Annotated in this window: 47 protein-coding genes, 3 tRNA genes and 4 pseudogenes (2 of these 54 cut by a window edge); 25 read left to right on the top strand and 29 right to left on the bottom strand. The window is 61.5% G+C overall.

The genetic code is table 11. From position 1 onward, the window contains the following. On the bottom strand, positions 1-397 hold the 5' portion of the coding sequence (locus HAH_RS08375; RefSeq protein ID WP_023843291.1) for a response regulator transcription factor. 188 nt of this gene lie to the left of the window's left edge; 397 of the gene's 585 nt are visible here — the first part of the coding sequence; its start codon is at positions 395-397; its stop codon lies off the left edge, out of view. Between the two features lie 122 nt (positions 398-519). On the opposite strand from HAH_RS08375, the gene HAH_RS08370 reads away from it, so the two are divergent. Next, the gene (locus tag HAH_RS08370; protein WP_014040530.1) at positions 520-1095 is read left to right on the top strand and encodes an MBL fold metallo-hydrolase; all 576 of its coding nucleotides are present in this window, start codon (positions 520-522) and stop codon (positions 1093-1095) included. Between the two features lie 21 nt (positions 1096-1116). Here HAH_RS08370 and HAH_RS08365 read toward each other — a convergent pair whose 3' ends face one another. Further along, on the bottom strand, positions 1117-1941 hold the full coding sequence (locus HAH_RS08365; protein ID WP_014040529.1) for an ATPase: 825 nt from the start codon (positions 1939-1941) through the stop codon (positions 1117-1119). Further along, positions 1938-2261, bottom strand: coding sequence for a DUF5827 family protein (locus HAH_RS08360; protein ID WP_023843290.1), 324 nt, complete (start codon positions 2259-2261; stop codon positions 1938-1940). Before HAH_RS08360 ends, HAH_RS08365 begins: the two co-directional genes overlap by 4 nt. 27 nt (positions 2262-2288) lie before the next feature. On the opposite strand from HAH_RS08360, the gene HAH_RS08355 reads away from it, so the two are divergent. From HAH_RS08355 to HAH_RS08345, 3 genes are all read left to right on the top strand, one after another. Beyond that, complete coding sequence (locus HAH_RS08355) at positions 2289-4046, top strand: sensor histidine kinase (RefSeq protein WP_014040527.1); 1758 nt, start codon at positions 2289-2291, stop codon at positions 4044-4046. A 41-nt stretch (positions 4047-4087) separates the two neighbouring features. Beyond that, complete coding sequence (locus HAH_RS08350) at positions 4088-6250, top strand: beta-glucosidase family protein (RefSeq protein WP_014040526.1); 2163 nt, start codon at positions 4088-4090, stop codon at positions 6248-6250. A gap of 108 nt (positions 6251-6358) precedes the next feature. Continuing rightward, the gene (locus tag HAH_RS08345; protein WP_014040525.1) at positions 6359-6748 is read left to right on the top strand and encodes a thioredoxin family protein; all 390 of its coding nucleotides are present in this window, start codon (positions 6359-6361) and stop codon (positions 6746-6748) included. Between the two features lie 2 nt (positions 6749-6750). On the opposite strand, the gene HAH_RS08340 is transcribed toward HAH_RS08345, so the two are convergent. Continuing rightward, the gene (locus HAH_RS08340; protein WP_014040524.1) at positions 6751-8904 is read right to left on the bottom strand and encodes a thioredoxin domain-containing protein; all 2154 of its coding nucleotides are present in this window, start codon (positions 8902-8904) and stop codon (positions 6751-6753) included. Between the two features lie 107 nt (positions 8905-9011). Here HAH_RS08340 and HAH_RS08335 point away from each other — a divergent pair, with 107 nt between their 5' ends. The 3 genes from HAH_RS08335 to HAH_RS08325 all read left to right on the top strand — a co-directional run bounded on the left by HAH_RS08335 (position 9012) and on the right by HAH_RS08325 (position 11345). Next, positions 9012-9338, top strand: a complete 327-nt coding sequence (locus HAH_RS08335) for a hypothetical protein (RefSeq protein ID WP_014040523.1) — start codon at positions 9012-9014, stop codon at positions 9336-9338. An 80-nt stretch (positions 9339-9418) separates the two neighbouring features. Beyond that, the gene (purD, locus tag HAH_RS08330) at positions 9419-10771 is read left to right on the top strand and encodes a phosphoribosylamine--glycine ligase (RefSeq protein WP_014040522.1); all 1353 of its coding nucleotides are present in this window, start codon (positions 9419-9421) and stop codon (positions 10769-10771) included. A 25-nt stretch (positions 10772-10796) separates the two neighbouring features. Beyond that, complete coding sequence (locus tag HAH_RS08325) at positions 10797-11345, top strand: acyltransferase (RefSeq protein ID WP_014040521.1); 549 nt, start codon at positions 10797-10799, stop codon at positions 11343-11345. A gap of 6 nt (positions 11346-11351) precedes the next feature. Here the strand turns inward: HAH_RS08325 and HAH_RS08320 are convergent, their stop codons facing one another. The 4 genes from HAH_RS08320 to HAH_RS08305 all read right to left on the bottom strand — a co-directional run bounded on the left by HAH_RS08320 (position 11352) and on the right by HAH_RS08305 (position 15393). After that, positions 11352-12146, bottom strand: a complete 795-nt coding sequence (locus tag HAH_RS08320) for a mechanosensitive ion channel domain-containing protein (protein WP_004960988.1) — start codon at positions 12144-12146, stop codon at positions 11352-11354. Positions 12147-12148: 2 nt separating this feature from the next. Further along, the gene (dacZ, locus tag HAH_RS08315; protein ID WP_004960990.1) at positions 12149-12958 is read right to left on the bottom strand and encodes a diadenylate cyclase DacZ; all 810 of its coding nucleotides are present in this window, start codon (positions 12956-12958) and stop codon (positions 12149-12151) included. Positions 12959-13030: 72 nt separating this feature from the next. After that, entirely contained in the window at positions 13031-14350 is a 1320-nt protein-coding gene (locus tag HAH_RS08310) for a cobyrinic acid a,c-diamide synthase (protein ID WP_044951861.1), read from the bottom strand. 2 nt (positions 14351-14352) lie between these two features. Next, complete coding sequence (locus HAH_RS08305; protein WP_014040519.1) at positions 14353-15393, bottom strand: nicotinate-nucleotide--dimethylbenzimidazole phosphoribosyltransferase; 1041 nt, start codon at positions 15391-15393, stop codon at positions 14353-14355. Between the two features lie 86 nt (positions 15394-15479). On the opposite strand from HAH_RS08305, the gene HAH_RS08300 reads away from it, so the two are divergent. Further along, on the top strand, positions 15480-15704 hold the full coding sequence (locus HAH_RS08300) for a DUF7385 family protein (protein WP_014040518.1): 225 nt from the start codon (positions 15480-15482) through the stop codon (positions 15702-15704). A gap of 362 nt (positions 15705-16066) precedes the next feature. Here the strand turns inward: HAH_RS08300 and HAH_RS08295 are convergent. Continuing rightward, positions 16067-16168: transfer RNA gene (locus tag HAH_RS08295), tRNA-OTHER, on the bottom strand. Positions 16169-16371: 203 nt separating this feature from the next. Between HAH_RS08295 and HAH_RS08290 the strand changes: the two genes are divergently transcribed. Then, positions 16372-16692: a cupin domain-containing protein gene (locus tag HAH_RS08290; RefSeq protein WP_014040517.1), complete on the top strand. Its 321-nt coding sequence runs from the start codon at positions 16372-16374 to the stop codon at positions 16690-16692. Between the two features lie 39 nt (positions 16693-16731). Here the strand turns inward: HAH_RS08290 and HAH_RS08285 are convergent, their stop codons facing one another. Then, the gene (locus HAH_RS08285) at positions 16732-18558 is read right to left on the bottom strand and encodes an FAD-binding protein (RefSeq protein ID WP_014040516.1); all 1827 of its coding nucleotides are present in this window, start codon (positions 18556-18558) and stop codon (positions 16732-16734) included. A gap of 249 nt (positions 18559-18807) precedes the next feature. On the opposite strand from HAH_RS08285, the gene HAH_RS08280 reads away from it, so the two are divergent. After that, positions 18808-20157, top strand: coding sequence for a sensor histidine kinase (locus HAH_RS08280; protein ID WP_014040515.1), 1350 nt, complete (start codon positions 18808-18810; stop codon positions 20155-20157). A 154-nt stretch (positions 20158-20311) separates the two neighbouring features. Here HAH_RS08280 and HAH_RS08275 read toward each other — a convergent pair whose 3' ends face one another. The 4 genes from HAH_RS08275 to HAH_RS08260 all read right to left on the bottom strand — a co-directional run bounded on the left by HAH_RS08275 (position 20312) and on the right by HAH_RS08260 (position 23109). Further along, positions 20312-21199 carry a succinate dehydrogenase/fumarate reductase iron-sulfur subunit gene (locus HAH_RS08275; protein ID WP_014040514.1) on the bottom strand — a complete coding sequence of 296 codons (888 nt, stop codon included), beginning with the start codon at positions 21197-21199 and terminating at the stop codon, positions 20312-20314. A gap of 3 nt (positions 21200-21202) precedes the next feature. Beyond that, positions 21203-21568 (bottom strand): succinate dehydrogenase hydrophobic membrane anchor subunit, encoded by a 366-nt coding sequence (locus HAH_RS08270; RefSeq protein WP_008308927.1) that lies wholly within the window; start codon positions 21566-21568, stop codon positions 21203-21205. Further along, the gene (sdhC, locus tag HAH_RS08265; protein WP_008308928.1) at positions 21568-21987 is read right to left on the bottom strand and encodes a succinate dehydrogenase, cytochrome b556 subunit; all 420 of its coding nucleotides are present in this window, start codon (positions 21985-21987) and stop codon (positions 21568-21570) included. Before sdhC ends, HAH_RS08270 begins: the two co-directional genes overlap by 1 nt. 99 nt (positions 21988-22086) lie before the next feature. Then, positions 22087-23109 carry a succinylglutamate desuccinylase/aspartoacylase family protein gene (locus HAH_RS08260; protein WP_014040513.1) on the bottom strand — a complete coding sequence of 341 codons (1023 nt, stop codon included), beginning with the start codon at positions 23107-23109 and terminating at the stop codon, positions 22087-22089. 88 nt (positions 23110-23197) lie between these two features. Here HAH_RS08260 and HAH_RS08255 point away from each other — a divergent pair, with 88 nt between their 5' ends. After that, positions 23198-24550 carry a RimK family alpha-L-glutamate ligase gene (locus HAH_RS08255; protein ID WP_014040512.1) on the top strand — a complete coding sequence of 451 codons (1353 nt, stop codon included), beginning with the start codon at positions 23198-23200 and terminating at the stop codon, positions 24548-24550. A gap of 30 nt (positions 24551-24580) precedes the next feature. On the opposite strand, the pseudogene HAH_RS08250 reads toward HAH_RS08255, so the two are convergent. Continuing rightward, positions 24581-24814 (bottom strand): annotated as a pseudogene (locus tag HAH_RS08250) (DNA-3-methyladenine glycosylase family protein); the annotation flags it as partial. Positions 24815-27307: 2493 nt separating this feature from the next. On the opposite strand from HAH_RS08250, the gene HAH_RS08245 reads away from it, so the two are divergent. Both HAH_RS08245 and HAH_RS08235 read left to right on the top strand, forming a co-directional pair. Continuing rightward, positions 27308-27604 carry a hypothetical protein gene (locus tag HAH_RS08245; protein WP_014040510.1) on the top strand — a complete coding sequence of 99 codons (297 nt, stop codon included), beginning with the start codon at positions 27308-27310 and terminating at the stop codon, positions 27602-27604. 310 nt (positions 27605-27914) lie between these two features. Beyond that, positions 27915-28121 (top strand): hypothetical protein, encoded by a 207-nt coding sequence (locus HAH_RS08235; RefSeq protein WP_023843287.1) that lies wholly within the window; start codon positions 27915-27917, stop codon positions 28119-28121. Here the strand turns inward: HAH_RS08235 and HAH_RS08230 are convergent. The 4 genes and pseudogenes from HAH_RS08230 to cysE all read right to left on the bottom strand — a co-directional run bounded on the left by HAH_RS08230 (position 28118) and on the right by cysE (position 30532). Further along, positions 28118-29032 carry a tyrosine-type recombinase/integrase gene (locus HAH_RS08230; RefSeq protein WP_158307637.1) on the bottom strand — a complete coding sequence of 305 codons (915 nt, stop codon included), beginning with the start codon at positions 29030-29032 and terminating at the stop codon, positions 28118-28120. The two genes, HAH_RS08235 and HAH_RS08230, sit on opposite strands and share 4 nt — an antisense overlap. After that, positions 29032-29466, bottom strand: coding sequence for a hypothetical protein (locus HAH_RS08225; protein WP_023843286.1), 435 nt, complete (start codon positions 29464-29466; stop codon positions 29032-29034). The genes HAH_RS08230 and HAH_RS08225 overlap by 1 nt, the downstream gene beginning before the upstream one ends. 58 nt (positions 29467-29524) lie before the next feature. After that, positions 29525-29929, bottom strand: a pseudogene (locus tag HAH_RS08220) (DNA-3-methyladenine glycosylase family protein); the annotation flags it as partial. 45 nt (positions 29930-29974) lie between these two features. Continuing rightward, positions 29975-30532 (bottom strand): serine O-acetyltransferase, encoded by a 558-nt coding sequence (gene cysE, locus HAH_RS08215; RefSeq protein WP_007190163.1) that lies wholly within the window; start codon positions 30530-30532, stop codon positions 29975-29977. 410 nt (positions 30533-30942) lie between these two features. Between cysE and HAH_RS08210 the strand changes: the two are divergent. Beyond that, positions 30943-32219, top strand: a pseudogene (locus HAH_RS08210) (RNA-guided endonuclease InsQ/TnpB family protein). Positions 32220-32230: 11 nt separating this feature from the next. Here HAH_RS08210 and HAH_RS08205 read toward each other — a convergent pair. Further along, positions 32231-33388: an acyl-CoA dehydrogenase family protein gene (locus tag HAH_RS08205; RefSeq protein WP_014040504.1), complete on the bottom strand. Its 1158-nt coding sequence runs from the start codon at positions 33386-33388 to the stop codon at positions 32231-32233. A 113-nt stretch (positions 33389-33501) separates the two neighbouring features. On the opposite strand from HAH_RS08205, the gene HAH_RS08200 reads away from it, so the two are divergent. After that, complete coding sequence (locus HAH_RS08200) at positions 33502-35466, top strand: 3-hydroxyacyl-CoA dehydrogenase/enoyl-CoA hydratase family protein (protein WP_014040503.1); 1965 nt, start codon at positions 33502-33504, stop codon at positions 35464-35466. 215 nt (positions 35467-35681) lie between these two features. Continuing rightward, positions 35682-35756, top strand: a tRNA-Glu gene (locus HAH_RS08195). A 55-nt stretch (positions 35757-35811) separates the two neighbouring features. Here the strand turns inward: HAH_RS08195 and HAH_RS08190 are convergent. Further along, positions 35812-37194: an ATP-binding protein gene (locus HAH_RS08190; protein ID WP_014040502.1), complete on the bottom strand. Its 1383-nt coding sequence runs from the start codon at positions 37192-37194 to the stop codon at positions 35812-35814. Between the two features lie 295 nt (positions 37195-37489). On the opposite strand from HAH_RS08190, the gene HAH_RS19505 reads away from it, so the two are divergent. The 4 genes from HAH_RS19505 to HAH_RS08175 all read left to right on the top strand — a co-directional run bounded on the left by HAH_RS19505 (position 37490) and on the right by HAH_RS08175 (position 40684). Further along, positions 37490-37545 (top strand) — tRNA-OTHER (locus tag HAH_RS19505). A gap of 274 nt (positions 37546-37819) precedes the next feature. Next, positions 37820-39073 carry a DUF4352 domain-containing protein gene (locus HAH_RS08185; protein WP_014040501.1) on the top strand — a complete coding sequence of 418 codons (1254 nt, stop codon included), beginning with the start codon at positions 37820-37822 and terminating at the stop codon, positions 39071-39073. 110 nt (positions 39074-39183) lie between these two features. Continuing rightward, positions 39184-40365 carry a bifunctional sugar-1-phosphate nucleotidylyltransferase/acetyltransferase gene (gene glmU, locus HAH_RS08180; RefSeq protein ID WP_014040500.1) on the top strand — a complete coding sequence of 394 codons (1182 nt, stop codon included), beginning with the start codon at positions 39184-39186 and terminating at the stop codon, positions 40363-40365. A gap of 139 nt (positions 40366-40504) precedes the next feature. Beyond that, a complete protein-coding gene (locus HAH_RS08175) occupies positions 40505-40684 on the top strand; it encodes a DUF7576 family protein (RefSeq protein WP_008308944.1) in 180 nt (59 codons plus the stop codon). Between the two features lie 108 nt (positions 40685-40792). On the opposite strand, the gene HAH_RS08170 is transcribed toward HAH_RS08175, so the two are convergent. After that, a complete protein-coding gene (locus HAH_RS08170; protein WP_008308946.1) occupies positions 40793-41002 on the bottom strand; it encodes a hypothetical protein in 210 nt (69 codons plus the stop codon). A 159-nt stretch (positions 41003-41161) separates the two neighbouring features. On the opposite strand from HAH_RS08170, the gene HAH_RS08165 reads away from it, so the two are divergent. Further along, entirely contained in the window at positions 41162-43144 is a 1983-nt protein-coding gene (locus tag HAH_RS08165; protein WP_014040499.1) for an AMP-dependent synthetase/ligase, read from the top strand. 30 nt (positions 43145-43174) lie between these two features. On the opposite strand, the gene HAH_RS08160 is transcribed toward HAH_RS08165, so the two are convergent. The 5 genes from HAH_RS08160 to HAH_RS08140 all read right to left on the bottom strand — a co-directional run bounded on the left by HAH_RS08160 (position 43175) and on the right by HAH_RS08140 (position 52539). Beyond that, positions 43175-43567 carry a secondary thiamine-phosphate synthase enzyme YjbQ gene (locus tag HAH_RS08160; RefSeq protein WP_014040498.1) on the bottom strand — a complete coding sequence of 131 codons (393 nt, stop codon included), beginning with the start codon at positions 43565-43567 and terminating at the stop codon, positions 43175-43177. A gap of 89 nt (positions 43568-43656) precedes the next feature. Continuing rightward, positions 43657-46884: a SpoVR family protein gene (locus HAH_RS08155; protein WP_014040497.1), complete on the bottom strand. Its 3228-nt coding sequence runs from the start codon at positions 46882-46884 to the stop codon at positions 43657-43659. Continuing rightward, complete coding sequence (locus tag HAH_RS08150) at positions 46881-48194, bottom strand: YeaH/YhbH family protein (protein WP_014040496.1); 1314 nt, start codon at positions 48192-48194, stop codon at positions 46881-46883. Before HAH_RS08150 ends, HAH_RS08155 begins: the two co-directional genes overlap by 4 nt. Continuing rightward, positions 48185-50467 carry a PrkA family serine protein kinase gene (locus HAH_RS08145; protein WP_014040495.1) on the bottom strand — a complete coding sequence of 761 codons (2283 nt, stop codon included), beginning with the start codon at positions 50465-50467 and terminating at the stop codon, positions 48185-48187. The genes HAH_RS08150 and HAH_RS08145 overlap by 10 nt, the downstream gene beginning before the upstream one ends. Further along, positions 50467-52539 (bottom strand): PrkA family serine protein kinase, encoded by a 2073-nt coding sequence (locus HAH_RS08140; protein WP_014040494.1) that lies wholly within the window; start codon positions 52537-52539, stop codon positions 50467-50469. Before HAH_RS08140 ends, HAH_RS08145 begins: the two co-directional genes overlap by 1 nt. A gap of 612 nt (positions 52540-53151) precedes the next feature. On the opposite strand from HAH_RS08140, the gene HAH_RS08135 reads away from it, so the two are divergent. The 3 genes from HAH_RS08135 to HAH_RS19500 all read left to right on the top strand — a co-directional run bounded on the left by HAH_RS08135 (position 53152) and on the right by HAH_RS19500 (position 54708). Continuing rightward, complete coding sequence (locus tag HAH_RS08135) at positions 53152-53529, top strand: DUF5820 family protein (protein WP_014040493.1); 378 nt, start codon at positions 53152-53154, stop codon at positions 53527-53529. A 32-nt stretch (positions 53530-53561) separates the two neighbouring features. After that, positions 53562-54011, top strand: coding sequence for a UPF0179 family protein (locus HAH_RS08130; RefSeq protein ID WP_023843285.1), 450 nt, complete (start codon positions 53562-53564; stop codon positions 54009-54011). Positions 54012-54312: 301 nt separating this feature from the next. Further along, the gene (locus HAH_RS19500) at positions 54313-54708 is read left to right on the top strand and encodes a cyclin family protein (RefSeq protein ID WP_144443757.1); all 396 of its coding nucleotides are present in this window, start codon (positions 54313-54315) and stop codon (positions 54706-54708) included. A gap of 408 nt (positions 54709-55116) precedes the next feature. On the opposite strand, the gene HAH_RS08120 is transcribed toward HAH_RS19500, so the two are convergent. Together HAH_RS08120 and HAH_RS08115 are read right to left on the bottom strand one after the other, a co-directional pair. Then, a complete protein-coding gene (locus HAH_RS08120; protein WP_014040491.1) occupies positions 55117-55659 on the bottom strand; it encodes a glycosyltransferase in 543 nt (180 codons plus the stop codon). A gap of 369 nt (positions 55660-56028) precedes the next feature. Further along, the gene (locus tag HAH_RS08115) at positions 56029-56229 is read right to left on the bottom strand and encodes a hypothetical protein (protein ID WP_023843284.1); all 201 of its coding nucleotides are present in this window, start codon (positions 56227-56229) and stop codon (positions 56029-56031) included. Positions 56230-56590: 361 nt separating this feature from the next. Between HAH_RS08115 and HAH_RS08110 the strand changes: the two are divergent. Continuing rightward, positions 56591-57187: pseudogene (locus HAH_RS08110) on the top strand (hypothetical protein) (it continues 275 nt past the right edge of the window).

The following is a 57187-nucleotide window of genomic DNA, read 5'->3' as shown; positions in this document are numbered from 1 at the left end:
CGAGCGCGTAGTACTCCTGCAGCAGAGAGTCGTACTCGGAGCGGTCGAGCAGATTGTCGACCGTCTCGTGGAGCTGTTCGCTCCGGATCGGCTTTGAGAGGTATGCATCAAAGCCCATCTCCAGAATATCGAAGTCCGGTTCGACGGCAGTGACCATTGCCACCCGACAGCCCAGCTTCCGCTCGCGAATACGCTCCAGCACTTCGTCCCCGGAAAGTCCGGGCATCATCCGGTCGAGCAACACGACATCGACATCCGCGTCCAGTTGCTCCAGGCCCTCGTCGCCGTTCTGTGCCATGCGGACCTCGTACTCCTGTTGCAGCCACAGTTTGTACGTCTCGGCAACATCTGGTTCGTCTTCGACGATAAGCACCACAGGTAGGTCCGAATCTGACATAATGTTCTACTATCCCCCGTTTGCATATCCACGTACATAGCCCTGTGGGTGCGGGCGTGTAGCGCGTCTCGGCCGGTGACAGAACGATACCCACATCCGGGACGACGGCAAACAGGCCTGTAATGATCCGAAACCTCGCCCGTGGGCAGCAGGCCTTCACGAGCAACGTGTTCCTCGTCACTGGGGACCGAACCGTTCTGGTCGACGTCGGCAACGAGTTCGACGTGGTGTCGGCCGTCGAAGAGCACGTCGACGACATCGACGCTGTTGCGGTCACCCACACCCACTACGACCACGTCGAGAACCTCGACAGCGTCGTCGACGCCTTCGACGTGCCGGTGTACGGCTACGACACGGACCAGGACGGTGTCGAGCACGCTATCGCTGATGACGGAACGATACAGCTAGGTGACCACGACTACCGGGCGCTGCACACGCCCGGCCACAAGAACGACCATCTCTGCTTCTACTCGGACGAAGCCGGCGTCCTGTTCGCCGGCGACCTCGTATTCGCCAACGGGAGCTTCGGCCGGACCGACCTCGACGAAGGCGACCGTAGTCTGCTCGTCGACAGTATCGAGCAGGTGCTGTCGGTTGTCGACGAGGACCTACAGGAGATGCACACCGGCCACGGGCCGAGCGTCACCGACGCGCCGTATCAGGACATCGAACTGGCCCTGCAGGCCGCGAAGTTCTGAGGCTGCGGCTGAGCGATAGTTTTAGTCGAAGGCACAGGCCAGCAAGGCGTCGTAGGCGTGGTCGTACGCATCGGCGACCGCCGCCGGGTCGTTGCGCTGCTCGCTGTCGAGCGCGGGCAGGCGCACCGCGGCGACCTGCTCGATAAGGTCGACGACGTTCGGCACCCGTTCCTCCAGTTGGCCGTCGCCGGGACCACCGGTGGCGATCTGACAGGCCTTGCTGTACCGGTCGCCGTCGTAGATGCGTGCTCGTCCCGGCTCGACGACGGCCACGGCGTCCGGTTCGATGCCCGACAGCGGCCGGGCCACGTCGCCGTAGGACTCTACGACCGCCCGGTCCGTCGTCTCGATGTCCGCGGCGAGTGACTCCAGTGCCTCGACGTGCATCACCCGCATCAGGTCGTTGAAATCGGCGACTGAGGTGACCCGTGGCGCGTTGGCAACCGGGAGTCGTTCGGCAACGGACTCCGGCAGGTCGACGGTCCCGTTGACGACGTATTCGACCCCGGTTTCAGAACTCGGACGGCCGACCCGGTCCACGACGAACTGCTGGTTTTCTTTCCCGAGCAGGCCCGTCTCGGCTCCCGGTGAGGGGTGCCAGAGGCGGTGAATCGGATTGATCTCTTCCGGTGCGACATCGCTCGGTGACGCGGCCGCGAGGCGCTTGGCGTCCTTGCCGTACAGCCGCCCCTCGTTTGTCGCTCGCTGATAGTCGTCGTGGTCGAACCAGTAGTTGTTGCCCGCTCTGGGCTTGAACCCCTGAGCGCTGGTCCGTTCGAGCAGGCCGACGCTGAACGTGGTCTTGCCCGCGTCGACCCGGTCACTGCCGGCAACGAGGAGCTTCATGACTCAGCGAGGCCGTACAGCCCGACGACGTCGTCGTCCTGCGGGTCGGCGATGACGAGGTCGTCCTGATTGAAGATCATCCACGGGATGGCCCAGTCGATGAACACCGACTCGCTGGCCTCGCTGAGTTCGGCGTCCGCCGGGAGGCCCTGCAGGAGGCGGGCGATTTCCGGGATGGTGTACAGTTTGTCGGCGTCGAGAATGTCCGCGGGTTCGTGGAGCTCGAACGACAGTATCTCGTCGAACTCTTGCTTGTCGACAGGCATACCCGCCGGTATGCCGAGCGAGTGGGTAAATCCCTCGAACTGGGCGGAACCCATTTACTCGCAGAGCCGGATTATACGTCAATGGCCACGCTGCTCGTTGCATATGCCTTTTCCCTGCTTGTCGTGGCCGTTGTCCTCGGGACGCTGTCGGTGTACGCGTGGAGCCGGCGTGACTCTCCCGGCGGGACCGCGCTCTCTGTTCTGCTCGCCGGGCTCTCGATATGGGACCTCTGTGCCGCGGTCGGTGTTTTGACGCGCGGGACTGAGTTGGCTCTGTTCTTCGCGTACGGCCTGTACGTCGGCGTGATGCCCGCGATGGCCGGCCTGTTCGTGTTCGCGCTGGCCTACACCGGCCGCGACCGGTATCTCGGCTGGCGGGCCGTCGCGTTACTGGCTGTCGAACCTCTCGTGTTCTTTGCCGCGCTGTTTGTCGGCCCCGACGGTGCGATATACGCTATCTCCGGCCCGACGGACGCTGGTATGTACGGCTGGGAGATAACCCCTGGACCGGTCTTCTGGGGGCATCTGGTATACTCCTATGCACTCATCGCCGTGTCGAGTGCGCTTCTCATCCACTACGCACTCGTCTCCGGCGGCCTGTACCGGAAGCAGGTGTACGCCGTCCTACTGGCTATCGTGCTCCCGTGGTTCGGGAGCGTTGTCAGCATCTTCGGTGATACCGCAATCGAATTTACACCGCTGTTGCTGGCTGGCACCGGGCTCACGCTCTCGTGGGCGTTTTTCAAAGGCCGACTGCTGGACATCTCGCCGGTCGCCTACCGGGAGGTCGTCGAATCCCTCAACAGCGCTGTGTTCGTCGTCGATACGGACGATACGATAATCGAGGCCAACGACGTCGGCCGGCAACTGCTCGGGGACGAAGATAGCGTCGGGAAATCCGTCGAGGACGCGCTCGAAACGTCGCCAAAGCTACTGGAAAAGTACCGCGGCCTGAACGACGACGCCGAGGAAACGCAGGCCGTCATCGAGCAGCGCGACCGGTTTTTCGACGTCCAACTCACCCCGCTGTATGACTCCCACGACGCGCTGGTCGGACGCGTGTTTCTCGTCCACGAAATCACCGAGCAGAAAGAGCGCGAGCGGGAACTCGAACGCCGGAACCAGCAGCTCGACCAGTTCGCCGCTGTCCTCTCCCACGACCTCCGGAACCCGCTGAACGTGGCCTCGGGCCGACTGGCGCTGGCCCGAGAGCGGAACGACCCCGAAGAGTTCGACCGTGTCGAGGAGGCCCACGACCGGATGAGTAGCCTCATCGACGAGGTACTCGCCTTCGCCCGCGACGAAAAGACGACTGACAGGGTCGAGCTACAGCTTTCGGCGCTGGCGAAGGCGGCCTGGGGCCACGTCGACACCGGCAAGGCGACGCTGCGAATCGACGGCGACCGGGAGATTATCGGCGACCGTGACCAGCTCCTGCAACTGTTCGAAAACGTGGTTCGGAACAGTGTGGAACATGGTTCCACAGGCAGTCGACCAGATGCCGACGACAGCGCTGACCACGGGCACAGTCGGACAGGGTCCGACGACAGTGTGGCACACGGCGGCGCGGGGGTAACGATACGCGTTGACGCCACCCCGGACGGGTTCACGATCAGCGACAACGGCCCCGGCGTGCCGCCCGAGGAACGAGAGGAGGTATTCACGCACGGCGTCACCAGTTCCGAGTCGGGGACCGGCCTCGGACTGGCCATCGTCCAGCACGTCGTCGAGTCCCACGGGTGGGACGTCGAGATGACGGAGAGCCGGTCCGGCGGCGCGAAACTCGTCATTTCGGGGCTCGAAACAAGGTCGACACAGCTCTCTGAGACGCCGTCCTGAGCAGCCGACAGTATAAGGCCCGCTCGGCTGTGAACTGCGATATGGCTGACGACGACCACATTGGAGCGGTGCTCGCCCGGCTGTCCCGCGAACAGAAACTCGCGCTCGTTCGCGGCGCAACCGACCCGGAAGGCACAGCGACGGGATACATCTCTGGCGTTGAGGCGGCCGGGATTCCGCCGTTTCGCCTCGTCGACGGGCCGCTGGGAATCCGCGCTGAGGGCCAACGTGCGACCGCCTTTCCGGCGTCGATTGCGACCGCGGCGACGTTCGACCTCGACCTGGCTCGGCGACAGGGAGCGGCGATGGGCCGCGAGGCGACGGCGCTCGATCAGGACGCGTTGCTCGCGCCCGGCGTGAACATCATCCGGATTCCACACTGCGGTCGCAACTTCGAGTATCTCTCCGAGGACCCGGTCCACGCCGGCGCTGTCGGGGCCGGCCTTATCGACGGCATTCAGTCCGCGGATATCGCGGCGACAGTGAAACACTTCGTCGCAAACAACCAGGAGACACACCGCACGACCGTTAGCGCCGAAGTGGACGAGCGGACCCTCCGAGAGCTGTACCTCCCGCCGTTCCGCGCGGCCGTCGACGCCGGCGTCGGGTCGGTGATGACGGCGTACAACCGAGTGAACGGCACGCACATGAGCGACCACGAGCGCCTCGTCGGCGACGTACTCAAAGGCGAGTGGGGGTTCGACGGCTACGTCGTCTCGGACTGGTACGGACTGGAGAGCACCGTCGACGCGGCGAATGCAGGCATGGACCTGGAGATGCCCGGCGTGGCGGCCCCCGGCGCAGCGGAAGCCGCCGACAGCGACACCGCGGATGGCGACGAGGAGTTCGAGTGGCCCGACGGCATCCCGGACGCAACGCGGGCGGGCCTGTTCGGCGACCCGCTCGCCGATGCCATCGACGGCGGCGAAGTCCCGGCCGGCCGGCTGGACGACATGGTTCGGCGGATTCTCGGCCAGATAGATCGATTCGGGCGGCTGGACAGTAATCGGACTACTGCCGAAGCCGGTGAAAGCAGCGACGCGTCGGTGGGCGAACTCGACAGCCAGCGACACCGAGATATCGCTTCGGCCGTTGCGGCCCGCGGAACCGTGTTGCTCGACAACGACGGCGTCCTGCCGCTGGATGACGGGGCGGACGTGGCCGTCATCGGGCCGAATATCGACGAGCCGAAACTGGGCGGTGGTGGCTCCTCAGAAACAACGCCGATCCACTCGGTTACCCCGGTCGACGGGATCGAATCTCGTTCCGAGGGCGCAGTCACGACAGCGTTCGGCGTCCCGCAAATCGAATCCGTTTCGCTGTTCGACCTCCTGCCGTTCGTCGGCGAGGACGACGAAACCGACGGTGCGGCTGGCGACACAGCCGACCGGGAACCATCGCTCGACGACGCCGTCACGGCAGCCGAGTCCGCCGATGTCGCCGTCGTGTTCGTCCGCGACGCGACGACGGAGGCGCGGGACCGCGATTCGCTGGCGCTGCCGGGCCAGCAGGACGAGCTCGTTTCGGCCGTCGCCGCAGCCAACGAGAACACCGTGGTCGTCGTCAGGTCCGGCGGCCCCGTAGAACTCCCGTGGCGGGAGGACGTGGCCGCGGTCCTCGAACAGTGGTATCCCGGGCAGGCGGACGGGGACGCGGCGGCCGCCGTCCTCTATGGCGACCGCGATCCGAGCGGTCGGCTCCCGGTCACGTTCGCCCCAGAAAGCGAGTATCCGACTGCAGGGACTGAACGCCGCTATCCCGGTGTCGATGACGAAGTCCACTACGATGAGGGCGTCTTTATCGGCTACCGACACTTCGACGACGCGGATGTGGACCCGACCTACCCGTTCGGCCACGGCCACTCGTACGCGGCGTTCGAGTACGGCGATGCCGAAGCAACGGACGAGCAGACTGTCGCAGTCCCCGTCGAGAACGTCGCCGACAGGCCGGGTCGAGAGGTCGTCCAGGCCTACGTCCGACCGCCGTCCACGGCTGACGCCGACCGCCCGGAGCGCGAACTCACCGGGTTCGAGGCCGTGCAGTTGGACGCCGGCGAACGGCAGACGGTGGAACTGACATTGGACGACCTGGCGTTTTCGCGGTACGACACGGATTCCGGCTGGACAGTCGATTCCGGGACCTACACCGTCGAAATCGGCCGGTCGTCTCGGGACGTTCGGACGACTGTCCGAGTCGACCGCTAGCGCGTCCGGACTCGCCTCGGCTGAAACACCGATTTTCCGCTGGAGCCCGTCTGAAGCGGAAAATTCACGGCCGGGGATTTCAAGCCCCCTGACTACATACAGCCAGCTATGAGTCAAACGCTCGAAACCATGGAGCCGAACCCGGTGTGGGTCGAAGACGCCTATTCCGACACCGTCGACGTTCTCACACACTACGCTGATGAGTTCGAGTACAAGATCTGGGGCGGCGACTGGTGCAAGGACTGCCGGGCCCAGCTCCCCGACTTCGGCGCGGCCCTGAAAGCCGCCCATATCCCGGACGCCCAGATTCACCACTATCCCGTCGAGAAGGAAGACGACGACTCGAAAACCGGACCACATGTCGAGGAGTACGACATCGAACTCATTCCGACGGTCGTCGTCGAGCACGACGGCGAGGAGATAGCCCGCTTTGTCGAGGAGGAGCCGGTCCCTATCGCCGTGTCTCTCGCCGACCAGATCGAAGACGCGATGGCGTGAGGCTACTCTCCGTCGTCGGCCGTTGTGCCCCAGTCTAACGCCGTCCCGAGGTCGTGTTTCGGCGGCGAACAGGCGAAGTTCCGACACGCGTACACTGTCGGCTCATCGTCGACCTGCTCGCGGCCGGCCCAGATCGGCGGTGACTCGTCCAGTTCGAGCGCGTCGAGCCACTGCTCGAAACCGGTATCGTCGGCCGGTCGGTGAGCCAGCAGGCGGCGCGGGACGTACCGCTGGGCGAGGGTCTCCGTCCACTCGCTCGGGTAGTCCGACTGGTCGCCGACCAGCGTCAGTTCCAGCGCACCCTGCTCGTAGGTATCCGTCGCTAGCGTGAGCGAGGCGTGCTGGAGCGGGTTCGAGGAGACGCGGTCGGCGTGGGTGCGGATGACCCGCTCTGCGACCGTCTCGAAGCGGTCATCGTCGCTGAAATGGGATAGCGACAGCAGGAGGTCGACGGCGACGCCGGTGCTGGAGGGCGTCGACTGGTCGGTCAGTTCCTGGGGTCGCGCGACCAGCGATTCGCCGCCGGTCGGCGTGAAAAAGAGCGTGCCCTCGTCGTCGTCCCAGAACACCTCGGTGATGGCCTGGCCGAGGTCCATCGCGAACGCGAGGTGCTCCACGTTGCCGGTCGCCTCGAACAGCGTCAGCGCGCCGCGGCCGAGGAACGCGTAGTCCTCCAGATAGCCGTCGATGGCCACGTCGCCGTCCTTGTAGCGGCGATTGAGTCGCTCCGCATCGGCGTCCCACAGGTGCTCCCGAACGAACGAGAGGGCGTCGGCGGCCACGTCGGCGTAGGCGTCATCGAGGACAATCGCGCCCTCGGCGAGCGCCCGAATCATCAGACCGTTCCAGCCGGCCAGCACCTTTTCGTCGCGGGCCGGCCGCGGACGTTCTTCGCGGGCCTCGAACGTCTCGTTCAGTGCGCGCTGGAGGCTCGCCGTGATTTCGTCCTCGCTTTGTTCGTACTCCTCGGCCAGCACTGACACCGGCTTCCGGACGGCGAGCACCGTCGCCCCCTCGAAGTTGCCCGGCTCAGTGACGCCGTAGTAGTCACAGAAGATGTCAGCGTCAGTCTCGTCATCGACGGCGTCGTGGACCTGCTCGGGCGTCCAGACGTAGAACAGCCCTTCCTCGCTGTCGCCATCCGGATCTTCAGGTGGGACACTTTCGGCGTCCAACGTGCTGAAAAAGCCCCCGTCGGGGTGTTGCAGCTCGCGCTGAACGAACTCGAAGGTCTCCCGCACGACCGACGCGTAGCGCTCCGAGCCGATGGCCTGGTAGCCGGCGAGGAAGGCCCGCGGGATCTCGGCGTTGTCGTACAGCATCTTCTCGAAGTGCGGGACGGCCCACTGCTGGTCCGTCGCGTAGCGGTGGAAGCCCCCGCCGACGTGGTCGTACAGCCCCCGGTCGGCCATCACGTCCAGCGTCTCCTCGACGACGGTCAGGTAGTCCTCTTGGCCGCCGTCCGCGTGGGCTCGCAGAAGTGCATGGAGCCGCCCGTTCTGGGGGAACTTCGGGCCACCGGAGCCCCAGCCGCCGTCCTGCCGGTCCGCGCCGCGGTGGGCAATCGTTCCGGCAGTTTGGATGATATCCTCCGCTGGGTCCTCTGGGTTGGCCGGCGTCGCTTCGAGGTCGCTCTCGATGGCCTCGGTCCACTGCTGGGCGCGGTTCTCCATCTCCTCGCGCTGTTCGGGGTCCGACCACGAGTCGGCGAGCCGCTGGAGCAGGTCGCCAAAGCCCGGCTGGCCGCGCTTCTCCTCCGGCGGGAAGTACGTCCCGACGTAGAACGGCTCGCCTTCGGGCGTGAGCCAGGCCGACAGCGGCCAGCCACCGCCACCGGTCACCTGCTGGCAGATGCTCATGTACACCGAATCGAGGTCCGGCCGCTCCTCGCGGTCGACCTTTATCGGGACGAAGTGCTCGTTGAGTTGCTCGGCGATGGCCTCGTTCTCGAAGCTCTCCTCCTCCATGACGTGACACCAGTGACACGCCGCGTAGCCGATCGAGAGGAAGATGGGCACGTCCCGTTCCTTGGCGGCCTCCAGGGCTTGCTCGTCCCAGGGCTGCCAGTTGACGGGGTTGTCCGCGTGCTGGCGGAGATACGGGCTCTCTGCCTCGTCGAGTCGGTTGCGAGATGTCGGGTCCGTCGTGTCGCTCATGCCTGTCTCTCGGAGTGCCGGACTCAAAAGGGGTGTGTCCTCCGTGACTGTCTCTCTCGGACCGAGGTTATCACAAGAAATTTGCGTAGATATGATGACCATTTGCCATGAGCAAGACGGTGTCCCTCTCGCTGTCGGGTCGCAAGCGGCAGTTTCTCGTCGGCGCCGTCGTCACAGTCTTCTTTTTCGGCCCAGTGGTCGCCGCCGGGCTCAGCGTGCTGGGGCTCACTGTCCTGCAGTCGTTCGGTGTGGCAATCGGTGGGGGCCTCGCCCTGACCACGGTGTGGGTCTGGAAACGGGGTGGCAACACCGATGACGGGTCGGCGTGGGACGCCATTCCTGAGTGGCAGTACAACGGCCGCTTCGCCGAGGCCGGCGGCCTCACTCGGAGCGAGCAGGAGGCGGCTATCGAGGACCTCCAAGAGCGTGAGTGAGTCGGCTTCGGGGCCATCGAGGGCGTCCCTGAACCCCCGAAAAGACAATACTTAGGTGAGAGCCAATCCGGCCTTCGAGTATGACAGAGACAGTGCTGCTCGTGGGTGGCGGCGGCCGGGAACACGCGATTGCGCGCTCGCTCGCGGACTCACCGGGGGAGCTGTACGCCTGTGCCGGCAACCGGAACCCGGGTATTGTCGCACTGGCCGACGGTTTCGAGGCACTCGACACGACAAACCCGACGGCAGTGACGACCTACGCCCAGGAGGTCGACGCGACGCTCGCCGTCATCGGACCCGAAGCGGCCCTTGCAGCCGGGGTCGCCGACGCGCTGGACGACGCCGGCGTCTACACCTTTGGGCCACAGGAGGCGGAGGCTCGCATCGAGACGGACAAGGCGTTCCAGCGGCGGTTCATGCGGGAACACGACATCCCCGGCTGTCCGGACTTCGAGACGTTCGAGGACATGGACGCCGCCTGCGAGTACATCGACGAGTACGACGGCGACCTCGCGGTCAAGCCCGCCGGCCTCACCGGCGGCAAGGGCGTCCGTGTCATCGGCGACCAGTGTACCGCCGCGGAGGCCAAGGAATACCTCCGGAGTTCCGACTACGACCGCGTCGTCCTCGAGGAGCGCCTCGTCGGCGAGGAGTTCACCGTCCAGGCCTTTGTCGCCAACGGCCAACTGCGCGTCACGCCGGCGGTGCAGGACCACAAGCGCGCCTACGAGGGCGACGAGGGGCCGAACACCGGCGGGATGGGGAGCTATTCGGACTCCAGCCTCCACCTCCCGTTCATGGACGAGGATGACTACATGGACGCCGTCGACGTGCTCCGGGCCACCGTTGAGGCCCTTGACGGGTACAAGGGCGTCCTCTACGGGCAGTTCATGCTCACCGAGACTGGGCCACGCGTCGTGGAGTTCAACGCTCGCTTTGGCGACCCCGAGGCGATGAACACGCTGCCGGTGCTCAACACGGACTTCCTCGACGTACTGACCGCCGCACGCGACGACGACCCCCTGCCACAGCTCTCCTTCCGCCCGCTGGCGACCGTCTGCAAGTACGCCGTCCCGGACGGCTACCCGACCGACCCCGACGCCGGGGCGAAGGTACCAATCGACGACGACGTCATCGCGGAGGTCGTCAACGACCACCGCAAGCAGTCCGGTGACGACCCGGAGACGGCCCCGGAGGCGCTGCTGTGCTACGCCAGCGTCGACGACCGTGAGGACGGTATCTACACGACTACCTCTCGCTCCTACGCCGTTGTCGGCCTCGCAGAAACGATTGGCGACGCGGAGGCCATCGCCGAAGAAGCGCTTCAGCGGGCCGGCACGGAGGGGCTTCGGGTCCGCCACGACATCGGTAAAGCCGACCTGGTTCAGCAGCGTATCGACCATATGGACGACATCCGCGGCGGCGCGGACTGAGCGTGCGGCATCGGAGCCGACGGGTTTGATTACCGCGGCCCCGTACACGACAGACGTGAGTGGTCCACGACACGACCGACTGCGCCAGCACCCGACGCCCGGCCCGCACAATTCCCTGTTCCCGTGGCCTGACGCCAAACACCCGCTCCGGGTGATGGTCAACTACGTCGTCATCCTCGTCTGTCGCATCTCGCCGAGCCTCCGACTGAAGAACTGGCTGCTCTCGCGACTCGGTGTCACTGTCGGCGACAGCGTCGCGTGGGGCTTGGAGTCAACGCCGGACGTGTTCTGGCCGGAACTCATCACCGTCGAGGACCACGCTATCATCGGCTACGACGCGACGCTGCTGTGTCACGAGTTCCTGCAGGACGAGTACCGCACTGGCGAAGTCGTTGTCGGCGAACGGGCCATGATTGGTGCGGGCGCGATTGTGCTTCCCGGCGTCGAAATCGGCCCGGGCGCACAGGTCGCCGCGAACTCGCTCGTGACTGCCGACGTGCCGCCAGAGACGACCGTTGCTGGCGTCCCGGCCGAACCGCTGGGCGCGGACGACGAGACAACCGAAGAAGCGTAACCTCACTTAGCCGCGAATACGGACGATACCCGTGTTGAACACGCGCTTGTTCGGGATGATGTACTCCTCGCCGTCGCTCTCGATACGCGTGACGAGGATGTCGACTTCTTGCACGATGCCGCTCTGGTCACCGATGACAATTTCGTCCCCGATGCTGTATGGCTCTGTCAACAGGAGGTAAAGACCGGCTGCACCGGCCTGCAGGATGTCCTTCAGTGCCAGTCCACAGACGAACACCAGCCCGAACGCGTACGCCCCGAGGAGAATGAGCAGGGCGAGCGTCTCGACGCCCAGTTGCCCGAGTGCGATGAGTACTGCCAGATAGAAGATACTGTACTTGACGAGTTCGGGCAGCACCGTCGCCTCGGGCATCTTGACGCTGCGCAGTCGCTCGGAGACGATGAGCTTGGCCTTGTCGCCCGCGATGAGGCCGATGATGACGGCGAACAGGGCGATAAACAGGTCAGGTAGGAACGACGTGAAGCGGGCCCAGTACAGTTCCGGGTCTGTCAGTTGCGCGATGTTGAGGACGGCGGTGACCGTCGTAATGTAGATAAACAGCGCCGCCAGGTTCGAGACGATGCCGACAGTTGATGTGCCGAGTCCCCGCGCCGTCCGCTCGAACGGTGTCCCCTCAACTGCCTCTGGCACACCGAGTTCGCGCATGAACCGCCGGGACGAGCGCCAGACGAGATAGCCGAGCACGATGCCAAACGCCAGTACCACGAGCGAAAAGACGAACGTTCCCTGTGGCGAGAACACCTGCCGGATGATGGTTGCCCAGTCGAAACCAAACTGCATCCTCAGTACTCCTCGGGATCGATCTCGAGGACTAACTCCCCGCCTTTGAACGCCCGTACGAGCCCGTCGCTCTCCGAGAGAACGATAGCCGTCGCCATGGTGTCACGGGTGACCGCGCCGGCCGCCATGTGCCGAGCACCGAGTCCCTTGGGGATGTCGACCCCCTCTGCGGAGGGTTCGAGGTACCGGTACGCGGAGACGATCTTGCCGGCGTCGGAGATGACAAAGGCACCGTCGAGCCGCGAGAACTCCTTGAGCATCACGTTGACAATGGGGTCGCCGACGTGGACGTGGGACTTCTCGAAAGGGTTGTACGACAGCGGCCGGGACTTGTTCATCACCTTGCCGGCGTCGCCGACGACGAACAGCGCGCCGACGGGCTTGCCCTTCTGGCCTTTCTTCCCCAGTTCGATGGCGACCTCGAACACGTCACGAACGACGCTTGCGTCCGCCCGCGAGTTGACGAACATGTCGTACACGCCGGACGGTGAGAAGTCGTTGGTCTGGACCCGCACGAGCGTGTTCTCGGCCCCGTCCAGCACCTCTGTCACACAGAGCACCTCGTCGCCCTCGTCGACGATGCCCTGCTCCAGTGCGCCCTCGATACCAAAGCGGAGACGGCCTTCGAGGTCAGTGAAATCGATCGGTAGTTCGACGAACGGCTCCGCATCGAGGGTGTTCTCCGGGCCGACGACGACGATTTCCTCGTCAACGTCGTCGAACTCCTCGAAGAACGACGCGTTCGGGGAAAACAGGAACACGGCGTCGACGTCTGCGACCAGGTCTCCGAGCAGGTCGCGCAACTCGTTCATTATCAGAACGACGCTGTCTGTCGAAAAAAAGGTTGCGGGCAGTCAGCCACGCGTCCGACGGCGGGCCGTACGTCAGATATCCTTCGAAGGCACTGCAAGCAGACGGTCGAACGCGCCACTTTCGCCGTGGCAATGACAGTACGTCCCGATGGTGCTGTATTCTGTGAGGCCGTCGTGTTCGCCGTCGATACCGTCGCCCCGAACCATGTCGAAAGCGAACGACGCATCGCTGCCGAGGGCCGCAGCGGAGTAGTGAAACTCGTGTCCGCGGCGGTGCGCTCCGGACGCGGCCACGGCGGTGTCTGTCCGTGCTTCTAACTCAACGTGGTCAAGCGCCTGATACCGCTCCTGCATCTCGATATCTGCGGGGAGAACTCCAGCCATCTCGTAGGTGTCGCCGTCGGTCGTCGTCAGCGACTCCGACAGCGCCATCAGGCCGCCGCACTCGCCGTAGACCGGGACGCCGTCGGCGGCACGACGGGCTATCTCGTCGAGTGTGCCGCCGGTTTCGAGCGACTCTCCGTGGAGTTCCGGATAGCCGCCGGGCAGATATATGGCGTCGGCGTCGGGCACCGAGTCACCGGCGACCGGCGAGAACGGCTCGACGGACGCCTCAGACCGGAGTCGTTCGAGTACTGAGGGGTAGATGAAACAGAACGCGCTGTCCTGCGCGACGGCGATTCGGTGGTCGGCCGCCACGCCGTCGCTGTCCTTTCCCTGAGGCGCGACTTCCGGTGGCTCCCGTGCCACGTCGACCAGCTGTTCGATATCGATGGTCTCCGCCGCCGTCGAGAGCGCGTCGCGGTCGAGCCCGGCCTCCGAGCCCATGTGTAGCCCGAGATGGCGGTCCGGAATATCTAGGTCCGACATCGGCGGAATCCGACCGAAGTAGGTGAGGCCCTCGGGGAGCGCGTCCCTGATGCCGTCGGCGTGTCGGCCGCCGTGGGCGCGCTGTGCGAGGATGCCAGCCACCTCGATGTCGACACCGATGCGGTCGGCGTACTGCGCGAACCCCAGCGCCGTCGCGGCGACGCTCTCCATGCCGGCTTTCGCATCGACGACCAGAACGACCGGGAGGTCCAGCCCCTCGGCGACCGCTGCCGTCGACGTCTTCGTCCCGTCGTAGAGCCCCATCACGCCCTCCACAATGCAGATATCGCCCGTGCCGCGCCAGTAGGTCCGGCGCATCCCGTCCTCGCCCGCAAGCCAGGGGTCGAGCGTCCGCGACGGTGTGTCGACGAGTGCTTCGTGATGACTCGGGTCAATGAAGTCCGGGCCAGCCTTGGCCGGCTGGGGCTGATACCCGGCGTCTTCGAGCGCTGTCAAGGTCGCCAGCGTGGCAACGGTCTTGCCGACGCCGGAGCTTGTGCCGGCGAGAACGAACCCCTCCATGTTCACGTCCTCTCCTCGGCCGTTGCTGTGGGCGCGTCGCCGATCAGGTCGTCGTAGATGGCCGCGAAGCGGTCACGGACCTCCGCCATCGGGATGCCGGCGCGGTCGGCGAGCGCCAGCGCGCCGCCCATGCCGACCCCCTCCTTCGCCTCGCCGGCGACAAACCGCTCCATCGCGACGTGATCGCTCCGGTCGAAGCCGGGGTCTGTCACCGTCAGGTCGAGGTCGAGTCGGTCAGCCGACGCCCGCACGTCGGCGCTCCCGTCGTCGGCCACGTAGCTCGTCGTCGCCAGTCCGAGCGGTCCCTCGTAGCCGCCGTGGCGGACCAGCGCAGCGACGGCGACGCACTGGCTGCCGCCGGCCAGCGTCACTGCGGTATCGCTCTCGACGGCCCCTGCGGTCAGCCCGGCGAGCGTTGCCAGAACGGGGTCACCCATCCGGCGGACCGCCCGTTTCGGTTCGTTCGCGGCGTCGCCCGGTTCCAGCGAACTGGCCTGGAGGCCCTCGGCGACCACCTCCGATTTCTGCGCTGTGGGGTTTTCGGGGAGCGACGAGGAGACCATCCCGTCCTCGCCCAGCGCACGGAGGACGCCGAGTGCCGTCGTCGTCCCGCCGGGAATGGTTTCGCCCAGATACAGCTCGTCGGCCGGGAGTGCCTGCCCGAGCTGTCGGGCGGCCGCGAACGCCCCGTGGGCCGTCGACACCGGGTCCTGCTCCGCGATGTCCTTTCCCGGGCGTGCGCCGACGGAGACTGTCGGCGCGCCCGTTTTCTCGGCCAGTCCGCCGTCGACCACAGTGACGTCAAATCCCAGGACGTCCCGGACGGCTCGTGTCACCAGCGCTGGCGTCGGACAGCCGCTGGGACTGACCGGTGTCACACCCGTACGAACCGGACTACCGTAAGTCACCAGTTCGGCGTCTGCCGCGGGCGTTACCGACATCAGTTCGGGGTCGGCTCCGGCGGCGCTAATCCCCGCCCGATCCGCGGTCTCCGTGGTTCCTGCGACGAGTGCGAAGCGCGTTCCGCCACCGGGTGAAGTCATTGTAGTTGTATTACCACAAGTGAACTTTAATACCTTGGTGCTGGGGCGGCGCATGATTTATACCGTACGCCCGCGGTTCCCCGAACATGGACGATTTTGACGAACTCCGCTCGTCGTTGACGCCGCGCGAGGACAACGAGGCGATCGCTTCCTACCAGAACACGACGGCTGTGGCCTGTCCATCCTGTGAAGAACCGTTCGACGATATGGTCGTCTGTAAGCAGGAGTTCACCTCCCTCAATCTCGATTTCGAGATGGACCTCTGTACGACTATCAACGATGGGAACGTCGTGTTGTTTACCCACAAGTAACTGCCGGGACAGGTGTCATCTCGTTGGTCCTCCGCCAATTCTCTACGCCAGTAGTGTAGAATCCGGCAACAGCATCTCACCCCAATATCAACTGTGATAATCACAGCAATGGGTTTTTATACATCTCCTCCCGTTTTTCGCAATAGGCACCACACTGGTGCCGCACCACCCCACCCCCCACCCCCACATTCCTTACCTTTCCACTTCCGGTGAGGTGTCGGCTTCCACATCGACGGTTTTCGTACCCGATAGCTATAGTCAACCCTACTGGGGTAGTTCCAGGCGGCTCAACTGTCAGATCCGACTTGCCAGTGTGGCACACCCGGAGCCGGCTACTCCGCTCACGACGAACCGACGGAAAATGGAAGGGGCGGGAGTCGAACCACGCGGAGCCCTTTGCGGGGTAACTACCAACCGATTCTGGCATGTTGGTCGGTAGCGCTCTACCACTGAGCCACCCTTCCAAGCTATCAGTAATACGTTCCTGACAACCAAGTAAGTGATGATTCCGGGTGTTTCCGCGAGCCGACGCCTCCCGCTGGCTGCGCTTGCGCCGGTCTCCATGTCCCCAGCAGCGGCTTCCGGACGGATCGGGTTTCGCGTACGTCACTGTGTCCTGTTGGGGTAACAACAACTTATTTTGCGTTGGCCGGCGACACCCGTGTCTGTGAGCTACACGAAAGTCAACTACACCGACGTGGAACCGGTCGCCGATGCGATGCACTTCCTCCGGGACCCGCTGGACTGTGAGCAGGTCGGCGTCACTGTGCTGGATTGCGAGGCCGGCTGGACCGGCAAACCGCACGACCACGCCGACGAGGGCCACGAGGAGGTGTACGTCCTTATCGAGGGAGAAGCGACTGTCGAGGTTGACGGCGACGACGTGGCTCTCACTGCGGGCGACGCAATCAGACTCCCGCCGGAGGCGGAGCGAACGATTCACAACGGCGATACCGAGAGCACGTTCGTCCTCGTCGGCGCACCCTGAAACTCGCAGAAACAGATATCGTCGCCGGTGGTCAGGTCGTCAGTACGACCGGACTTTCGGCTCGTAGGTCTCCTCGTCGCCTTCGAGGATGACGGGCTTGTAGTAGAGTTCGGGGGTACCCTCGTTCCAGGCGAGCATCGTGTGCTTGATCCACTCGTCGTCCTTGCGTTCTTGGTGCTCCGCACGCCAGTGTGCGCCACGGAACTCCTCGCGTGCGAGCGCGCCGAGCGTGATGGCCTCGGCCACGTCGAGGATGTTGCGGGTCTCGATGGTGTGGATGAGGTCCGTGTTGTAGGTCCGGGACGGGTCTTCGACGGCGACGTTCTCGTACTCCTTGCGCGCCGTCCGGAGGTCCTGAAGGGCCTTCTCCAGACCCGCTTCGGTCCGGAACACGTTGACGTTCTCGGTCATCGTCTCCTGCACGTCCGCGCGGACCTCGGCGTGGTTGATGCCGTCGGATTCGATGAGGTCCTCGACGCGCTGGCGCTCCTGCTCGACGGTGCTTTCGAGGACCGCCTTTGGCTCGACAGCCGCTCCGTCGGCGGCGACGTCGTCGCTGCCGGCGTCGATGGCACCGGGTTCGACCGGCGGCTCCACGTCGCCGGGCTCGCTCTTGGCGGAGGGGCCGGTCTGGATTTCGGCGGTCTTCATGTCCTTGCCGGCGGCGTGATGGCCGGCGCGGGCACCGAACACGAGTAGTTCCGGCAGGGCGTTGCCCCCGAGCCGGTTCGCACCGTGCAGCGAGACACACGCGGTCTCGCCGGCCGCGTAGAGGCCGTCGATGCACGTCTCGCCGTTCTCGTCGCACTCGATGCCGCCCATGGCGTAGTGCTGGCCGGGCTTGACCGGCATCGGCTCGTCGAGGCCGTCGACGCCCTCGAAGTCCTCCGCGAGGTGGAGGATGTTCTCAAGACGGTCGAGGATGCGTTCCTCCCCGAGGTGGCGCATGTCGAGGTCGACGTACTCGTCTTCGACCCCGCGGCCCTCGTTGACCTCGGTCAGTTCGGCACGAGCGACCACGTCGCGGGAGGCCAGTTCCCCCTCGTTGTTGGCGTAGCCGTGCTCGAACATGAACCGCTCCTCGTTGTCGTTGTAGAGGATACCACCCTCACCGCGAACCCCCTCAGAAATGAGGACGCCCGTGGACGGCAGCGTGGTCGGGTGGAACTGGATCATCTCCATGTCCTCCATCGGGACGCCGGCGCGGTAGGCCATCGCACAGCCGTCGCCGGTGTTGGCGACGGCGTTCGTGGTGTGGTCGAAGGCCTGGCCCAGGCCCCCGGTTGCGAGAATCACGCCGTTGTTCGCGCGGAAGCCCTGAATCTCGCCGGACTTGATATCGTAGGCGACACAGCCGTGACAGACGCGGTCCTCGGGGTCGTCGTGGTCGGTGACCGCGAGCTGGGTCACGTACCACTCGTCGTACACCTCGATGCCGCGCTTGACCGCCTGCTCGTACATCGTGTGCAGCAGGTGGTGACCGGTCTCGGCACCGGCGTACGTCGTCCGCGGATAGGAGAGACCGCCGAAGGGACGCTGTGAGACGCGGCCGTCGTCCTCGCGGGAGAAGGGCATCCCCCAGTGTTCGAGCTGGATGACCTCTTCCGGAGCGTCCTTGGCGAAGGTGTCGATGGCAGGGGCGTCGCCGAGGTAGTCGGACCCCTTCATCGTGTCGTACGCGTGGAGGTCCCAGGAGTCCCCTTCCTGAAGGGCGGCGTTGATTCCACCCTCCGCGGCACCTGTGTGGCTCCGAACTGGATGGAGCTTGGTCACGAGGGCCACATCTGCACCCTCTTCGTCCGCTGCAATAGCCGCCCTGAGGCCAGCGCCACCCGCGCCGACCACGATGACATCGTGTTCGTACATTGTGAGAGTGTCTCTTGGCGTGGTTTCGGCTTAGGATTAGCCAAACTTAAGCCTCCCTGTTGCGTTACCGAGTATGGCTCCACTAGTGGGTTGCATCCCGCTCCTGGTATCGGGATGTCTTGTCAGGGAGACTGAATTCTTGACCTATCCGATGGAATTATATCACGCGCTGTGAATACTTAGGAACCAACTACTGATACTAGACCCGACGGATAGTCCCACTACGGGCGCTGACCCGTCTCAAACCTGATGCCAGACCAGTATCTCACGTCAACTGATGACTTCGAAGCGGTGTTAGCCGAGGCACCCTCAGTACTGACAGTTACTGATGGAGAACTGATAATACGGTTTGTGAGCCCAGCGATCGAACGCGTGTTAGGGTACGATATGGAGTCGCTCGTCGGCACGAACTGGCTGGATCTCGTCCACCCGGAGGATACGGATCGCGTCCTCGCCACGCTTACGGGCGAACGGGAGGACGACGGGGCCGAGTACCGGTTCCGGAACGCCGATGGCGACTGGGTCTGGCTCGAAACCATCGTCTCATCAGACACCGAGACAGACCGCGATTGCCGGGTGTTCACCTCCCGCGACGTCAGCGACCGACCGCGCTTCGAGGCCCGGTTTCACCAGTTCGTTACCCACACCTCTGACGTGCTCACTGTGTTCGACGAGCAAGGCAATGTCGAGTACATCAGTCCGTCCGTGGAACGCGTCCTCGGCTACGAGCAAGACGAGATGCAGGACTCAGACCTCTTTGAGTACGTGCATCCGGACGACCTCTCGAACGCCCTCACCGAGTTCGGCCGGATGATAGACGACCCGGGGTATATCGCCGTCATCGAGCACCGCTATCGCCACGCAGACGGCGACTGGATCTGGGCGGAGTCCCGCGGCCAGCAAGTCACGAACGGCCCGCTGGAAGACCACGTCGTCGTGACGACCCGCGATATCTCCGCACGGAAACAGCGCGAACAGGAACTCGAACGACAGAACCAGCGCCTTGAGCGATTCTCGGACGCGATTAGTCACGACCTACGGAACCCGCTGGACGTCCTTGACGGCTCGCTCGAACTCGCACGTGAGACAGGCGAAGAAGCACATTTCGAGCGTGCCGAGCGGAGCATCGACCGGATGTACACGCTCATCGATGACTTGCTCGTGCTCGCCAAACAGGGCGTTAATCCCGCGGAAATCGAGACAATCGACCTCAACGCCCTTTCACAGCGGGCCTGGTCGATGGTCGACACGCAGGATGCGACGCTTGAAACCGAGGCCGACGACAGCATCAAAGCCGACGAAGGTGCGATGCTGGAATTACTGGAAAACCTCTTTCGGAACGCTGTCGAACACGGTGGCGACGACGTAACCGTCACTGTCGGGACAGAATCGTGGGGATTCTACGTCACGGACGACGGGGCGGGCTTCCCCGACGGGACTGCAGACCTGTTCAAACCCGGCTATTCAACGGCCGATGACGGAACCGGGTTCGGGCTCTGTATCGTCGAACAGATCGTCGACGCACACAACTGGGAGGTCATCGCGACTGACAGCGAGAGCGGCGGTGCGCGATTCGAGTTCATCTGTTGCGGTAGCTGAACTGAATTCTGCGCTCATGCCTGTCCCTTCCGAAACCTAGCTCACCCAGTTCAGCGCGCAAATCTATATGAGACCTGTGGCGATTCGGCTCGAATCACAGTCGCTACCGCTGCTTACTCAGTACGCGAACGGAAAACTAGCCAGTCGAACCGCGTTACCAGAACTTCAGGTTGTTCTTGACCGCTTCCCGCTTGAGTTCCTGGATGTGCTCGGTCAGCGGGATATCCTTTGGACACACTTCGGTACAGGAGAACTGGGTCTGGCAGCGCCAGACGCCGTGTTCCTGCTCGATGATACGGAGGCGTTCCTGCTTGCGGTTCTCGCCCTCGCGCTCGTCCATCGCGAAGCGGTACGCCTTGTTGATAGCGGCGGGGCCGAGGTACTCGTTGTCGCCGGCGGCGATGTTACACGAGGACATACACGCGCCACACCAGATACACCGAGTGGACATCTTGACCTTCTCGCGGTTCTCCCGGGTCTGGCGCTGCTCTTCGAGCTTGTCGTCCGGCGTCTCGTCGGCGTCGAAGTACGGCTCGACGGCCTCCATCTGGTCGTAGAAGTGCTCCATATCGACAACGAGGTCCTTCACGACCTCCTGATGGGGGAGCGGCTCGATGCGGACCGGGTCCTCAAGCTCGGAGATCTGCGTCTTGCAGCCGAGGCGCTGCCTGCCGTTGACGAACAGGGCGTCCGACCCACAGACAGCCTGTCGACAGGAGTGTCGGAAGGTCAGCGAGGAGTCGTAGTGGTCCCGCGCGTAGATGAGCGCATCGAGGATGGTCATCCCCTTGTGGAACGGCACGCTGAAGTCGTCGAAGCGTGGTTCCTGCTTCCCCTCGATTTCGGGGTCGTAGCGGAACACTTTCAGCGTGATCGTGTCTTCGTCGTCGAGCGTCTCCTCTTCGACTTCCCGCTGGGCCTGCTCCTGTGCCTGTCGTTCGTCTCGCTGTGCGCGCCGACGGTCGCCCGGGGATTCGACCTCGGGCTCTGTCTCTTCGTCGGCCTCCGTCTCGGTCTCCTGTTGTTCGATTTGCGTACTCATAGTTCAGACGAGGGTTGTCATGGCCAGCGACACGCGGGTCCCCTGCACGATGAGCAGGATGCCGGCGATGCCGAGCAGGTACTTGACTGCGTTCTTCCGGGAGCCGGTGAGTCCTTGGTTGACCAGCGCGTTGTACACGCCGTTGACGCCGTGGAACGTGGCGGTGACGAGGAACAGCCACATCGTGATGAGATACCAGGGTCGGTTCATTCGGGCCTGCGTACCCAGGAAGGTGAGGTCTGCGGCGTGGTTCACGAAGTGCAACAGCATGAAGTGGAACGCGAGCACGCCGACGAGGAACACTGCCGTCAGCCGCTGGAACAGCCAGCGACGCCCGCCACGGTCGAAGGAGGAGTAGTGTTCAGCCATCAGGCTAGCTTCCCCCCGAGGAACGTCGGCACGCTGGCGACGACGATAGCGCCCGTCAGCAGGAGCGACGCGTAGAAGCTCTTGTCTTGCGATTCCAGCCCCACACCCAGGTCAACCATCAGCAATCGGATGCCGTTGAGGATGTGGAAGACGGCGACGGCTAGCAGACCGACTTCGAGGAACCGGACGATCAGCAGCGATTCCAGGCCGCTGATCGTGCTGGTGTAGAGGTCGCTGCCTGCCTGCGCGCTCGCCGGATCGACGCCGACCGCAGTGCTCAGCACCGCGATGTGGGTGAACAGGTAGCCCACGAGAACCCAGCCGGTGAACTTGTGGAAGATCCAGGCCCACATCCCGGCCGTGAACTCCCGCCACCGTCCGAAGTCCTCGACGGTGCCGCGATTGTAAGACTGACTCATACACTGGGGGGTTAGTCCGGGGACAGATAGTAGTTTCTACAACGGACGCGTATCACCGGAATCCCGCCCGAAGACGTTCGTCAATTGACTACTCCGCAGTTACCAATCGTCGTCGTTCGTCCGCCGATTCCACTCGATCGCCCGCTGTATCCGGTCGTCAAGTCGGACCAGATGGCAGAGGGGATTGCCAGGATACACCAGTGGGTTCTCGAGGACGCCGACCAGCAGGCCGGTAAACGGCGCACGCATCAGCGTGTTCTCCGTCTTGAACGGGTTCGTGATCGTACATATCACGTCGTCTTCGTACACCAGGTCGCCGCGGTCGTAGTGCATGTCTACCAGGCCGCCCGAGTCCGCGCGGATCCAGGTTTTCTCGCCGTTGTCGTCGATGACCGTCCGCCAGCCCGGCCACCGGACGGTGTCGGAGTCCCGCAGGCCGAACTCCGCCAGCACCGACCGAACACTATCAAGCGCCGAGTCGATGAGCGGCCGCTGGAACCGGTGGGCTTCGCCCATCTCTATCGTGATCGTCGGGACGCCCGAATCGCTCAACTCCCGCCGGAGCGACCCCGACGGACCTTCCGAAGAGATGATGACGTTCGAGGCGAAGGCGTTCGCGACCCGCGCGACCTCGGGGTCGTCCATGTTCGCCCGGACGTGGAGCATGTTCGTCCGCCCGCGCGTGGACGTGTGGAAATCGAGGCCCACGTCACACGGGGCCAGGAAGTTCCGGAAAATCTCGTGGGCCATCCGTTTCGCGCTCGTCGATTCGGGGTCGCCGGGGAACGAGCGGTTCAGGTCCCGGTCGTAGATCGGCAGGTACCGCTCCTGTGCCAGAAACGCCGGGACGTTCAACACCGGCAGACAGACCAGCGTCCCCGCCAGCCCGTCGTGGTTCCACTCGTGGGCCACCTCCCGGACGACCTCGATGCCGTTGAGTTCGTCGCCGTGGGCCGCTGCGGTGAGAAACACTGTCGGACCGGGCCGCTCGCCGTTGACGATGGTGACCGGCATCCGGACGGCGTCCCCCAGATACGTCTCGCTGACCGTGTAGCGAACGTTGCGGGTTTCCCCCGGTTTGACGCGGCCGCCGTCGAAGGTGAACGGCTTGGCCTCTTCCATGCCATCACAACGAGAGTCGGCGGCTAAAACCCCTCCGGGACAAGCGAGTATCCGTACATCTATACTGTGGCCGACAGAAGTCGACAGCATGAGCGACCAGGATATTACAGTCGGCGTTCTCAGCCTCCACTCCAGCAAGGAGTCGAAGGCCATCCTGAACGCGGTCGACGAGATGGGCTACGACACGGAGTGGCTTCGCACCGAAAACACCGCGATCAGCGTTACCGACGGCGAGATGACACTCGAACCAAGTGTCGACGTGGTCGCGAACCGTCTGTTGCTCTCCAGCAACGAACACCCCGCGGAAGGGATCGGGCTCGGGATGACTATCAGCCGGCTCGCACCGACGTTGAACGAGCCGATGGCGGCGACGACGGCCCTCCACAAGTTCGCAAGCGCTGCCGCGCTGGCCGATGCCGGCGTTCCGGTCCCGGACGCCCTGCTCGCGCTATCGAGTGACCTGCTGAACGAGGAACGGGACCGCTTCGGTGATCGTGCGGTGTACAAGACGGCCATCGGCACCCACGGCGGCGGGACGTGGATGGTCGATCTGGAAAACCAGGTCAACGCACAGGTCGGTGGCCGCTACGCGTTCTTACAGGAGTACATGGAACACGACGAGCAGCGCCACCACGACCTTCGCGTGTACGTCGTCGGCGACCAGATCGTCGGGGCGATGAACCGCTATGCGCCCGAGGGCGAGTGGCGGACGAACGTCGCGCTCGGCGGCGAGGTCGAGGACATGACGGGTGAACTCCCCGAGCGAGTCAGGGAAATCGCGCTCGACTCGGTCGAGGCTATCGGTCTAGACTATGCCGGCGTCGACATCGTCCAGAGCGACGACGGCTACTACGTGCTCGAAGTGAACCCCACCGCCGGGTTCCGCGGCCTGTTCAAGGCCAGCGGCGTCAGTCCTGCCCCCTACATCGCTCAGCTCGCTATCGAGCGGGCTGGCGGAAGCGTCGACGAGGAAACCGTCGAGCGACTCTCCGACCGGCTTGACGACTCCAAGCCTGCGTGTACGCCGAAGAAGCCACAGCCGAAAGCACAGGAGAACGTCGTCGTCGGGTACATCGAGGAGGTTGTCGTCACCGGAACGCAGGGGACCAAGTCCGTCCTCGCGAAGTCCGACACTGGCGCGACCAGAACCAGCATCGACGCCAAGCTCGCCGCGGAAATCGGAACGGGGCCGATTCTCGACATCGTGAAGATCAAATCCGGGAGTCTCAAGTCCGGTCGGTCGCGCCCGGTCGTCGACCTCGTCGTTGGCGTCGGCGGGACCCAGCACACCGTCACGGCCAGCGTCGAGGATCGCGGGCACATGGACTACCCGCTGTTGCTGGGTCGGGACATCCTCAAGCACTATCAGGTCGACGTGAACCGGCGCGCGGACGACGAGTCAGAAGTAGACACCGAGGAAGAGGAACAGAGCGAAGAGTAACGACGAGCCAGTACCAGCTTTCGAGCCGGCTCAGTCCTCGCGCACTTCTGCGACGCTTTCGGCGATATCCTCGCTGGCCCGCCACAGATACAGGCTCGCGTAGCTCCGATACGGCGACCACCGCTCGGCGTACTCGCGCATCTCCGCGCGGCTGTACCCGTCACCGACGACGGCCTCGAACCCCTTGCGGATGCCGAGGTCGCCGACCGGGAACACATCTTTTCGGCCGAACGCGAACAGGAGTTGCATATGCCTTACTCGGTCAGTACAGGTGTCGTACATAGGGAAACGCCTGTTTGGATGTATGCCCACCATCGGTTTTTGGGAGAAAGTTGGGCTGAGTGATTAGTTCAAGAGGGGTAGTACGGTTAACTCGGTAAACTGGGGTACAATGTACCCCAATTAAGTACGTGGGTGTATTACTACCGATTGGGTTGAGTGAGGTCCCGACTAAGTAGGTCGGAACCCCACCAATGTTACAACGTACTGATTAGCCGTGCGACCAGTGCGATAATCTCCAATACCAGTCGCACAATTTTCAGGCTACTCAGGACGTTGTTCGATTCATCATCAGGCTCCCGTTCGTTTTCTTTGGTGGGAGTGGTTTCGTTGGTCATGGGCGTTGCTAACGGTGTAGCCCTATCGAGAACCTGAGTGGGTTGAGTGAGGCCCCGACGGGTCTACGACTCATACATAGCCCCCGTCCATTAAAAAGCCCCTCATTGAAACCGCGTGCGCGCGACAACCCGTTGGACGTGGCGATGAGAAATGGTCCGCCAACGTGTAAGAGAGGTAACCCTTCTTTATTTCTAATTTTGACGGGGTGGGTAAAGGGCATCTGCTACGGTATAGCCAGCCAGCTATACTAATCAATCTATTGACGAGACAGGGGCATCAGTACAGGGACACCCCACACCCAACAAGCCACGATGAATTTTAAGTGTACTGGCTTACCGTGAGACGCATCTATTTGTTAGACGAGTGGTAGACACTACGTTTAGGCAAAACCCATCAGAACGCACACAAGGACCTACAAATGGAGATGGTGTCCGTATGGTCCCATACTCACGGATATATCTCTTTATTTGGGCCTGTGTGCCTACTTACTTGAACAGCCTGTTCATTCAAACATAGCTATCCTGCTACAGTGCAACCACAGGCCACAGTTTGCCACGAGAGACGTTTGTTTGTAAGCCGAGAGGGATAGTACCTGTTTAGAAAGAATGGCCCCAGTAGCCACACAGAACGTCTCAGTAGATAGCGGCAATATTATCCTACAAATTGTATATTATTTCAATCTATCAGCAGTTAGGATAAGTATTGCAAGATGTGACCACAATATTGTTCCAACCCACTAATAGTTAATATAAGTCTGGAAAGTAAATATAGCGGCAAATATTGTCACTCATATATAAAGGGACTGTGACTACAGACGAAAGTAGAGAGTCGACAAGGTTGGGTACAGGACGCTCTGCTTGGTTACGACCAACATCACCTTGACGACGCTTCCCCTCACCCACACCCTGACGGGCGGGGTTCAGGAGAAAAGCGGTACGACAGAAGGACGGTTCGACAGAGGAAACAGTACAACAGCTTCGTGAACAGAAGGTGGGATAATGCCAAGGCTTTGTCTCTATCATTGCATCCATCGGTGGGATAGGCGGAATTTAGTGTGGGCGGAACTACCTTTATTCCAGTAGTCTTAGGGGCGGAATCTGCTACCCCCTGTCCTAATAGGAATTACTGGCGGTCCCCGCGCCTGTTGGTGTCCTGCTGTTATACGTTGAATCATTCTAACGGACATTGCTACTTATCGTTGGGTACAGGCCTTCTACGGCGGACATATATCCATTTCTACATATGTCCAATTCACACATATCTCGGGTAGATACATCTACATTGTAGGGTAGTACGGGGGCAAATTGGTACTGCCTGTTCCTACCTACTACGGGCCGTCTATTCCTCCAAAACCGAGGGTATGGGGGCTTGTACATCCAGACGCTTCCCACTCGACGGATAGTCTCAGCAAATAGTACATCGACACTGAGTCATAGGCTTCTATAGAACCACTATTACAGACATAAGTAGCAGAGAGAGGGAAACTTTCCTGTTCACCCTTCCCTGCTTAGCGATTATGTCGCTATAGTGTGGGAATCACATTCCCAACTACAGTCTGTGTGGTCATTGCTACACACATCTTTCATTTTCCCGTATCGCCGTCATTAGTTTTAGACGGCTCGAAACCGATATATTATGAGCGACTACACCACTATCCGAGTACGAACGTCCGACGTACAGAGGCTTCAGGAGTACAGTTTAGAACAGTTTGGTACTGAATCAGTACCTAACCATGTACTTCTATCTGAGCTATTAGACTGAGATATAAACGAAACCATGGCGGAATGCCTGACTAAGTACTGACAGCGGATTGAAATTATAGAAGCGGCACGAATGTACCTCTATTTGCAGTAAGTAGAGATACCAAAATAAGTACGGAATATAGGCACGTCACGCCTTGTAACAAGCAGATTTACCCAAAAATGAAACACTACACAGTAACAGATAACGATAAAGTACCGAGCGATGCAGAAAATGTTAAGATGGAAACAGATGGAACAATTACCTTCATGTCAGACACTGGACCTGTCAACGACGGTGAAGAAGACGACTATTGTTGTGACCAATGCCGTGCAGAGGCAGACGCTACCCCTGATAGTCTAACCCCCCGACGTAGCAATCCTATGGAGGGATTCTAACATGAACGTATTCAGTGAACAGACGGGCGACGGTTCAGTTGTCAGTATCCCGAACAATCTGGATAACCTGACTATCTCGACAAACAAGCCATACAAACACGTCCTTGTGTACGTCCTTGGTACATACCAGACTGACAAGCGGGTGGGGACAACTGATTATGAAGTCTCAGTTACCCGTGTCTCACACCGTCATGACGGCATGGATGTACTGGATGGCGATTACGACTATATCCATCTCCTACCTGTCGGCAGTAAGGGCAGTTGTGACGTAGTTACCCTGACTGAGGTGTCAGCATGAAGTGGCGTGTCAAAGAACACGACCGTCCCAACTCCAACGAGATTCTCGAACAGCTACGGAATGACGAGTGGGATTATTCTCGTGATGATTTAATGTGCAAGGAAGTCATGTGGTTCCTTTCAGTTGAGGAAGACATGAATACAAAGCAGGTATTCCAGTTCTTGATTGAGAACACAGACGAGCTTTTCACCAAGAACGACGTAACCATGTCGCTACGTTGGTACGGCCTTATTCCGTCTCACGGCCCCCCACTCCAACAGAGAGCTACCAGTATTCTCGATATTATGTCATTTAATTGGGAGTTCAAGTAATGGCATACGATTCCAAGGAACAGGCCCGCTCAGACGGCAGGTGTGGGTATGAATTCGAGCGGGGGAAGCATTGTGGGCAGTACGGCGTAGGAGTGTTCCTCGAAGGTGGTAGTTCGTATTGCCGTCACCATGTGTTCATGGACGGTGAGGAAGCGGTCGAACAGTACGAACAGGCCCGACGTGAGCGGCTTGAACGTGAAGATTAGTACTGCGGTCCCCAACGGCGGTATGACTTCTCTACGTCCGTATCAAGAGCATTTAGGTACACCTCTGTAGTTTCCATCCTGTCGTGTCCCATTAGCTCCTGAAGGAACTTGATGGGCATACCGTTGTTCAGGCAGGCCATAGCGAAACTGTGCCGTATGGTGTGAGGTGTGACGCGCTTACGTCCCTTCCCCGACTTGTCGACATACAACGTCTCCTGTATCCCTGCTTTCTCTGCCCCCTTGTTAATCACATCAGCTAATCGCCGTTGACTGATATGCTCACTGCGGTTTGTTGGGAACAGGTACGGCGTATTATCGACGTACACACCCTGTCTGTCAACAAGCCATATCTCAAGCAGTGTGTCTAACGTCTCGTCATAATAGACAGTCCTGTCCTTGTTGCCCTTGCCACCGATTACGTCAATACGGCGATTGTCTGTGTCTATATCCTCTACTTTGAGGGTACACAACTCAGTCGCTCGAAGGCCCGTCTCGAACATGAGCCTCACAATTAGCTCATTACGCAGAACAGGGGCAGGCAGGTTCTCAATCAGCTTGTTAATTTCATCCTGTTCGAGATAGATAATTTCCTTCTTTTCGGTCTTACGTGTCTTGCCTGTGTACTGATACCAACTCCAAATATCCAGCTTATCACTGTCGGTAGGGTCGTCGTCACGGTCCAACTGTCCAAAGAACTTGATTAGTCCTGTACGGGCGGCGTCAACGGTCTTATCGGCATACCCGTCATTCAGCATATCCTCCAAGTACTGCGCTATCTCGTCCGTGGTAACCTCATACACATCGGGGTGGTGTTTGATGAAGCGACGTACCACCGTCTTGTAGTTCTCAATTGAGGCAGGAGACTCAGTTCTCATACCGTCAAAGACCGACAGTGCATCACTTTCGTTCATCATTTGCTCCCTTGATAGAAACCACCGTCGTCTGTCTCCCTGATGTTCTTAATATTATCCGACACTTCCCGTAGCTTGCGCCGAACAGTTGCCTTGTCGGGATAGTATGCCTCATCAGGGTCGTCTGGCAGTTGTGATACATCAAAGTCCGACAGTCCCTCACTGGCGTCATCAGCCATTATCGGGGAACCTGCAAACGCTTTCGTCATCACTGCCATTTGGTTCATCAGTTCGTCAATGTCACTGTTCATACTCTCAATCTTCCGTGCCGTCTCGTCGTCCATGCCCCCACCCGTTTGCCAGCCACCGTTTATCTCACGGGTAACTGCTGTTCTCACAAGGTCGGCAGTAGTTCGGTATTCAGGACTTTCCTCAGCGTATTCGTCCCACAGCTCCTTTTGCTCGTCTGACACCCGTACCTGTATTCGTGCCATGCATTACTGCTGTCAGCAGATAGCATAAGTGTGACGCCTGTACTCACTGACGCTATAACAGGAGTTGCATATTTGCGGTCCAGTCGCCGACACCCGTAATGGCGGTCAGTTCCTCGTGGATCTCCTCGTCGGCGGCGTCCTCGAACGTTTCCAGCGAGTAGCCGTGTTCCAGAAACGCATCGGCGACCTCGTTGACGTAGCGGGTTTTCTGCCGCGAGAGCCCGGCGTCCCGGAGGAGGTCGTTGTCAGCGTCTTTGATGCCCGCCGGTGTCACGGTGACGGTGTCGAACAGTCGCTCCCGTGTCGCGGCGGCCGACGCCATCGACACCTGCTGGCGGAGAATCGAGACGACGAGCCGCTCGAAAAGGTCCGACGCCGGGTCGAGCGTGAGTTCGCCGTGTGTCTCGACCAGCGGCCCGATATCGGGGTCTGCGCGTAACACCTCATGTGGCGAGTCACTCATGGCTCTGTGATACTGACTCGACGGAAAAGAACGTATCTGTCGCCGTTAGCCGTCAGCGATGATAGGGTCCGGATTTGGTGAGGCGACACCGGCAGCGCCGACAGGCTCCGCCGGGTTGCCCACGACTGTCGTTTCGGGGGTCACGTCATCGACGACGACTGCGCCAGCGCCGACGGACGCGTTCTCTCCAACGGTGATCGGCCCCATTATCGAGGCATCAGCGCCGATGGTCGCGCCGTCCCTGACCGTCGGGTGGCGCTTTTCGCGGCGCATGGACGTGCCGCCGAGGGTGACACCGTGGTACAGGAGCACGTCGTCGCCGATTTCGGCCGTCTCCCCGATGACGATGCCCATCCCGTGGTCGATGAACACGCGCTCGCCGATCTCCGCGGCGGGGTGGATCTCGACGCCGGTCAGGAACCGCGCGACGTGGGAGATGAGTCTGGCGAGCAACGCTCGGTCGTTCGCCCAGAGCCAGTGGGCAACACGATAGGCCCAGATCGCGTGCAGGCCGGGGTACGTGAGCGCGACCTCCATCGCGCTGGTCGCCGCCGGGTCCTTTGTGAGTGCTGTACGAATATCCGCTTTCAGTCGGTCAAACATGGTGTGTAGTGTGGGTGGTGTCGTCTGTAGACGGGACGGCTGGCCGGGCCGAAGCACTGGACATTAGAATCGACAACAGCGACGGGAGAAGCGGTGACTGCCTGTGGTTCGAAGCGGGCGAGCAACGTGGCGTGAAGTTCGGTCGCCCATGATTACCACAACTACGACGCTCGATAGCTTAAAAAGCAGTGGTTCGACCAGCAATTAAAGAAAGCGGCGGGAGGTCCACAGGCCACTAAGCGGTGACCGAGGCAAAAATCATGCAGTTTCGAGGCGGAGCCTCCGGCCTCAAGGAGTGAGCGAAGCGAACGAGTAGGCCGGAGAGGAAGCCGACAACCCGGACACAGACCACGGACTGTTGCCGTCTGTTCTCCCCAACGCTGATAAAACACCGAGCACACGTCTGAGCCATGGAAGTGCGGCGCACTGTTTCAGTCAAACTCGACGTGGACAGCAACGACGCCGCACTTCTCCGCGAAACCGTCGATGAATTTCTGTGGGCCGCCAACTACGTCGTAGACCACGCATGGCAGGGCGAATACAAAACGACGAGCAAGGCCCAGTTGCAGGCAGAAACCTACGACGACGTGCGTGAGCAAACACGATTGCACGCGAATCTCGTCCAGAACGCTCGCAACAAGGCCGCCGACGCCGTACAGAGCGCCGTCGCCCGCTGGAAGCAGGGCGAGTACGCGGGAAAACCGCACTTCACGAGTCCGACGTGGTGTACGACAAACGGTGCGCGACATTCCACGACGAGTACGTGTCGCTGGCGACCGTTGAGGGCCGTATCGAAGTCGAGTACCTCCTTCCCGCCGCCGACCGCGACACACCACACAGTCGGTATCTCGACAGCGACGACTACCAAGTGACGGGCGCAGAACTGCACCACAGAGACGGCCAGTGGTTCCTTCATTTCCGTACAAACGCGGAGGTGGAGTCTGACACGCCGAAACAGGCGACGACCGGGCACAGGACAGTCCTCGGCGTTGACCTCGGCGTGAACCAACTCGCTGTTACTTCGACAGGGACGTTCTGGAGCGGCCACGAGTTCGACCACTGGAGGCGCGAGTACGAGGAGCGGCGTGGCTCGCTCCAGCAGTGTGGCACGTGGGCCGCTCACGAGAATATCCAGTCGGTCGGAGGGAAGGAAACGGGCCGGTTCAAACTGATGCTCCACCGGATTGCCAACGGTATCATCAAAGAAGCCGCCGAGAACGGGTGTACGATCATCGCCTTCGAGGAGTTGAGCGGCATCCGTGACCGACTCCCCGAAGCGTCGTGGGGCCACAAGTGGGCGTTCGAGCGGTTGTACGAGTACGTCAAATACAAATCCGAGTTGCACGGCATTGATGTGGCAGTGGTAGACCCGGAAAACACGTCACGTCGTTGCTCACACTGCGGGTTCACCCACCCGGACAACCGCGACAGCGAGGCGTTCGTGTGCCTGAAATGCGGCTACGAGAACCACGCCGACTACAATGCGGCAAAAAACGTCGGTTTGCGGTAGCTCCGTCGTAACCAAACTGGGGACGGTGGAGGCGCACCCGTAGGCGTGCGCTTGAATCGCGGGACATTGAACGCGAACGGAGAGTATGAGACTCCTGCCGGAGATTCCGGCCAGAGCGGGAGTCCACGCGAAAGCCCCACCCTCAACGAAGCGAGGTCGTCAGACCGAGCGAAGTAGGGTGGGGTAGTTTACGTCATGCCCTTCCCGAGCAGTTCCCGGGCGATGATGTTCTTCTGGATCTCGGTCGTTCCCTCGTAGATCTGGGTAATCTTTGCGTCGCGGTAGAACCGCTCGACGTCGAAGTCGTTGACGTAACCAGCGCCGCCGTGGATCTGGACGGCCTCGTCGGCCGTCTCGACGGCGACGCGAGAGGCCTTTTCTTTGGCCATCGACGCCAACTCGGTGAGCCGGTCGGCGTCGTTGTCGACGCTCCAGGCGGACTTGTGAGTTAGCTGCCGTGCCGCCTCGATTTCGGTGAACATCTCGGCGAGCTTGTGCTGGATGGCCTGGAACTCCGAGATGGACTGGCCGAACTGCTCGCGGTCCTGTGCGTACTCCAGAGCGCGCTCGGCGGCCCCGCGGGCGATACCGACGCCCTGTGCGGCCACGCCGGTCCGGGTCTCGTCGAAGAACTGCATTATCTGGAGGAAGCCGGCCCCGCGCGTACCGACGAGGTTGTCCTCGGGGACGCGCACGTCGTTGAGGATGAGTTCTGCCGTGTCCGACGCACGGATGCCGAGCTTCCCCGTGATCTTCTCGGCCTCGAACCCATCGCGGTCGGACTCAATGAGAATCTGCGAGAAGCCGTTGTACCGCCCCTCCGCGTCCGGGTCGGTCTCACAGAGCACGACGAAGTAGTCGCCGACCGAGCCGTTGGTGATCCACATCTTGTTGCCGTTGATGACCCACTCGTCGCCCTCCTTGCGCGCCTGTGTCGACACCGACGACACGTCCGAGCCGGTGTCTGGTTCGGAGATGGCCGCGCCCATGATGGCGTCCCCAGTCGCCACAGGCTCCAGGTACTCCTCTTTCTGGGCCTCTGAGCCGAACCCGATGAGGGCGTCAGCACCGAAGGCGGCCGACTGGATGCTCAGGCCGATTCCGGGGTCGGCCGCGAACAGTTCCTCGGCGATGATAGCGTTGGTCAGCGTGTCGTAGCCTGCGCCACCGTACTCCATCGGGATGTTCGCGCCTGTCAGCCCCATCTCGGCGGCCTTCTCGACGATCTCTCGAGGGAACTTCTCTTCCGTGTCGTACTCGGTCGCGACGGGCTTGATTTCGTTTTCGGCGAACCGGGCGATCTCGTCCTGTATCTGTCGCTGCTCTTCTGTCAGTTCGAAGTCCATATGTGGTGTGTTGACGTGAAATGCATTAATGGTTTGTAATCCGAAATAAACTGGAGAGTGGTTTTCTAATGAGAGAAACGTTGAAGCCTCGGCCGGCAGTGGAACGATATGTCATGGATTTCGAGGATATTGACACTATCGCCGTGCTCGGTGCCGGGAACATGGGCCATGGAATCACCGAAGTGGCCGCCATCGCAGGCTACGACGTGCGGATGCGTGACATCAAAGACGAGTTCGTCGAGGACGGCTACGATAACATCGAATGGTCGCTGAACAAGCTGGCCGAGCGAGACCAGCTCACCCAGGAGGAAGCCGATGCGGCGCTTGACCGCGTCACGCCGCTGGTCGATGTCGAGGAAGCAGTCAGCGACGTCGACGTGGTCATCGAGGCCGTGCCGGAGAAAATGGAGATCAAGAAGGACGTGTACACGGAGGTCGAAGAACACGCGCCCGAAGACGCCATCTTCGCCACGAACACGTCCAGCCTCTCCATCACGGAACTGTCGGAAGTGACCGAGCGACCCGAGCAGTTCTGTGGGATGCACTTCTTCAATCCGCCGGTCCGGATGCAGCTGGTCGAAGTCATCTCCGGCGCACACTCCAGCGACGAGACGCTGGACGCCATCGGGGCGCTCGCCGAAGACTTCGGCAAAACGCCGGTCCGCGTCCGCAAGGACTCGCCGGGGTTCATCGTCAACCGCATCCTCGTCCCGCTGATGAACGAGGCCGCCTGGCTCGTCCACGGCGAGGAAGCGACCATCGCCGAGGTCGACTCGACGACGAAGTTCGACATGGGCCTGCCGATGGGGTCGTTCGAACTCTCCGATCAGGTCGGTAACGACGTCGGCCTCCACGTCCTCGAATATATGCACGAAGTGCTGGGCGAGCCCTACGCCCCGTGTCCCCTGCTCGAGGAGAAAGTCGAGAACGAGGAACTCGGGAAGAAGACCGGCAAGGGCTTCTACGACTACGAGAACGGCGGCGTCGATATTCCGACCGACGCCGGCCGCGAAGACGTCGAGCACCGCCTCGTCGCCGTGATGGCAAACGAGGTCGGGAAGCTCGTCGAGAACGACGTGGCCCCCGTTGCAGACATCGACCAGGCCGTCCAGCTCGGCGGCGGCTTCCCGGACGGTCCCGCGAAGATAGCCGACAAGACCGGTCTCGAGACGCTCGTCGACACGCTTGAGGAAACCCACGAGGAGACCGGCGCGGAGCGCTACGCGGTCTCTGACGGCCTCCGAGAGGCCGCGGCGGAAGGTGGCTTTTACAGTACCGAGGACGAGGCTCCAGCGGAGTTCGATAATGTCACCGTCGAGTACCCCGGTGACATGGTCGGTCACATCGAACTCGACCGCCCACACCGGATGAACACCGTCAGCCCTGAGCTGATGGACGACCTCGCCGACGCCGTCGACCTGCTCGAAGACGACGACGAGGTGCGCGCCATCCTGCTGACCGGGGCCGGCGACAAAGCGTTCTCCGCCGGGGCAGACGTGCAGGCGATGGCCTCGAACGCGACGCCGCTGGACGCCATCGAACTCTCCCGCAAGGGCCAGCAAACCTTCGGGAAGCTCGAGGAGTGCTCGATGCCGGTCGTCGCCGGCATCGACGGCTACGCGCTGGGCGGCGGGATGGAACTGGCGACCTGTGCCGACCTCCGCGTGGCCTCGGAGCGCTCCGAACTGGGCCAGCCCGAACACAACCTCGGCCTCCTGCCGGGGTGGGGCGGCACACAGCGCCTCGCCCGCATCGTCGGCGAAGGCCGCGCCAAGGAGATTATCTTCACCGGCGACCGCTACGACGCCGACGAGATGGCCGAATACGGCTTCATTAACGAGGTCGTCGACAACGACGCCCTCCACGAGCACGCACTCGAACTGGCCAAAGACATGGCCGCCGGCCCGCCGGTCGCACAGAAACTCACCAAGCGCGCGATGCTGGCCGGCCGCGACGACATCGATGCCGGCCTCGAAGTCGAATCACAGGCTTTCGGTCATCTCATCGGGACCGACGACGTGATGGAGGGCATCAACGCGTTCATGGGCGACGGGGAGCCGAACTTCGAAGGGAAGTGAGGCGTCCGTCGTCAGAGCGAAGCTCTGACGGAAGTGAGCCGGACTTCGAAGGCAAGTAATAGCGGACAGTCGCCCACCGGCTGAATACGTCGTATCTTTTTGACACACGCTACTGGAGCCTGCCGACTCACAACAGTCGTACGTCTGTGGTACGCATCCTCAGGTAGCGTTGATTTCGATGGGGTTAAATTGGTCCACCCGGAACGATTGAGTACGCTCGGTTGGTGTAGTCCGGCCAATCATCTTGGCCTTTCGAGCCGAGGACCAGGGTTCAAATCCCTGACCGAGCACATTACTGTCGCGAACAAACTCGTAAGTCACTACTGTGTGGGGAGTGGATCGCGTTCACGAGGTGCTGTTAGTTGTTACCAGATCTGAAAGTTCGAAAAGAAGCACGTCATCGCGGGTGTCAGCGACGCGTTCGAGATCGTCAGTGTATCCGGAGCGGCTGAACAAGACGTACAGCGTCTCTTCCTCGGCTGGTTCTCCTGACCACCGGACTTCTTCCGTGGTTCGTTCAAGATCAGAGAGCACGCCTTCGCTTACCGGCTGAGAGGTGAACTTACACTCGCCAGCAACGAGTCCCCTATCTGAGAGACCGAGGATGTCCAACTCGTGTTCTTTGAACCACCACTGCCCGACATCACGGAACTGCCGGTCGATAAGGTCTGGAATCGCTCGCTGGCAGAGGCGTTCGAACAACGGGCTCACGTAATCCGCTAGCTCGGGCACAACGAGTTTGTCGTACGCATCGGCGCCGAGCATGCGAAGCTGATCCTGGTTCCCGTAGACGAATCGAAACCAGAACCGGAACAGCGGCGCAGCGATGCGGTACCGGCCGCGTTTCGAGGTCCTCGGTGATTCAGTGACGGGGATGTGGCGTTCAACGAGGCGGAGTCGACGAAGCTTCTGTAAGTACGTACTGAGCGACCCCGAATCCACGCCGGCCATGCCCGCGATCTCGTTCGGAGTGCGACGCCCATGAGCAAGTGCGCGGAGGATACTGAAGTACGTGTTCGGCTGCCGGAGTTCGGTGCGGAGAAGGAATTCCGGTTCTGAGTACAGAAGCCCGCGCTCCGACAGAACTGTCTGCTGGACGTTCGCTCCTAACGGCTGGTCGGGATCGATAGTCTGGAGATAATACGGAGTCCCGCCGTAGATCGACCACGCGGTGATTGCGGTTTCGGGATCGTATTCCGGGAAGAACTGCTGCGCATCGACTACTTCGAGGGGCTTGAGATCGATTGTTGCTGTCCGGCGTCCATACAGCGGCGCGCTCCCGGAAAGCACCTTGTCCTCCATAACGCTGATCGAAGAGCCGACGAGCACGAGTGTCATCCCCGTCTCCTGTAGCTTCATGTCCCAAACTCGCTGTATCCGTGACGGGAGCGATTCGTCCTCCTCAATGAGGAACGGGAACTCGTCGATGACGATAATGGCGTCCTCTTCGCCGAGTGTTTCTAGGAGTGCTTCCCAATCACGGCGGACGTTTCGCAGTGACGGGAACTGCGCAGTTGCAGTGTCGACGAACTGTTCGAGTTGGTTCGGTGCCGTGGACTCGACTGCCTGGTAGTATACGGCGTCGTCCCGATCAGCGATGGACTGGCGGACGAGTTCGCTCTTACCGAGGCGGCGACGGCCGTAGATTACGACGAAATCCGCCGTCACAGACTCGTAACAGTCTGTTAGCTTCTCGAGTTCGATATCCCGGTCAACGAATTGCGCCATACAGGCAGTACCATACCCAATACAATAGAACTCCCGATTTTGGAAATCGTAGTTTCAGAAATCGTGGTTTCTTTATTTTGAAGTCAGTATAGCCGGACTGGTTCTGAGAAGGTGCTCTCGAACCAGTCCCGACTGCCATTTGTGTGGGAATTAAAACCAGACACACCTCCCAATCGAACTTGGCTGATGGACAATCAGCAGGTTGGTTCAAGTACTCCCTGTACATTAGCTGTTAGTAGCGACGAAAAAACGCAATTGGGTGGATTTGGGTGTGCTCGAAACAAATGGTCACTCTGCGGTTACGGAAGGCCTTTCAAGCCGAGGACCAGGGTTCAAATCCCTGACCGAGCACATTACTGTCGTAACCAAACTATAGTAGCCATTGAAAACCAACCCACGCCTGATCGCACGACAGCAGTGTGATCAGTGTGTGAACTGTTTCAATTGTTACTATAGTGAGCGACTGCTGTGCCCGCTGTTCGATCCGTTACTACTCTGCCCAGTCCGCACGTAACTGTGAGTTCAGCCTCCAGGCTTTGCAATTCAGCCACTCTCTGTGTTGATATTTGACAATTACGTAGGTGAAAGAAAACATATTTATATATGTATATGAAGCCAGTAGTATATGAAACGGCGAACATACGTAAGTACGATCGGAAGCAGCATCGCTGCACTCAGCCTTGCAGGATGTAGTGGGAGCGACGGGGGAGACGGAGACGGCGGAGACGGAACCAGTGAGTCGACACCAACGCCGGAACCAACGTATGAAGTAGATCAAGAGGCACCGGCACGGCTGAAACTGCTCTCCGTGAATGGGCCAAAGGAGGTCGCGTTCGGTGACACCATCGAGGGTGACGTGACTGCCGTCAATGTCGGTGGTGAGCCGATATCCGGGAACGCAACCATAGAGTTCGTCCATTCGGAAGCAGCTAACACTGAGCCACAGACAGTCACCGTCAACGCTGACGGACTGGCGTCCGGCGAAGAAGTCTCGCATAGCTATCGTGTCGACGCCGAGTACGCCGGTGCTTGGGCGTTTGAACCGTCGTCGGACTTCTACGCCGTCGACGATACGGTCACGTCAACCGTGTCGGTCCTCCCGAAGCGGGGGAGCACTGGGGAAACCATCGAGCTTGCGAGCGGCGTTCAGGCCACAGTGTCTGATATGTCCTACGAACAGATGATCGCCTACGAGCTCCCCTCTGGCGAACGGGCTTTGGGCGATAACACTGTCCATGCCATTCGCGAAACGGTCTCAGATAATATCCTCCTGATTCTGAGCGTGACGTTCGAGAACGGAACTGGCGAGGCGAAGACGGTGTCGAAAGACGACTTTGTCGTTCCCGAATCGAGCTTCGTGAGCGAGTCGGCCGCAGGTCGTGACGGGACGAACGCAGCCGGGGAGAACATCAACCCAGGGCAGACCTACAGCGGCCATCTGATTTACGCTGTCCCGAAGGCCAAGATTGACAACCTCGCGTTCGGCATAAATCTCGCAGAAGGGAGTGCAGTCGCTGATATCGAAATCCCGCTTCAGTCGCCCGGTGGCTTCCCCGAGTTCGAACTGGCGAACATCGACGTTCCGCCGGAGGACGTCACGGGCGATGAAGCGATAGTCGAGATGGAGGTCGAGAACGTGGGCGACAGCGCAGGGATGTTCAAGTCCATCTTCGAGTTCAAGACGCCCGAGGAACCAGGCATACTTGCCGGCTATTCCGCAGATACGTGGTACATTGACTCTGATGGCCCCTACACGCAGCGGATTCCCGCTGGGGAAACCAGAACCATCGAACTGGTGACGGAACCGGACGCGGACAGGCGGTGGGACTACCGGACGACGCCATTCGGGGCAGAGTGGACGTTCGAGGCCGTGGAATAGGTGTAGATAGGGCTTTCTCCACGACCGAATCAGCGTGACTTCTCGCTAATCCGCCTCCCGAACGAGTCAACAGCGGTAGGTATTTTTCGGGCCCGAGCAACGGACCGACCATGCAAGCAGTCGTACTCGCGGCAGGCCAGGGGACGCGTATGCGGCCGTTGACAGACCACACACCGAAGCCGATGCTCCCGGTCGCGGACCGGCCGCTGGTGGCACACACCGCCGACACGGCAATCCAGGCGGGGGCCGACGAACTCATCTTCGTCGTCGGCTACGAGGCCGAGGCGGTCCGCTCGTACTTCGGCGACGAGTACAACGGCGTCCCGGTCAGCTTCGCCGTTCAGGAGGAGCAACTGGGGACCGCCGACGCTGTCGCCGCTGCGAGGGAGCACCTCGACGGTCCCTTCGCAGTCCTCAACGGCGACAACCTCTACGACGCTGCGAGTCTCAGCGGCCTCTTCGACGCCGCGCCGTCGGTCGCGGCCTACCGCGTCGACGATCCGACGAGCTACGGCGTGCTGTCGACCGAGGGTGACACAATCACCGGCATCGTCGAGAAGCCGGACGACCCGCCGACGGACCTGGCCAACGCCGGGGCGTACGTCTTCCCGGCGGAAGCGCGGGACTGGCTGGACGTGCCGCTCAGCGACCGCGGCGAGCGGGAGATCACGGACGTGCTCGCCAAAGTCATCGAGGAGTCGACGGTCACCGCCGTCGAGGTCGACCGCTGGCTCGACGTGGGCCGTCCCTGGGAACTGCTGGAAGCCAACGAGTGGAAACTCGGACAACTGGACCGGCGACTCGACGGCGAGGTGCGCGGTGACGCCGACCTGCGTGGCGAAGTCGTCGTCGAGGAGGGCGCGGTCGTCGAACCAGGCGTCGTCATCGAGGGGCCGGCGCTGGTCCGCTCGGGCGCACACGTCGGCCCGAACGCCTACGTCCGCGGGGCGACCCTTCTGGGGGAGGATACCCACGTCGGCCACGGCGTCGAACTCAAGAACACGGTGCTAATGGCGGGGTCGAACGTGCCCCACGTCTCCTATGTCGGTGACAGCGTCATCGGGCGCGAGGTCAACTTCGGCGCGGGAACGCAGGTAGCGAACCTCCGCCACGACGGCGACCCGGTCCGGATGACGGTGAAAGGCGACCGCGTCTCGACGGGGCGGCGGAAGTTCGGCGTCGTCGCGGGAGACGGCGCGAAAACGGCCATCAACACCAGCCTGAACGCGGGCGTCGTCCTCTCCTCGGGCGCGACGACAACCCCTGGCGAATCCGTCACGCGAGACCGATAGCGGGCATCTTCTATCGAGCGTCTGTTTGCGGTAACTACGTGTAGCTAGCCTTCTGTAACCGATTCGACATTCGTGTACGTTCGTGACGTTCAGTGCAAGTATGTGGGATTAAGTGGCGTGAAAGACACTCTCAACTAAGATGGTCGACCCGACATCAGATCACCACGAGAATATCGACGAGGACGAGGCACCGGAGTGTGCTACCTGCGGCGACGCTATCGCTAACGAAGTGACACACCGTGTCATCACATGGATAGAAGACGGCAGCGTCGAAACCGCCCACTTTTGCAACGAGGACTGCCGACTAGAGTGGCAGTAACACGTCTGTTCTAACTGTCTTCCGGACGGTGTTACCGCTTTCCGGGTGCGCACCCGCGACTCCGGCCGTTCGGGTGCATCCCTTCGCTGGCAAACTCGCACGCTCTTTTCAGTCCACCTGCGCATCGATGTGGTGGACTGCGTCTGGTGAGAGGAGTCGCCCCGTGGGTAGTTCGACCCAGCCGTTTGCGAGGACGCGAACCGCTCCCTCGTGCAGGACTGTCTCTTGCTCGATATCGGCGTACACGATGGCGCTCTCGTACTCTTTGACGAACTGCTCCACGGCATCACCCCAGGCTGGTTCCGTCGAGACGACCATGTGATGGCTATCTCGCTCTCATGACAAAGCTTTGGCGAGACAGGTTGCCACTCGTCGCCCCTTCTTCCAAAACCGTTGACGGAATCAACTCCGACAAACCAATTGAGTGTTAACATCCTGCACATATTTGGGCTGGCCTAGTGAACACTGCGGTATGACATGACTGCGGGCAATCACTCTGACTGGCGGACGGCCGAGGAAGCGCACACTGATGACGTCATCGGCGACGACACGCTGGGCGAAATGTTTGCCGCAAGCGCGGCCCGGAACGCCGACACGACCGCCCAACTGTACAAGGGTGGTGTCTACGACCGGTCACTGACTGGCGACGTGATACCGGCGGCTCCCGACGGCGACTACGCCGAACTCAGCTACGAGCGGATGCATCACCTGGTCAAATACCTGGCCGCAGGGTTCCGTGACCTCGGTGTCGGCCCGGACGCCCGCGTCGGTATTCTGGCCAACACGCGGATGGAGTGGGCGCTGAGCGACTTTGCCGTTCTGTCTGCGGGCGGGGTGGTGACGACCGTGTACACGGATTCCTCGCCGAAACAGGTGCAGTATCTGCTGTCGGACCCAGAGGCGAGCGCCGTCGTCGTGGAGAACGCCGAGATGCTGGACCGTGTCCTGGCTATCGAGGAGGACCTGTCGCTTTCGTTCATCGTCGTCATGGACGACATCGACGTGGACCGCGAGGACGTGTACACACTCGAAACAGTGTACAGGCGCGGCGAGGAGACGTTCAGCGAGTCGGCGTACCAGTCCTGGCTGGACGACCGCGACCCCGACGATCTGGCGAGCCTCATCTACACCTCCGGGACGACGGGCCAGCCGAAAGGGGTCCAACTCACCCACCGCAACTTCCGAGCGAACGTCAATCAGGCCCGCAGGCGAATCGGGCCACGACCGGACAAGCCGCCGGACCTGCCGACCGTCACCGCCGAGACGCGTTCGATAGCGTTCCTCCCCCTGGCGCACGTCTTCGAGCGCCTCGCGGGCCATTTCTTCATGTACGCCTCCGGCGCGGCTGTGAGCTACGCCGAAAGCCCGGATACGCTGGCCGACGACCTCCAGACCGTCAAACCGATGACCGGGCTGAGCGTCCCCAGAGTTTACGAGCGTATTTTCGACAATATGCGAACGCAGGCCAGCGAGTCCCCGCTCAAAAAGCGGATTTTCGACTGGTCGATGGACGTGGCCCGCGACTACGCCCGGACTGACGACCCGGGACCGATACTCACTGCGAAACACTCGCTCGCTGATCGACTCGTCTACAGCACGGTCAAAGAACGGCTCGGTGGGAACATCGAGTTCATGGTCAGCGGCGGCGGGAGTCTCTCGAAAACGCTCTGTGAGACGTTCCTCGGGATGGGGCTGACGATACTCGAAGGGTACGGCCTCACTGAGACCTCACCGGTTCTGACGGTGAACCCGCCGGAAGACGTCCGTCCCGGAACCCTGGGTGCTCCGCTGACTGAGGTCGACGTTCACATCGATACCGACGTCGTCGACGCCAGCGAATTCGACGGCGTCACTGGCGACGTGGGCGAACTGCTCGTCGACGGCCCGAACGTCACGCAGGGGTACTGGAACGCGCCCGACGCGACGACGCGGGCCTTCACCGAAATCGACGGCACCCAGTGGTTCCGCACCGGCGACATCGTCGAACGGACCGACGACGACTTCCTCATCTATCACGACCGCCTCAAGGAACTGCTCGTCCTCTCGACGGGGAAAAACGTCGCACCACAGCCCATCGAAGACCAGTTCGCGACGAACGACCGGGTCGATCAGGTCATGGTCGTCGGCGACGACCAGAAGTTCGTCGGCGCGATAATCGTCCCGAACTTCGAGGAACTCCGCCGGTGGGCCGACAGCGAGGGCGTCGACCTCCCCGACGACCCCGAGGAACTAGTCGAGGACGACCGCGTCCACGCGTGGGTCCAGACTGCCGTCGACGCGGTCAACGAGGAACTCGAACGCGTCGAGCGGATCAAGTCGTTCGCGCTCGTCTCCCGGGAGTGGACCGCCGAGAACGACTTGCTCACGCCGTCGATGAAAAAGAAGCGCCGCAACATCCGCAGCGCGTACCGCGAGAAACTCGCAGAGATATACGGCGAACAGCAGGTCGAGGCTGTCTGACTGGTAGTCGTCAGTAATGCTGTCGCCGCCTCAGTCGGTGACGACCACGTCGACGGCTCGTTCTCGCGGCCCGTCGCAGTCGACGAGCAGCACGGACTGCCACGTCCCCATATCGAGGCCCCCGTCGCGGACGGGAATCGTCTCGCTCGGCCCCACAAACATCGCCCGGACGTGTGCGTCCGCGTTGCCGTCCAGTTCGTCGTGGTCCCACCCGCTGTCCGGGACGAGGTCCCCGAGTGCGTCACTGAGGTCACCGAGCAGCCGCGGCTCGGCCTCGTTGACTGTGATGCCCGCGGTGGTGTGGCGGACGAACACTGTACAGGTCCCCTCGGCGTCTTCGGGAATCACGTCCCGGACTCGGTCGGTGATGTCGACTACCGAGAGCTGGTCGTCAGTCGCGACAGTGAACCGATTCGTTGGCATATCTGCGCCCACGAGCGGACGGAACTCAAGCGTACCGCTACGCTCAGCGTCACAGGTCGGAAAACCCGGCCTCGTTCAAACTCCGCCCTTCAGGCAAGCCACTCGTCCGGCTTGGTGTTGTAGTCGATGTCAGTTGCTGTGAGGTGTTCGACCTCGGACCAGTCGACATCGGTGACAGTCACTTCGTCGCCGTCGTAGCGGATGCGCTTGCCGACCTCTTCTGGTTCGGGTTCGCGGTCGCGGCGCTTGGCGACCTCCACGTCGTGGTCGTCGAACTCCTTGACGATGGTCAGCAGGTTCACCGGTCGGCCCCAGAGTTCGAAGGTGCGCTTGAGCACTTCCTTGGCCTGGCCGATGTCGAGCATGACGCCGTTGTACTGATGAGCGAGCAGCAGTTCGTTGCGGTTCTGGTAGTTGCCGTCCTCGACGACGACGGTGGGCTTCCCGAAGTTGGTGAACTGCAGCATGAGCTTCTTCTTGACGTCTTCGTGGTCCGTCGAGGTCACCCGGTAGTCACCCGAAGCGTGGGTGTACTCGTAGGTGAAGTAGTCGTTGTCGTCGACGAACTCCTGGGTGAGGAACTCATCGAGGAAGGTCACGTCGTTGTGGCTCTCGCGGATCTCCCGCATACGCTCCCAGCCGCGGCTGTAATCCACGTCGCCGAGTGCGTCTTCGACGCTGTCGTACCGCGAGTCGTCGAACATGTAGCGGGCGGTCCGCTCCAGTTCCTCCTGCCCAACCCGGGAGACGAAGCCGCGGTACTGGGGCTTGACCAGCGAGTAGTGGCGCTGGGCCAGCCCCTCGTAGGTCAGCACCTTCCAGGGGTACTGCTCCACGTCGAACTCGCCGTCGCGGGCCGCCGCCAGCCCGTCGCTATCGACCCGCGGGTCCTCGGGGTCGAGGTCGTCGAGGTGGTTCGGGACAGCAGTGAGCCACGCCGGCGGTTCGAGGTGGTCCTGTACCATCTTGTAATCGACACTCTCGTCGAAGTTCCGCCAGGTGATGCCCTCGACGCGGAGCAGGCGCTCGATGACCTCGCGGCGGTTCTCCGTGTTCTCGACGTACTCCCAGATCTCCAGGCCGAGGCTGTAAGGGTTCAGCCCGCCCGACCCGAGCACCTTCGACATGTGGTCGGAGTAGAGGATGAACTCGTCGTCGCCGGCGAACTGTTCGCCGGTCATCATCGTGGATTCCCAGTAGGAGTTGTGGTTGACGAACCCCGCGGCAGCGTACCGATGCGTCTCCTCAACGGAGATATCATACACATCTCCGGTGCCGGTTTCGACATCGACAATTTCGTCTGTCCACGATTCAGTTTCGAACCAGGCGAGTTCATCGAGGTACGTCGACAGTTCCGTCGCTTTTGCCTCGTATCCGAACCCGATTTCGTCGGCGAAGGTGTTTGCAGACGCACCGGTGAGATGGACGTGATAGCAGCCGTCCGACTGCTCCCGCCGTCGGCTCAGAACTCCGAAGTTCGTCAGTAGTAGCTGAACCCTTTTCGAGAGATCTTCGCTCTTTGTCGACAGGATCGCACCCTGCTCTCCGGCGTACCCATCGGCGTCGAATAGACCGCGAATGAATTCGGCGACCACCTGTTTCGGCGACCGCAGAATCTGGTCTGGGACCGTTTTTTCAGCAGCAGCGACACCAGTTGGGAGGTCGAATTCCTCAGTGAGCAAGTCACGGAGATTCTTCGAATACGCGTAGACTCGCCACCGTGACTCCTGCCGTTCGACCGTCGCTTCGATACCGAACAGTTCCGAGAGAAGCCCAGCGAACTCTTCCGCATGGGCCTGTTTACCGGATGTAAACCCGATATGGCGGGAATTCGACGGAACGTGTCCGTCTCCGATTAACAAACCGAGGAATCGCCCGAATAACTCATCAACGGTTTCAGGGATGCGGATCGACTCTCTGTTACTCAACCCAGCGTTACCGCCTTCTTCGTAGCCGTCGAGTGCGCGGTCGATAGCCTCAGCCTTTTCGGCGCTACCTGTACGCCGATACCGCATTACGGTCCAGACGGAGACACCCGCCTCATCAGCGACGTCATTCAGCGACGTGTATTCCGAACAGGTCCACTCGATTGGGACGTTCGTCTCGGGCCACGTCCCGTTCCCGCCAGTGACGGCGATTTCATCGCCAGTCTCCAGTTCATCAAGTCTGACCCAGTCTCCATCGGGCTGACGCACACGGTGATTGTTCGATCCGGTCAACTCGAACCCACGACGTGTCTCTATCGTCACGGTATCGTGGTCCGGGATAATGTTAGAGTCGTACACTTCGCGTGCTTGTTCACCATCGGAGACGGTGACATGGTCCGATACCACGTCCTCCATTGGAACTAACCCATCAGCCGTGAAAACCGGCGTCTCAGGGTCTACACAGGCCCAACCCTCGTTCATCACCTTCGTCATTTTCTGCGGCGCAAAGTAGTAGGCCTCCCGTCGGAGCAGTTCCAAGAGTTCCGTCTGCCAATCTTCCATCTCGGTCGCGCGTTCGGCGTCCTCGTCGTACTGCATCCCGTGCTTCCGGAGGAAGCCGAGCACGTCCTTCTCGGGTTCGGCGGGGAAGGTGACGTTCTCGTCGTCGTCGCGCTGGGCGTCCAGCCACTCCTCGTCGAACACCTGCCGTTTGACCTCCTCGGAGAGTTCAAGATCATCCAGCTGCTCGGTCACGTCCGCCCCTTCAATGTCCTCGAACTCCTCGGGGACCGTCTCGACCGGGCTGTAGGGAATATGCTGGTCGATGTTGTCCTCCAGACAGAGGACGTGGTCGATGAACCGCTCGACCTCGGCCCGCTCAATGTCGGGGTCTTGCATGTACTCCTGGATGGTGTCGCCGTGGCGGGCTAACATTCCGGCGGCGTCGGGGCCGCGACGGCGGTCCTCGCCGGACGCATCGGTCGTCGTCCGGGAGGAGCCGTCGGTGAACATCCGGAACCACTCGTTGTTGGCGAAGAAGTCCGCGTGGGCTTCGACGTGGGTGATGACGGCCTTCTGGTCGGCCAGCGTGTTCGACTCTTGGAGGAACGCGTGGGCCGGGTCGTCGTTGTTGACGATCTCGAAGGCCTTGCCGCCGAGGAACTGGCCCTGTTTCTGCTGGCGGTCGTACTGCATCCCCCAGCGCCAGTGCGGGTAGCGCTGCTGGAACCCGCCGTAGGCGATGAGTTCGTTCATCTCGTCGTAGTCGACGATCCAGTAGTTCACCGGGTACGGTTTCAGCCCGAGCTTTCTGGCGAGATTGCCAGCCTCCTCGACGGGTTCGTCGAGGTCGTCGGCTACGCGCTGTTTCGCGAATCTATCGTCGTTCATTGGTCCTCCGTGCTGAGTATGTCGTAGATGGCGTCCACCACGTCCTCCGGCGAGGAGACGTACGCGACCGCGACGTTGTCGGCGTCGCGGAAGGAGCGTTCGACCTCCTCGGCGTGGGTGGCGTTGATGGCGTTGCCGCTCGGCTGGGTTTCCACGTACGCGTGGAGGTTCGCCGGGATCTGTTCCATCAGCGGGATTACTTTCTCCTCGGTGTCGTTCGAGGAGTTCTCGCTGTCGCCCGCCGCGAACACGTAGCGGTTCCACTCGCTCCAGGGGTACTCCTCTTCGAGCACTTCGGCGGCGAGTTCGTACGCACTGGAGATGCGGGTGCCCCCGCCCGAGCGGATGCCGAAGAACTCCTCGCGCTCGACCTCCCAGGCGTCGGCGTCGTGGGCGATGTAGACGAACTCGGCGTTGTCGTACTTGCCGGTGAGATACCAGTCAAGCGGCGTGAACGTCCGCTCGACCAGTTCCCGCTTCTTCTGGCGCATCGACCCGGAGACGTCCCGGATGTTCACGACGACGACGTTCTTCTCGCGCTCCTCGACGATCTCGGGGTAGCGGTAGCGTTCGTCCTCGCGGCGGAAGGGTATCTGGTCGACGCCTTCCTGACGGATGCGCTGTGAGGTCTCGACCTTCTCGACGTTGTCCTCCATCTCCTCGATGGAGTCCCAGACGGCTTTCTCGTCGGCAGGCAGTTCCTCGTAGGCGTCGTCAATCCACGCCTTCGAGACGGGCATGTTCCCCTCGCGGGTCCACTCGTAGACGGTGGCCGGCCCCCAGCCGTCGACTTTGAGCGCCTCGCGGACGTAGTCCTCGTCGAAGTCCATCGCGAGCTTTCGCTTGAGTCCTTTCTTGAACAGCCGCTCGAAGTCCAGCGTCGAGGAGGGGCCGGTCCGGGTGATGTCCGTGAAGTCGCCTTCCTTTTCCTCGATGACTTTCTTGCCCTTCGGTTCGAGGTCGAGCCCCAGTTGTTCGTCGAGTTCTTCGGCGAACTCCTCGGGGTCCATCTCGTAGTACTCGTGTTCGCCGCCCTCCTCGCCGGGTTCGCCGTCCGCGTCACCGTCGTCGCCGGGCTGGGGCTGTGGCTGGCCGACCGGGTCGCCCTCTTCGGCGCCTTCTCCCTGACCGACGCCACCCTGATCGCGCTGGTCGTACTCGAACTCAGGGAGGTCGACGATCTTGATCGGGATACGAACGGAGTCGCCCCGAGACTGGCCGAGGTCGCCGTACTGGATGAACTCGGCGAGGTCCTGTCGGCGCTCCTCGCCCACGTCGCGGTACCGCTCGAGGTCGTCTTTCAGTCCCATCTGTAACTCACCTGGCTCATAACGTGACGGCTCGTCAGTTCGGCCGACGCCGGCGTGTAGTCGAACATCTCTACCATGTTATCCAGCGTCTTGTCCTTGAGGCGGGCCGTCTCGGTGCCGGACGGGGGGTTGTCCCACTGCCCGGGCTCGAAGTCCGCGTAGGTCCGCTGGATGTCGTCCCAGTCGTAGCTCCCGAGGACGGTGTTGATGACCGGAATCTCCTTGGGGTTGACGTCGCCGACGCGGAACTCCTCGTCGCGGCGCTGCCACGCGTGGCGGTTCAGGGCGGTGATGATTTTGTCGGTGCGGAACTGCTCGACGGCGTGGTCGGGCTCGTTGCCGTCGTAGTTCTTCTCGTCGAAGCGGCCCAGGTGTTCGATCTCGAACACCTTCATCTTCAGCGGGTCCGGGTCGACGAGTTCGCCCCGCTCGTTTTCGATCTGGTCGTCGGACTCCCAGGCGTAGACCTGTTCGATGTACTCTTCGACGGTCGCCTCGTCGACGCGCTTGTCCCGCATCATCGCGTCGAGCACGTCCTGTTCCTGCTGGCCGAAGATGTAGTTCTTGACAGTCACAACACGCTCCTCGTACTCGGTAGCCTCACCAGTGGAGAACACGGGGGCGTCCACCAGTCCCTCGGCGACGGCGTTGAGCACGTCTCGGGGCATCAGAACGTGTTCGACCGGGAGGTCGGGATGGTGGCGGTCCTGTGGTTCGTGCAGCAGGTCGGCGATGATATCGCGGACGTAGGTGACCGGAATACCGTGGTCGCCGTCCTCGGCGGTGGTCTCCAGATCGTAGTCGTCGATGTCGACGCGCTCGTCGCCCTCCATCAGGTAGCCCCGGTCGAACAGCAGCGCCTTGTCGACGAGATCGAGCCCGGTCGGGATCTCGGCGCTATCGAGCCGCGAGACGACGGCGTACAGCGCCGCGGACTCGACGGTGTGCGGGGCCAGCTCCTTGTCGGTCGCCGACTCGACTTCGTCCCGAACCGAGATGGTCAGTGGCTCCTGAATCCACGTCTCTAGTTCGTCCCAGGTCTCGGGGTCCCACACCTGCGTCTCGTTGGTCAGCTCCCGCCGCAGGAGCTGGGCTTCGAGCGAGAGGTTCGTCAGGTACGTGAACTCGTGTTTGTCCAACCGGCGTTTCAGCGCCTTCAGCGGGTCCTGACCCTCGCGGTCGGCGTGTTTGTTGAGCTGGGCCTCCAGGTCCGGGTTCGAGATGATGATGAGCTGGGTGTCCACGTCCATCCCGATGCCTTTGTCGAGTTTGACGTGAGACTCGTCGGGCACGTTCAGCAGCTTCTGGAGCAGGTCAGCGTGCTGGGCGGCGTCCTCGACGACGGTCAGCAGGCCGTTGCCCTGGGAGAGGACGCCGTCGTAGCTAAACGCCTGTGGGTTCTTGCGCCCCCGCGAATCCAGTTCGCGGAGCATGCCGTGCATCCACGAGCCGACGAGCCGCTCCTTGGGCGTCCCCTCGTCCTCGGAGTGCAGGATGCCGATGCCGTGGCCCACGTCCACGACGAAGTTCTTCACCCGGAGGTGAGCGGGCTGGGTGACCGCCGAGAACAGGTCCGTCTCGCCCTGCCGGCGGTACTGTTCTTCGAGGAAGTCGTAGGCCTCCCGCGAGAACGGGTCGAGTTCGCCGTCGACGCGGATCGGGATGTGGTCGTCGAGGCGCTCGTTGACCTCGGCGAGCAGATCGGTGCGGACGTCGTCGGGGAACACCGTCAGCGGGTGGGCCTGGACGGGGCTCTCGTACCAGTCGTCCTCGTCCTCGACGGCCGCGTTCCCGTAGGTCATGCTGGTGGCGTTGCCGCCGGCCCCGGCGACGTTCCACTCGACGGTGTAGCGCCGCCCCTCGGGCGTCTTCGAGTACTCCCGCAGGCCGTTGATGAGACAGCGTTTGAGCTCGGACTTGCCGGTCGCCGTCGGTCCTTCGAGCCAGATGATCTTCTCGTCTTTCCCGCGGCCCGCCGCGATAGAGCGGAGGTCGTCGACGAAGGCGTTCAGCACCTCGGTGTTGCCGAGGATGGCGTGCTCGCCGTCGTTGTACGGATCGTCGAAGAAGCGGTAGCGCTCCTTCTCCTCGCCTTCCTCGATGACCATCCGCGTGCCCGCGTCCTCGATGGCATCGAGCAGGTACTTCGAGGCGTGGGCTGCGACCTGGGGCGTTTCGAGGACGGTGTCGACGTACTCCGCGAGGCTCATCGGGGCCTCGTAGGCAGCGTCGAGTGACTCGTCCGCGCGGTCGATGTACTCCTCGCCGGTCATTACTCTTCCATCTCGCTTTTGGCGACCTCCGCGCCGGCGAACTCGAGGACTTCCTTGGCGCCCTCCTCGGAGTAGCCCTGTTCGATGAGGGCGTCGATCCACTGATTGCGCTCCTCGTCGTCCATCTCCGAGCTGGAGACCAGCGCGGAGAAGTTGATGTTGTGTTTCTTGTCTTCCCAGAGCTTGCGTTCGAGGGCGCGGCGCAGGCGGTCGTTGTCCTGTGGGTTGAACGTATCACCCTCGCGGGCACGCCGGGACACCCAGTTGGACACTTCCTGCCGGAAGTCGTCCTTGCGGTCCTCGGGGAGGTTGAGCTTCTCCTCGACGGAGCGCAGGAACTGTTCGTCCGGCTCCTGCTCGCGGCCGGTGAGTTCGTCTTCGACGGTCGCGTCGTCGATGTAAGCCATGACGTGGTCCATGTACTTCTCGCCCTGGCGCTGGATCTCGTCCATGTCGTAGGCCAGCGCGTGGCGCACGTCCTCGATGGCCCGCTCCTTGTACTCCTCGCGGACGAGTTCGAGGAAGCGGTAGTACTTGCTGAACGACTCCTCGTCGATAGAGCCGTGGTTCTCGAGGTTGCCCTCGAGGTGGTTGAACGTCGTCAGCGGCGAGAGGAAGTCCCGGCTGCGGTGCATCGAATCCATGATGGCCTCGGCGATCTCGTCGCCGATGAACCGCGGAGAGACGCCGTCCATCCCCTCGCCGATGTCGGCCATTTTCTCGGCCTCCTCGCGGAGCTTCTTCACGTCGACGTCGTCGGCCTCGTCGATTTCGCCGTTGTAGGCTTTCGCCTTCTGGACGAGGTCTATCGATTCGTTGTCCGGCTCCTCGATGCGGGTGAGGACGCCGAACAGGCCCGCCATCTCCAACGTGTGGGGCTCGACCTGAATATCCGGTAGGTCGGCGTTGCGCAGCATCTTCTGGTAGATGTTGGCTTCGGCCTCGTACTGGAGAACGTACGGGAAGTCGATGCGCTTGGTCCGGTCGTTGAACGCCTCCATCTTCTCGTCGCCCTTCTTGTCCCGGTACTCGGGCATGTTCGTCCGGCCGACGATGACCTGGTCGATGTCGATGCGGGGGTTGTTCTTGGGCTTGATTGTCTGTTCTTGACTGGCATGGAGGAAGTCATAGAGGAACTCCCGCTGGAGCTTCAGCAACTCCTCGCCAGAGAAGATCCCGCGGTTGGCGTTACAGAACGCCCCGGAGTAGTCGAACGCGCGGGGGTCGCTCTCGCCGTAGATGGCGATCTTCGAGTAGTTGACGTCGCCGGTGAGCTCCGTCTCGTCCTGGTTCTTCTTGTCTTTGGGCTCGAACGTCTCGATACCGCGGCGCTGGTTCTCGTCCGCGACGAAGCGGATTATCTCGATGTGGTTCTCCAAGACCGATTGGAGGTCGTCATCGTACTCGGCCAGCAGCCGATCCATGTAGAACTCCGAGGCGGGGTCAAGCGACTGCTCGTTCCGGATGGTGTAAGGCGCATCGAGTTCCGCGTTGATGTCCTCGATGACCTTGTCCCGCTGCTCCTGTGGGAGGAGCACGAGCGGGTCCTGGTTCATCGGCGACCGGACCACGTCGTCGGCAGGGTCCTGGTCGTGGATGACGTCACAGAGGTTCGTCCAGCGGAACGTGTACATCCGCCCGTCGTCCCGGCTGGTGTAATCCTCGAAGTAGCGCCGGACCTGCCGGTCGAAGTCGGACTTGCCCGATCCGACCGGCCCCAGGAGGAGTTTGATGCGCTTCTCGGGGCCGAGTCCGCGAGCGCCGGATTTGACCTTGTTGACGAACTCGTGGATCGCCTCGTGGATGACTCGCCCGTAGAAGGTGTTCTCGCCGTCGTTGAGCGGATCTTCGCTCGCCAGTTCGTACTCGACTACGCCGGCCTCCTCGTCGTAGGTCTTGCCGTAGTAGTCGAACATGTCCGCCACGCGCTGGTGGGCGTTGCGGGCTACCTTCGGTTCGTCGTACAACTGTTGTAGATACCAGTCGAACGTGTTCGTCTTCCGGAGGTCCGCCGGTATCGTGTCACGGTACTCCTTGCTCAGCGCTTCGAGTGTCTCTTTGTTCTTGCTCATGCTATCTCAGTAGTTCGTCGTGGCTGCAGGCGACCGCCGACTGTTGCGGGACGGTCCCGGGGCTGTGTGGCTACTCGTCGTCGGTGCTGTCCGCTGCAGATGTGACCGCGTACAGCCGCCGAATCACCCTTCGCTGCAGGGTGACGCGTGTGCCCTTCCATGGCTGACCTGCCGGGCGGAACACGGGGACTGCTCCGACCTGCTGTGGTAACGGGAGACAGTGTGGAACTGTTTCCGATACTATTTACCGTACGAACTCTGTTCGTATAAGAACTTTGCCCTCTTGTGGGTATACCGCCGATAAATTCCGACGCCGTGATAGGCCGAACACGGGGATGGTGGGCCATATGTATGTTAGCGTGCATCATTGGTTTCGAGTTGGATTTATATACTGTGTCGGTTGTCAACTGTTCTCTTCGGTGTGTCGGCCAGTGTTTAGCGCTGGATTGATGTGAATCTGTTGCTGGTTTGATTGGCGACTGAGAACGGCCCACACGATATTGTGGCTTGACGTATCGACGTTGCCGCCGTCAGCACGAGTGTCGGTATCCGGGCCCGGCGGATTTCGGGACGGACCAGCGGATTCTTGCCGGTCCGCGCCAATTCGACGGTATGGACCTGTCGGCCCTTCCCGAAGACTGGACGGTGTGGAACGAAACCGACGACAAGCTCATCCTCGCGTACCGCCCGGACATCTTCGACTCCGAGCAGTTCCCGGCGCCGTGCCTCCCGACCATCTATCTCACGCGCGGGAAACGGACCCGCCGCCCCGGCGCTGACCGGACCGGAGAGAGCTGGTACGTCACCTTCTATCTTGAGCCCGACGTCGAGCGCGACGCCGATTCCTACGAGCGCCGCGACGCTGCCGTCGAGGGCGCTGTCGATTTGGCAACTCGGTTTGCCGACGGCGAACTGGACTACCGCTCGCTGTATCAGGTACCCCGCGAGGCGTATCTGGACAAACTGGACGAACTGACCGGGCGGTCATGACGCTTTACCGTGGCGACACTCTATAGCCCAGTATGACTACTGTCACGCTCGTCGGGACGCGCCTCGCCGAGGTCGGCGAGGAATTCGTCTACCGCGGCGAAGCTAGCGGCTGTGAGGGGTGCCCGTATCGGGACCAATGCCTCAATTTGACCACGGGGAACCGGTACCGGATCACCAACGTCAGACAAAGCGGCCAGACGCTAGACTGTGCTGTGCACCAAGATGGTGTTCGCGCTGTCGAAGTCGAGCCTGCGCCGATCCAGGCGAACGTGCCCTCGAAGGGCGCGTATGCTGGGAGCAAGGCCTCGCTGATGGGCCCCTGTCCACACACTGAGTGTCCCAGCCATCCCTACTGTGAGCCCGCCGGCGCTGAATTTGATGAGGAATATCGGATTGACGAGATTATCGGCGATCCGCCGCATGATTACTGCATGCTAGATCGTGATTTGACGTTGGTTGAGTTGGAAGCACCCGGAGAATAGTTGAATGCACTCTTTGGTATCTGTGTGTTAGCTTATTGATCCCCGGGGCAAGGAATTGCACACAACGTTCTTTCTCGCGACCGACGGTAAGGGCGACATGCTCAGCCCGGAATGGATAGACAAGATGGAGCGATTGCGGTAGCACCACAGGCGATCACGATGCAGTCGGATCGACACAGTGGCTGAGCGAGGGCTTCCGTGCTATCGGGATGCTCAAAGCCAACCTGGAATTCCCCGGTCACGTCACCACGGACGCGGCGCACTATCTGGAAGCGGCCAAAGACACGCGGTTGCCGGGCGGATGGCCTGGGAGTCGCTGGCGGCTGGTGCAGTGCTGTTAGCGGGGCGTGCAAGCGGCGTGGAGCGAACGCCGGCCCAGATAGCCCAGTTCGCAAAGAGCAGTCGTGAGCGCGTGTGTGCGGCCGCACGGAAGATCCGGTTGCAGACGCCTGTGGACGCACCGGTCGTTCGCGATCGGGCGGTGGACCGGGTCGTGACGCCCCTCGGTGAGACTTGCATCGACGTGGAAACAGGGATCGAACTGGTGCGTGTCGGCGAGCGGTTGCTAGACGTGGCCGATACAGTCCCGATCGGTCCGGGCATGGATGACCGTCGCTGGGGCGGCCGTCTACGCGGCAGATCGGCTCACGCCGGAGAAAGCCCTGACTCAAGCGGACGTAGTTGCGGCGGTGAGTGAGACTGTGCCGACTTCGAAATCCAAGATCGCACGCTACTCCCAGGCGGTGTACGAGGCGGGCAAAACCCACCTTACGCCGACAGACTCGGTTGCTGAGCTGGTAGCGAGCGACTAGCGGGGCTCTTCCCCGTTCGTTTCGACCACGGCCCCGCGACCCCACCTCTCCACCCTCCGCTCCGTGCTCGCTTCGCTGCGCGCGCAGCCACGACCTTACTGTGGGTGGCAGAGAACGCGTGCTCGGGTTCAGACGACGATGTAACGAGTGGTAGATTGGTCGGCCGGTATTTCTGTTGAGAGGGAATGTGCAAGTCATTACTATAGTAATCACCCGGTCCAGAAGGCCTGTTGTCGAGTTTCGATTTCTGTGAGCACCATTAACAGGACCTCACACCATTCTTCGGGATATGACTATTTACTTGGGTAACTGAATGATGTCCGAGTAGACGAGTCGATGACTTCTTCGATGGCCGACTCCGGATGCGTGGCGGCGACCACCGTGCAGTCGGCGGCCATCGCCTCGACGAACGTAATGCCAAATCCTTCCCGCATACTCGGTAAGACAAGGACCTGAGCGGCGCGCATGTGGCCAGGGACGTTCTCGTACTCCTCAAGAAAGCCGATTATGTCCATTCGGTCGGCGTGTGAGGGCCCCGCGTTTCCCTTCGAGTCGGTCGCGCTCGGGCCCGTCACCGATGATGCCCAGCGTGGCTTGTGGTCCGCAGCGACACTGTCGAACGCTTTGAGGAGCATGTCGACGTTCTTGTGTTCGATACCGTTCGGGACGACCTCGATGGTCTCGCGGCCCGGGCTGAACTCGGCCAGTCGGTCGGCGGTGATTCCTGAGAGGGCGATCGGGTGCTGTGGTGTGCGGGCAGTGACGTGTTCTGCGAGCTTGGCACGACTGAGGTCTCTCTGCTTTCCTGAATGACTCTGGCTTGGATGTTGCTGCACAAACAGCCGTGTTTCGGTGAGAGAACGAGTATGCTAACAGCTAGAAAGCTCTGACCAGCTCCGGTCGAGGCACTCGTTGTAGTCCTCACTCACTGCGTTCGTCGCGGTCCTTGCGTTGTCCGCCTTTCCGGAGCCAGTCACCCCTTTCAGTCCCACCCATAGTCGGTTGACTGGGCGGTATGGAGGGGCCTGAAAGAGGCCGCGTTCTCGACAGAATCTTGTGAAGCAAGCACCTAAGCCGTGTAACAAGTCGCGTGAGTCGAGAAAGCGGGAGAGTCTTGTGGCTTTCGCCATCAGTCGATGCTAAACCAAACACTGTCTGCAGTGGTACCCACGGATACTAGACCGACTCCACTTAAGGGACCAAACTCAGGCATCGTCACAGACGACAGCTTGGATCTCTTGGAGGAGTTCCGAATCGTGTTCTTTCAGGTGCTCGATATCCTCTGCTAGTGGCCCCTCGATACGCGCACGGATTCGGGATCGTGCCTCGTATTCCCGTTGTTTCTCTTTTTTACCCGCCAAGCATTCCCTCTCGTAACCTGTGAGAATTCCACGTCCAGCTGGCATAGCTACTGCTTCCAGTGCCCGCATCTAATTCTTGTTGCACTCACCCGTACTCTAGCATAAGGTTGCACGTATAGGCCAAGTTTTAAGTTAATATGGGCATATACGTACAAGTACGAGGCGTGGGGAATCAGGTCAGAAAATGGCCGCCGGATGTTGCAGCATCCGATGACCGCGCTTCGCTACCACGAAGCATGATACGTTGCGAGACTGACCGACAAGAATTTGTCGCACATGACGACACACAGGTACAGCTCGCTGGTAACCTTCACGAACAACCGATCTGTGGTTCTGTTCGTTTTCCAGCACACACTCCGAGTCATGTCCGGCTGAAGGACCACAAGGGACGTCGAGGTGAGTACTGATGACAGATCACACTGCTGAGGACTTTCAAGACGTTTACGTCCGTATCCAGTCTGATCTCGTCGTTATCGGCGATTCGATCATGACCGATCGCCACCACGCGTCCAACGGTAACTACGAAGATGGCGATCCACAGAACCAGATCGGCGGCATCATTCCCGCGTTCCCACTCTCCGGATGGCTTCGCCACGGTGTGGAATCAGTCGTCCAGCGATACGGAAGTACAGCCTGCCATCCCGGCGAAGCGAACGCGAATTTCAAAAAGAACGGTGTCTACGAGCGAGACCTTGAGGGCGGCTACCACGAGAAAGGTGCGTGTATCAATGAGCAGCCTGCAGCTGATGGCTGTGTCGTCTTCGACCTCTTCGGTGGATTCGGCGGGATTCCAGGGAAAGTGATGCGGCGCCCGATCAAGTTCAACCCCGTCCGCTCCAGTGTCGATTACACTCGCGGTCAGGCCGAAGGTCACTATCGCCGTCTCAACCGTAACATCGTCTCACGGAACAGAGCGGACGGCCGCGAGCCGCTGCGGAATGCCGAACTGGACGCGGTCGCGAATCTCGACGGGTGCTGGCATCTCTCTTTTCGGGAGCCGAAA

Source organism: Haloarcula hispanica ATCC 33960 (genome assembly GCF_000223905.1).
Taxonomy (GTDB): Archaea; Halobacteriota; Halobacteria; order Halobacteriales; family Haloarculaceae; genus Haloarcula; species Haloarcula hispanica.
This window is presented reverse-complemented; position numbering and strand designations above follow the sequence as displayed.

Excerpts from the sequence above, each read along its gene's own strand:
- HAH_RS08370 (WP_014040530.1), top strand. The coding sequence starts at position 520 with ATGATCCGAAACCTCGCCCGTGGGCAGCAGGCCTTCACGAGCAACGTG.
- HAH_RS08365 (WP_014040529.1), bottom strand. The coding sequence starts at position 1,941 with ATGAAGCTCCTCGTTGCCGGCAGTGACCGGGTCGACGCGGGCAAGACC.
- HAH_RS08360 (WP_023843290.1), bottom strand. The coding sequence starts at position 2,261 with ATGGGTTCCGCCCAGTTCGAGGGATTTACCCACTCGCTCGGCATACCG.
- HAH_RS08355 (WP_014040527.1), top strand. The coding sequence starts at position 2,289 with ATGGCCACGCTGCTCGTTGCATATGCCTTTTCCCTGCTTGTCGTGGCC.
- HAH_RS08350 (WP_014040526.1), top strand. The coding sequence starts at position 4,088 with ATGGCTGACGACGACCACATTGGAGCGGTGCTCGCCCGGCTGTCCCGC.
- HAH_RS08345 (WP_014040525.1), top strand. The coding sequence starts at position 6,359 with ATGAGTCAAACGCTCGAAACCATGGAGCCGAACCCGGTGTGGGTCGAA.
- HAH_RS08340 (WP_014040524.1), bottom strand. The coding sequence starts at position 8,904 with ATGAGCGACACGACGGACCCGACATCTCGCAACCGACTCGACGAGGCA.
- HAH_RS08335 (WP_014040523.1), top strand. The coding sequence starts at position 9,012 with ATGAGCAAGACGGTGTCCCTCTCGCTGTCGGGTCGCAAGCGGCAGTTT.
- purD (WP_014040522.1), top strand. The coding sequence starts at position 9,419 with ATGACAGAGACAGTGCTGCTCGTGGGTGGCGGCGGCCGGGAACACGCG.
- HAH_RS08320 (WP_004960988.1), bottom strand. The coding sequence starts at position 12,146 with ATGCAGTTTGGTTTCGACTGGGCAACCATCATCCGGCAGGTGTTCTCG.
- dacZ (WP_004960990.1), bottom strand. The coding sequence starts at position 12,958 with ATGAACGAGTTGCGCGACCTGCTCGGAGACCTGGTCGCAGACGTCGAC.
- HAH_RS08310 (WP_044951861.1), bottom strand. The coding sequence starts at position 14,350 with ATGGAGGGGTTCGTTCTCGCCGGCACAAGCTCCGGCGTCGGCAAGACC.
- HAH_RS08305 (WP_014040519.1), bottom strand. The coding sequence starts at position 15,393 with ATGACTTCACCCGGTGGCGGAACGCGCTTCGCACTCGTCGCAGGAACC.
- HAH_RS08300 (WP_014040518.1), top strand. The coding sequence starts at position 15,480 with ATGGACGATTTTGACGAACTCCGCTCGTCGTTGACGCCGCGCGAGGAC.
- HAH_RS08285 (WP_014040516.1), bottom strand. The coding sequence starts at position 18,558 with ATGTACGAACACGATGTCATCGTGGTCGGCGCGGGTGGCGCTGGCCTC.
- HAH_RS08280 (WP_014040515.1), top strand. The coding sequence starts at position 18,808 with ATGCCAGACCAGTATCTCACGTCAACTGATGACTTCGAAGCGGTGTTA.
- HAH_RS08275 (WP_014040514.1), bottom strand. The coding sequence starts at position 21,199 with ATGAGTACGCAAATCGAACAACAGGAGACCGAGACGGAGGCCGACGAA.
- HAH_RS08270 (WP_008308927.1), bottom strand. The coding sequence starts at position 21,568 with ATGGCTGAACACTACTCCTCCTTCGACCGTGGCGGGCGTCGCTGGCTG.
- sdhC (WP_008308928.1), bottom strand. The coding sequence starts at position 21,987 with ATGAGTCAGTCTTACAATCGCGGCACCGTCGAGGACTTCGGACGGTGG.
- HAH_RS08260 (WP_014040513.1), bottom strand. The coding sequence starts at position 23,109 with ATGGAAGAGGCCAAGCCGTTCACCTTCGACGGCGGCCGCGTCAAACCG.
- HAH_RS08255 (WP_014040512.1), top strand. The coding sequence starts at position 23,198 with ATGAGCGACCAGGATATTACAGTCGGCGTTCTCAGCCTCCACTCCAGC.
- HAH_RS08245 (WP_014040510.1), top strand. The coding sequence starts at position 27,308 with ATGAACGTATTCAGTGAACAGACGGGCGACGGTTCAGTTGTCAGTATC.
- HAH_RS08235 (WP_023843287.1), top strand. The coding sequence starts at position 27,915 with ATGGCATACGATTCCAAGGAACAGGCCCGCTCAGACGGCAGGTGTGGG.
- HAH_RS08230 (WP_158307637.1), bottom strand. The coding sequence starts at position 29,032 with ATGAACGAAAGTGATGCACTGTCGGTCTTTGACGGTATGAGAACTGAG.
- HAH_RS08225 (WP_023843286.1), bottom strand. The coding sequence starts at position 29,466 with ATGGCACGAATACAGGTACGGGTGTCAGACGAGCAAAAGGAGCTGTGG.
- cysE (WP_007190163.1), bottom strand. The coding sequence starts at position 30,532 with ATGTTTGACCGACTGAAAGCGGATATTCGTACAGCACTCACAAAGGAC.
- HAH_RS08205 (WP_014040504.1), bottom strand. The coding sequence starts at position 33,388 with ATGGACTTCGAACTGACAGAAGAGCAGCGACAGATACAGGACGAGATC.
- HAH_RS08200 (WP_014040503.1), top strand. The coding sequence starts at position 33,502 with ATGGATTTCGAGGATATTGACACTATCGCCGTGCTCGGTGCCGGGAAC.
- HAH_RS08190 (WP_014040502.1), bottom strand. The coding sequence starts at position 37,194 with ATGGCGCAATTCGTTGACCGGGATATCGAACTCGAGAAGCTAACAGAC.
- HAH_RS08185 (WP_014040501.1), top strand. The coding sequence starts at position 37,820 with ATGAAACGGCGAACATACGTAAGTACGATCGGAAGCAGCATCGCTGCA.
- glmU (WP_014040500.1), top strand. The coding sequence starts at position 39,184 with ATGCAAGCAGTCGTACTCGCGGCAGGCCAGGGGACGCGTATGCGGCCG.
- HAH_RS08175 (WP_008308944.1), top strand. The coding sequence starts at position 40,505 with ATGGTCGACCCGACATCAGATCACCACGAGAATATCGACGAGGACGAG.
- HAH_RS08170 (WP_008308946.1), bottom strand. The coding sequence starts at position 41,002 with ATGGTCGTCTCGACGGAACCAGCCTGGGGTGATGCCGTGGAGCAGTTC.
- HAH_RS08165 (WP_014040499.1), top strand. The coding sequence starts at position 41,162 with ATGACTGCGGGCAATCACTCTGACTGGCGGACGGCCGAGGAAGCGCAC.
- HAH_RS08160 (WP_014040498.1), bottom strand. The coding sequence starts at position 43,567 with ATGCCAACGAATCGGTTCACTGTCGCGACTGACGACCAGCTCTCGGTA.
- HAH_RS08155 (WP_014040497.1), bottom strand. The coding sequence starts at position 46,884 with ATGAACGACGATAGATTCGCGAAACAGCGCGTAGCCGACGACCTCGAC.
- HAH_RS08150 (WP_014040496.1), bottom strand. The coding sequence starts at position 48,194 with ATGGGACTGAAAGACGACCTCGAGCGGTACCGCGACGTGGGCGAGGAG.
- HAH_RS08145 (WP_014040495.1), bottom strand. The coding sequence starts at position 50,467 with ATGACCGGCGAGGAGTACATCGACCGCGCGGACGAGTCACTCGACGCT.
- HAH_RS08140 (WP_014040494.1), bottom strand. The coding sequence starts at position 52,539 with ATGAGCAAGAACAAAGAGACACTCGAAGCGCTGAGCAAGGAGTACCGT.
- HAH_RS08135 (WP_014040493.1), top strand. The coding sequence starts at position 53,152 with ATGGACCTGTCGGCCCTTCCCGAAGACTGGACGGTGTGGAACGAAACC.
- HAH_RS08130 (WP_023843285.1), top strand. The coding sequence starts at position 53,562 with ATGACTACTGTCACGCTCGTCGGGACGCGCCTCGCCGAGGTCGGCGAG.
- HAH_RS19500 (WP_144443757.1), top strand. The coding sequence starts at position 54,313 with ATGGCCTGGGAGTCGCTGGCGGCTGGTGCAGTGCTGTTAGCGGGGCGT.
- HAH_RS08115 (WP_023843284.1), bottom strand. The coding sequence starts at position 56,229 with ATGCCAGCTGGACGTGGAATTCTCACAGGTTACGAGAGGGAATGCTTG.